The organism is Amycolatopsis sp. DSM 110486 (genome assembly GCF_019468465.1).
Taxonomy (GTDB): domain Bacteria; phylum Actinomycetota; class Actinomycetes; order Mycobacteriales; family Pseudonocardiaceae; genus Amycolatopsis.
Window position 1 is genome coordinate 4,623,615 of sequence record NZ_CP080519.1, and the last position, 55,986, is coordinate 4,679,600.

57 protein-coding genes (1 of these 57 cut by a window edge) are annotated in these 55,986 nt (G+C 69.6%); 34 read left to right on the plus strand and 23 right to left on the minus strand.

The genetic code is table 11. The annotated features are described in order from the left end of the window. Positions 1–45 precede the first annotated feature (45 nt). The 3 genes from K1T34_RS22550 (at position 46) to purH (ending at position 3,937) form a co-directional block, all read left to right on the plus strand. A complete protein-coding gene (locus K1T34_RS22550) occupies positions 46–1,683 on the plus strand; it encodes a DUF6350 family protein (RefSeq protein WP_220246182.1) in 1,638 nt (545 codons plus the stop codon). 77 nt (positions 1,684–1,760) lie between these two features. Beyond that, a complete protein-coding gene (gene purN / locus K1T34_RS22555; protein ID WP_220246183.1) occupies positions 1,761–2,378 on the plus strand; it encodes a phosphoribosylglycinamide formyltransferase in 618 nt (205 codons plus the stop codon). Beyond that, a complete protein-coding gene (gene purH, locus K1T34_RS22560) occupies positions 2,375–3,937 on the plus strand; it encodes a bifunctional phosphoribosylaminoimidazolecarboxamide formyltransferase/IMP cyclohydrolase (RefSeq protein ID WP_220246184.1) in 1,563 nt (520 codons plus the stop codon). Before purN ends, purH begins: the two co-directional genes overlap by 4 nt. Positions 3,938–3,981: 44 nt before the next feature. Here the strand turns inward: purH and K1T34_RS22565 are convergent, their stop codons facing one another. Further along, a complete protein-coding gene (locus K1T34_RS22565) occupies positions 3,982–4,488 on the minus strand; it encodes a GNAT family N-acetyltransferase (RefSeq protein WP_220246185.1) in 507 nt (168 codons plus the stop codon). A gap of 139 nt (positions 4,489–4,627) precedes the next feature. Beyond that, the gene (locus K1T34_RS22570) at positions 4,628–5,185 is read right to left on the minus strand and encodes a hypothetical protein (RefSeq protein ID WP_220246186.1); all 558 of its coding nucleotides are present in this window, start codon (positions 5,183–5,185) and stop codon (positions 4,628–4,630) included. 300 nt (positions 5,186–5,485) lie between these two features. On the opposite strand from K1T34_RS22570, the gene K1T34_RS22575 reads away from it, so the two are divergent. From K1T34_RS22575 to K1T34_RS22585, 3 genes are all read left to right on the plus strand, one after another. Next, the gene (locus K1T34_RS22575; RefSeq protein WP_255638647.1) at positions 5,486–6,208 is read left to right on the plus strand and encodes a hypothetical protein; all 723 of its coding nucleotides are present in this window, start codon (positions 5,486–5,488) and stop codon (positions 6,206–6,208) included. 295 nt (positions 6,209–6,503) lie between these two features. Continuing rightward, entirely contained in the window at positions 6,504–8,072 is a 1,569-nt protein-coding gene (locus tag K1T34_RS22580) for a DNA polymerase Y family protein (RefSeq protein WP_220247355.1), read from the plus strand. Positions 8,073–8,155: 83 nt separating this feature from the next. Then, entirely contained in the window at positions 8,156–11,506 is a 3,351-nt protein-coding gene (locus K1T34_RS22585; RefSeq protein WP_220246187.1) for an error-prone DNA polymerase, read from the plus strand. On the opposite strand, the gene K1T34_RS22590 is transcribed toward K1T34_RS22585, so the two are convergent. Continuing rightward, on the minus strand, positions 11,478–12,044 hold the full coding sequence (locus K1T34_RS22590) for an LLM class flavin-dependent oxidoreductase (RefSeq protein WP_220246188.1): 567 nt from the start codon (positions 12,042–12,044) through the stop codon (positions 11,478–11,480). The genes K1T34_RS22585 and K1T34_RS22590 overlap by 29 nt on opposite strands. A gap of 3 nt (positions 12,045–12,047) precedes the next feature. Between K1T34_RS22590 and K1T34_RS22595 the strand changes: the two genes are divergently transcribed. Next, positions 12,048–12,611 carry a TetR/AcrR family transcriptional regulator gene (locus K1T34_RS22595; RefSeq protein WP_255638782.1) on the plus strand — a complete coding sequence of 188 codons (564 nt, stop codon included), beginning with the start codon at positions 12,048–12,050 and terminating at the stop codon, positions 12,609–12,611. Between the two features lie 22 nt (positions 12,612–12,633). Further along, positions 12,634–13,221, plus strand: a complete 588-nt coding sequence (locus K1T34_RS22600) for a pentapeptide repeat-containing protein (RefSeq protein ID WP_220246190.1) — start codon at positions 12,634–12,636, stop codon at positions 13,219–13,221. Positions 13,222–13,873: 652 nt separating this feature from the next. On the opposite strand, the gene K1T34_RS22605 is transcribed toward K1T34_RS22600, so the two are convergent. Then, positions 13,874–17,152 (minus strand): glycohydrolase toxin TNT-related protein, encoded by a 3,279-nt coding sequence (locus K1T34_RS22605; RefSeq protein WP_255638648.1) that lies wholly within the window; start codon positions 17,150–17,152, stop codon positions 13,874–13,876. Between the two features lie 275 nt (positions 17,153–17,427). On the opposite strand from K1T34_RS22605, the gene K1T34_RS22610 reads away from it, so the two are divergent. Further along, positions 17,428–18,285, plus strand: a complete 858-nt coding sequence (locus tag K1T34_RS22610; protein WP_255638649.1) for a bifunctional methylenetetrahydrofolate dehydrogenase/methenyltetrahydrofolate cyclohydrolase — start codon at positions 17,428–17,430, stop codon at positions 18,283–18,285. A gap of 2 nt (positions 18,286–18,287) precedes the next feature. Continuing rightward, positions 18,288–18,593, plus strand: a complete 306-nt coding sequence (locus K1T34_RS22615; RefSeq protein WP_220246193.1) for a DUF3017 domain-containing protein — start codon at positions 18,288–18,290, stop codon at positions 18,591–18,593. A 74-nt stretch (positions 18,594–18,667) separates the two neighbouring features. On the opposite strand, the gene K1T34_RS22620 is transcribed toward K1T34_RS22615, so the two are convergent. Then, positions 18,668–19,852: an MFS transporter gene (locus K1T34_RS22620; protein ID WP_220246194.1), complete on the minus strand. Its 1,185-nt coding sequence runs from the start codon at positions 19,850–19,852 to the stop codon at positions 18,668–18,670. Positions 19,853–20,042: 190 nt separating this feature from the next. Then, on the minus strand, positions 20,043–20,366 hold the full coding sequence (locus K1T34_RS22625; protein ID WP_220246195.1) for a helix-turn-helix transcriptional regulator: 324 nt from the start codon (positions 20,364–20,366) through the stop codon (positions 20,043–20,045). A 108-nt stretch (positions 20,367–20,474) separates the two neighbouring features. Here K1T34_RS22625 and K1T34_RS22630 point away from each other — a divergent pair, with 108 nt between their 5' ends. Then, positions 20,475–21,674, plus strand: a complete 1,200-nt coding sequence (locus K1T34_RS22630; RefSeq protein ID WP_220246196.1) for an MFS transporter — start codon at positions 20,475–20,477, stop codon at positions 21,672–21,674. Here K1T34_RS22630 and K1T34_RS22635 read toward each other — a convergent pair. After that, positions 21,671–21,853, minus strand: coding sequence for a DUF1918 domain-containing protein (locus K1T34_RS22635; RefSeq protein ID WP_220246197.1), 183 nt, complete (start codon positions 21,851–21,853; stop codon positions 21,671–21,673). The genes K1T34_RS22630 and K1T34_RS22635 overlap by 4 nt on opposite strands. Before the next feature lie 74 nt (positions 21,854–21,927). Between K1T34_RS22635 and K1T34_RS22640 the strand changes: the two genes are divergently transcribed. Genes K1T34_RS22640 through K1T34_RS22655 form a run of 4 tightly spaced genes read left to right on the plus strand, consistent with a single transcriptional unit; the run spans position 21,928 to position 24,212 of the window. Then, positions 21,928–22,572: a spermidine synthase gene (locus tag K1T34_RS22640; protein ID WP_220246198.1), complete on the plus strand. Its 645-nt coding sequence runs from the start codon at positions 21,928–21,930 to the stop codon at positions 22,570–22,572. Beyond that, positions 22,566–23,132, plus strand: coding sequence for a hypothetical protein (locus tag K1T34_RS22645; RefSeq protein ID WP_220246199.1), 567 nt, complete (start codon positions 22,566–22,568; stop codon positions 23,130–23,132). The genes K1T34_RS22640 and K1T34_RS22645 overlap by 7 nt, the downstream gene beginning before the upstream one ends. After that, positions 23,122–23,700: an HhH-GPD-type base excision DNA repair protein gene (locus K1T34_RS22650; protein ID WP_220246200.1), complete on the plus strand. Its 579-nt coding sequence runs from the start codon at positions 23,122–23,124 to the stop codon at positions 23,698–23,700. Before K1T34_RS22645 ends, K1T34_RS22650 begins: the two co-directional genes overlap by 11 nt. Before the next feature lie 29 nt (positions 23,701–23,729). Then, a complete protein-coding gene (locus tag K1T34_RS22655) occupies positions 23,730–24,212 on the plus strand; it encodes a hypothetical protein (protein WP_220246201.1) in 483 nt (160 codons plus the stop codon). An 84-nt stretch (positions 24,213–24,296) separates the two neighbouring features. Here the strand turns inward: K1T34_RS22655 and K1T34_RS22660 are convergent, their stop codons facing one another. Genes K1T34_RS22660 through K1T34_RS22670 form a run of 3 tightly spaced genes read right to left on the minus strand, consistent with a single transcriptional unit; the run spans position 24,297 to position 25,805 of the window. Further along, entirely contained in the window at positions 24,297–24,896 is a 600-nt protein-coding gene (locus K1T34_RS22660) for a class I SAM-dependent methyltransferase (RefSeq protein ID WP_220246202.1), read from the minus strand. A 34-nt stretch (positions 24,897–24,930) separates the two neighbouring features. Beyond that, positions 24,931–25,293, minus strand: coding sequence for a DUF2203 domain-containing protein (locus tag K1T34_RS22665; RefSeq protein ID WP_220246203.1), 363 nt, complete (start codon positions 25,291–25,293; stop codon positions 24,931–24,933). A 32-nt stretch (positions 25,294–25,325) separates the two neighbouring features. Beyond that, positions 25,326–25,805: a hypothetical protein gene (locus K1T34_RS22670; protein ID WP_255638650.1), complete on the minus strand. Its 480-nt coding sequence runs from the start codon at positions 25,803–25,805 to the stop codon at positions 25,326–25,328. A gap of 230 nt (positions 25,806–26,035) precedes the next feature. Between K1T34_RS22670 and K1T34_RS22675 the strand changes: the two genes are divergently transcribed. Both K1T34_RS22675 and K1T34_RS22680 read left to right on the plus strand, forming a co-directional pair. Beyond that, complete coding sequence (locus K1T34_RS22675; protein WP_220246204.1) at positions 26,036–27,259, plus strand: NADP-dependent isocitrate dehydrogenase; 1,224 nt, start codon at positions 26,036–26,038, stop codon at positions 27,257–27,259. Between the two features lie 236 nt (positions 27,260–27,495). Beyond that, the gene (locus K1T34_RS22680; RefSeq protein WP_255638651.1) at positions 27,496–27,810 is read left to right on the plus strand and encodes an SH3 domain-containing protein; all 315 of its coding nucleotides are present in this window, start codon (positions 27,496–27,498) and stop codon (positions 27,808–27,810) included. A gap of 30 nt (positions 27,811–27,840) precedes the next feature. On the opposite strand, the gene K1T34_RS22685 is transcribed toward K1T34_RS22680, so the two are convergent. The 3 genes from K1T34_RS22685 to K1T34_RS22695 form a co-directional block, all read right to left on the minus strand. Then, positions 27,841–28,398, minus strand: coding sequence for a permease (locus tag K1T34_RS22685; RefSeq protein WP_220246205.1), 558 nt, complete (start codon positions 28,396–28,398; stop codon positions 27,841–27,843). Positions 28,399–28,519: 121 nt separating this feature from the next. Next, positions 28,520–29,089, minus strand: a complete 570-nt coding sequence (locus tag K1T34_RS22690; RefSeq protein WP_220246206.1) for a TetR/AcrR family transcriptional regulator — start codon at positions 29,087–29,089, stop codon at positions 28,520–28,522. A gap of 42 nt (positions 29,090–29,131) precedes the next feature. After that, a complete protein-coding gene (locus tag K1T34_RS22695) occupies positions 29,132–29,872 on the minus strand; it encodes an MBL fold metallo-hydrolase (RefSeq protein ID WP_220246207.1) in 741 nt (246 codons plus the stop codon). Between the two features lie 41 nt (positions 29,873–29,913). On the opposite strand from K1T34_RS22695, the gene K1T34_RS22700 reads away from it, so the two are divergent. Beyond that, a complete protein-coding gene (locus K1T34_RS22700; RefSeq protein ID WP_220246208.1) occupies positions 29,914–30,729 on the plus strand; it encodes an exodeoxyribonuclease III in 816 nt (271 codons plus the stop codon). A gap of 132 nt (positions 30,730–30,861) precedes the next feature. On the opposite strand, the gene K1T34_RS22705 is transcribed toward K1T34_RS22700, so the two are convergent. Further along, complete coding sequence (locus K1T34_RS22705) at positions 30,862–31,581, minus strand: chitinase (protein ID WP_220246209.1); 720 nt, start codon at positions 31,579–31,581, stop codon at positions 30,862–30,864. Positions 31,582–32,042: 461 nt separating this feature from the next. Here K1T34_RS22705 and K1T34_RS22710 point away from each other — a divergent pair, with 461 nt between their 5' ends. Together K1T34_RS22710 and trpS are read left to right on the plus strand one after the other, a co-directional pair. After that, positions 32,043–32,375, plus strand: coding sequence for a hypothetical protein (locus tag K1T34_RS22710; RefSeq protein WP_220246210.1), 333 nt, complete (start codon positions 32,043–32,045; stop codon positions 32,373–32,375). Between the two features lie 116 nt (positions 32,376–32,491). Beyond that, the gene (gene trpS, locus K1T34_RS22715; protein WP_220246211.1) at positions 32,492–33,514 is read left to right on the plus strand and encodes a tryptophan--tRNA ligase; all 1,023 of its coding nucleotides are present in this window, start codon (positions 32,492–32,494) and stop codon (positions 33,512–33,514) included. A gap of 159 nt (positions 33,515–33,673) precedes the next feature. On the opposite strand, the gene K1T34_RS22720 is transcribed toward trpS, so the two are convergent. Then, complete coding sequence (locus K1T34_RS22720; protein ID WP_220246212.1) at positions 33,674–33,946, minus strand: hypothetical protein; 273 nt, start codon at positions 33,944–33,946, stop codon at positions 33,674–33,676. A 131-nt stretch (positions 33,947–34,077) separates the two neighbouring features. Here K1T34_RS22720 and K1T34_RS53435 point away from each other — a divergent pair, with 131 nt between their 5' ends. From K1T34_RS53435 to K1T34_RS22730, 3 genes are read left to right on the plus strand one after another with little or no spacing between them, the layout of a single operon-like run. Then, positions 34,078–34,206 carry a hypothetical protein gene (locus tag K1T34_RS53435; protein WP_255638652.1) on the plus strand — a complete coding sequence of 43 codons (129 nt, stop codon included), beginning with the start codon at positions 34,078–34,080 and terminating at the stop codon, positions 34,204–34,206. Further along, on the plus strand, positions 34,207–34,719 hold the full coding sequence (locus K1T34_RS22725) for an AAA family ATPase (RefSeq protein ID WP_220246213.1): 513 nt from the start codon (positions 34,207–34,209) through the stop codon (positions 34,717–34,719). A gap of 55 nt (positions 34,720–34,774) precedes the next feature. Beyond that, positions 34,775–35,788 carry a YhjD/YihY/BrkB family envelope integrity protein gene (locus K1T34_RS22730; RefSeq protein ID WP_220246214.1) on the plus strand — a complete coding sequence of 338 codons (1,014 nt, stop codon included), beginning with the start codon at positions 34,775–34,777 and terminating at the stop codon, positions 35,786–35,788. A 7-nt stretch (positions 35,789–35,795) separates the two neighbouring features. Here K1T34_RS22730 and K1T34_RS22735 read toward each other — a convergent pair whose 3' ends face one another. Further along, entirely contained in the window at positions 35,796–37,022 is a 1,227-nt protein-coding gene (locus tag K1T34_RS22735; protein ID WP_220246215.1) for a D-alanyl-D-alanine carboxypeptidase family protein, read from the minus strand. Between the two features lie 43 nt (positions 37,023–37,065). Here K1T34_RS22735 and K1T34_RS22740 point away from each other — a divergent pair, with 43 nt between their 5' ends. Next, complete coding sequence (locus K1T34_RS22740) at positions 37,066–37,320, plus strand: SCO4848 family membrane protein (RefSeq protein ID WP_220246216.1); 255 nt, start codon at positions 37,066–37,068, stop codon at positions 37,318–37,320. 229 nt (positions 37,321–37,549) lie between these two features. On the opposite strand, the gene K1T34_RS22745 is transcribed toward K1T34_RS22740, so the two are convergent. The 5 genes from K1T34_RS22745 to sdhC all read right to left on the minus strand — a co-directional run bounded on the left by K1T34_RS22745 (position 37,550) and on the right by sdhC (position 42,086). Further along, positions 37,550–38,473: a hypothetical protein gene (locus K1T34_RS22745; protein ID WP_220246217.1), complete on the minus strand. Its 924-nt coding sequence runs from the start codon at positions 38,471–38,473 to the stop codon at positions 37,550–37,552. Between the two features lie 175 nt (positions 38,474–38,648). Next, positions 38,649–39,419 (minus strand): succinate dehydrogenase iron-sulfur subunit, encoded by a 771-nt coding sequence (locus tag K1T34_RS22750; RefSeq protein WP_220246218.1) that lies wholly within the window; start codon positions 39,417–39,419, stop codon positions 38,649–38,651. Next, entirely contained in the window at positions 39,419–41,173 is a 1,755-nt protein-coding gene (gene sdhA, locus K1T34_RS22755; RefSeq protein ID WP_220246219.1) for a succinate dehydrogenase flavoprotein subunit, read from the minus strand. Before sdhA ends, K1T34_RS22750 begins: the two co-directional genes overlap by 1 nt. 50 nt (positions 41,174–41,223) lie before the next feature. Next, positions 41,224–41,640, minus strand: a complete 417-nt coding sequence (locus K1T34_RS22760) for a succinate dehydrogenase hydrophobic membrane anchor subunit (RefSeq protein WP_220246220.1) — start codon at positions 41,638–41,640, stop codon at positions 41,224–41,226. Between the two features lie 2 nt (positions 41,641–41,642). Beyond that, on the minus strand, positions 41,643–42,086 hold the full coding sequence (gene sdhC / locus K1T34_RS22765; RefSeq protein WP_220246221.1) for a succinate dehydrogenase, cytochrome b556 subunit: 444 nt from the start codon (positions 42,084–42,086) through the stop codon (positions 41,643–41,645). A gap of 696 nt (positions 42,087–42,782) precedes the next feature. Here sdhC and K1T34_RS22770 point away from each other — a divergent pair. The 6 genes from K1T34_RS22770 to K1T34_RS22795 all read left to right on the plus strand — a co-directional run bounded on the left by K1T34_RS22770 (position 42,783) and on the right by K1T34_RS22795 (position 49,612). Beyond that, positions 42,783–43,928 carry a BMP family protein gene (locus tag K1T34_RS22770; RefSeq protein ID WP_220246222.1) on the plus strand — a complete coding sequence of 382 codons (1,146 nt, stop codon included), beginning with the start codon at positions 42,783–42,785 and terminating at the stop codon, positions 43,926–43,928. A 78-nt stretch (positions 43,929–44,006) separates the two neighbouring features. Next, complete coding sequence (locus tag K1T34_RS22775) at positions 44,007–45,572, plus strand: ABC transporter ATP-binding protein (RefSeq protein ID WP_220246223.1); 1,566 nt, start codon at positions 44,007–44,009, stop codon at positions 45,570–45,572. Beyond that, complete coding sequence (locus K1T34_RS22780) at positions 45,572–46,669, plus strand: ABC transporter permease (RefSeq protein ID WP_220246224.1); 1,098 nt, start codon at positions 45,572–45,574, stop codon at positions 46,667–46,669. The genes K1T34_RS22775 and K1T34_RS22780 overlap by 1 nt, the downstream gene beginning before the upstream one ends. A 20-nt stretch (positions 46,670–46,689) precedes the next feature. Further along, positions 46,690–47,949, plus strand: coding sequence for an ABC transporter permease (locus K1T34_RS22785; RefSeq protein WP_220246225.1), 1,260 nt, complete (start codon positions 46,690–46,692; stop codon positions 47,947–47,949). Beyond that, complete coding sequence (locus K1T34_RS22790; protein ID WP_220246226.1) at positions 47,949–48,338, plus strand: cytidine deaminase; 390 nt, start codon at positions 47,949–47,951, stop codon at positions 48,336–48,338. Before K1T34_RS22785 ends, K1T34_RS22790 begins: the two co-directional genes overlap by 1 nt. Continuing rightward, on the plus strand, positions 48,335–49,612 hold the full coding sequence (locus K1T34_RS22795; RefSeq protein WP_220246227.1) for a thymidine phosphorylase: 1,278 nt from the start codon (positions 48,335–48,337) through the stop codon (positions 49,610–49,612). Before K1T34_RS22790 ends, K1T34_RS22795 begins: the two co-directional genes overlap by 4 nt. 76 nt (positions 49,613–49,688) lie before the next feature. Here K1T34_RS22795 and K1T34_RS22800 read toward each other — a convergent pair whose 3' ends face one another. Continuing rightward, complete coding sequence (locus K1T34_RS22800) at positions 49,689–50,783, minus strand: PA containing protein (protein WP_220246228.1); 1,095 nt, start codon at positions 50,781–50,783, stop codon at positions 49,689–49,691. Between the two features lie 211 nt (positions 50,784–50,994). Between K1T34_RS22800 and K1T34_RS22805 the strand changes: the two genes are divergently transcribed. The 3 genes from K1T34_RS22805 to K1T34_RS22815 all read left to right on the plus strand — a co-directional run bounded on the left by K1T34_RS22805 (position 50,995) and on the right by K1T34_RS22815 (position 54,294). After that, a complete protein-coding gene (locus tag K1T34_RS22805; RefSeq protein ID WP_220246229.1) occupies positions 50,995–52,086 on the plus strand; it encodes an adenosine deaminase in 1,092 nt (363 codons plus the stop codon). A 111-nt stretch (positions 52,087–52,197) separates the two neighbouring features. Beyond that, entirely contained in the window at positions 52,198–53,412 is a 1,215-nt protein-coding gene (locus tag K1T34_RS22810; protein WP_220246230.1) for an MFS transporter, read from the plus strand. 366 nt (positions 53,413–53,778) lie between these two features. After that, positions 53,779–54,294, plus strand: a complete 516-nt coding sequence (locus K1T34_RS22815) for a hypothetical protein (protein WP_220246231.1) — start codon at positions 53,779–53,781, stop codon at positions 54,292–54,294. Between the two features lie 266 nt (positions 54,295–54,560). On the opposite strand, the gene K1T34_RS22820 is transcribed toward K1T34_RS22815, so the two are convergent. After that, complete coding sequence (locus K1T34_RS22820; RefSeq protein WP_220246232.1) at positions 54,561–55,808, minus strand: primosomal protein; 1,248 nt, start codon at positions 55,806–55,808, stop codon at positions 54,561–54,563. A 154-nt stretch (positions 55,809–55,962) separates the two neighbouring features. On the opposite strand from K1T34_RS22820, the gene K1T34_RS22825 reads away from it, so the two are divergent. Then, on the plus strand, positions 55,963–55,986 hold the 5' portion of the coding sequence (locus K1T34_RS22825; RefSeq protein ID WP_220246233.1) for an RNA helicase. 2,481 nt of this gene lie beyond the right edge of the window; the window shows 24 of its 2,505 coding nt (coding positions 1–24); the start codon lies at positions 55,963–55,965; the stop codon falls past the right edge of the window.

Consider the following 55,986-nt stretch of genomic DNA (forward strand, 5'->3'; position numbering starts at 1 on the left):
CGTGCCTCACCCGGACGGTCCAGCACGGGTGTCAAGGTGCGAAGCATGCAGCAGCTCACCAGTTCTCAACGCCCGCCGGGCGGCGAGCCGGTGGGCGACACCGTCGAACTCGACGCCCAGGTCGCTCCGGCCACCCGGGTGCGGGTGTTGCTCACCACCGCCTTCGGCCCGCTGATCACGGAGTACGCCGTGGTCGCGACGCTGGTCGCGCTCGTCGCGCTGACCGCCGAACGCACCGCGTTCTCCGCCGCCGGCGTGCTGCTCTCGGCCGGCCCCGGCTGGCTCGCGGGGTTCCAGGTGCAGCTCGGCATCGGCGGCCACCCGCTGGGTGTGCTGCCGCTGCTGCCGACGATCGGCGCCGTGCTGCTCGTGGCGCGCACCGCGTCCGGCGCCGCGCTGCGGCTCGGCTGCACGACGCTGCGGCAGGCCGTTCCCCTGATCTCCGTGATCGGCGCCGCGCACGCGTTGTTCGGCCTTCTGATCGGACTGCTCTCGCTCAGCGCGCCGGTGCGGGTGAACCCGCTGCTGGCGTTCGTGGTGCCCGGCGTGTTCGCCGTGCTGGCGGCCACGGGCGGCGCGGTGCGTCGCTGCGGCCTGCCCGCGGCGGTAGCCGAACGGCTCGACCCGTCGGCCGTGCGCGGCCTGCGCGCGGGCGCGCTGGGGCTCGCGGCGCTGCTGGCGGTGGGCGCGATCGTGTTCACCGTCGCCACGGTGGTGTCGGTGTCCACTGTGGACGATCTGTTCGAGCCCTCGTTCGGCAACAGCTTCGGGCTGTTCCTGCTTTCGGTGGCTTACCTGCCCAACGCCGTGGTGGCGGCGCTGTCGTTCGTCAGCGGACCCGGTTTCACGATCGGCTCGCTCGACGTCAGCCTCGTCGGCTACCGCGGTGGCTCCGTGCCCGCGGTGCCGCTGCTCGGCGGCATCCCCGAGCACACCGCCGCGTGGTGGCCCGTGCTGCTGGTGCTGCCGGCGGCCGTCGGCGCGCTGGTCGGCTGGTCGGTGCGCCACGCGGACGACGACCCGGCCGGCCGGATCCGGATCGTCGCCGTCGCGGGTGCCGTGGTCGGGTTCGGCTGCGTGGTGCTGGGGACGCTCGCGGGCGGGCGCCTCGCCGACGGCCCGTTCGACCCGGTGAGCGTGCCGGTCGGGGTGGCGTCGATCGTGGCGTTCTGCTGGATCGTGATCCCGGGTGGGTTCGTGGCGTTCTTCGCCGGTGAGCACGCGCCGGCCGCGCCGCCGGACACGCTGGAGGTCGAGGACGCCGGCGAGTTCACCGACGAAGAGGACCTGGCTGACGAAGACCTGGCCGAAGATTCCGACGAGTCCGAAGAGGACACGGACGAACCGGGCGAGGAAGACGTCGACGAGGTCGATCCCGACGAACTCGATCCCGAAGCGGCGCCGGCCGACGTCGACCCGGAAGAGCTCGACACCGACGCGTCCGACACCGAGTTCACCGAGCCGGAACCGGGGCCCGGAACCGCTCCCCAGCCCCGGCAGCCCGAGCCCGACTATGACGAGTACGACGCCGAAGCCGAGGCCGAACTGGGCCTCGAGCTGCCCGAAGACGTCGCGCTCGACCAGCCGGAAGCCGGCCCGGACCGGGCCTCCGACGGGCGCGGAGCTGTGACCGAGTCCACCGACGGCTCCGGTGAGGACGAGGGCCGCGAGCGCGACCGTTAGGGTTGGGGTGACCTGGTGAAGCGTGGTGCGCCTGAGGTGCGCCGCCACCGTGCAAGGAGCCCGTTCTGGCCAGCCGCTTGGACCTGCCGACCCCGGTGAAGATCGTCGTGCTCGCATCCGGTTCGGGCACGCTGCTGCAGGCGGTGCTCGACGCCGTTGCCCGCCCCGCCTTTCCGGCGCGGGTCGTGGCCGTGGGCGCCGACCGCACGGGCATCGAGGCGCTGGCGCGGGCCGAGCGCGTGAGCGTGCCGTCGTTCACCGTCCGCGTCGCCGACCACCCCGACCGCGACGCGTGGGACAAGGCGCTCACCGACGCCGTGGCCGCGTACGAGCCCGACCTGGTGGTGTCGGCGGGGTTCATGAAGATCCTCGGCGCGCAGTTCCTGTCGCGCTTTGCGAACCGGGTGATCAACACGCACCCGGCCTTGCTGCCGTCGTTCCCGGGGATGCACGCGGTCGCCGACGCGCTGGCGGCCGGCGTGAAGGTGACCGGGTCGACCGTGCACTTCGTCGACGCGGGCGTGGACACCGGCCCCGTCATCGCCCAGGAGGCGGTGGTCGTGGAGGCCGACGACACCGAAGACGTCCTGCACGAGCGGATCAAGGCCGTGGAACGCAGGCTGCTGGTTGAAACGATCGAGCGACTCGGCCGTGGTGGCTGCACCGTGGACGGACGAAAGGTGAGGTTTTCGTGAGCACTCCAGAGGGACGACGCCCGGTCCGGCGCGCGCTGATCGGCGTCTCGGACAAGGCCGGCCTGCTCGAGCTCGCGACCGGTCTGCACGCTGCGGGCGTGGAGATCGTGTCGACCGGCGGTACCGCGAAGGTGATCGCGAACGCCGGGGTCCCCGTCACGCCGGTGGAGCAGGTGACCGGGTTCCCCGAGTCGCTCGACGGCCGCGTGAAGACGCTGCACCCGCGCGTGCACGCAGGCCTGCTGGCCGACCAGGACAACCCCGACCACGTCGAGCAGCTGCGGAAGCTCGAGATCGCGGCGTTCGACCTGCTCGTGGTGAACCTGTACCCGTTCACGCAGACGGTGGCGTCGGGCGCGAGCCCCGAGGACTGCGTGGAGAACATCGACATCGGCGGCCCGGCGATGGTGCGCGCGGCCGCGAAGAACCACGGCAGCGTCGCGGTGGTCGTGGATCCGGCGCGTTACGCGTGGGTGCTGGAGCAGGTCACGGCGGGCGGCTTCGAGCTCGTCGATCGCAAGCGGCTCGCGGCGCAGGCGTACGCGCACACGGCGGCGTACGACGCGGCTGTCGCTTCGTGGTTCGCCAACGTGTACGCGCCCGCTGACGACTCCGGTTTCCCCGACTTCCTGGGCGCCACCTGGGACCGCGCCGACGTGCTGCGCTACGGCGAGAACCCGCACCAGAAGGCCGCGCTGTACCAGAGTTCGCAGCCGGGCCTCGCGCACGCGGAGCAGCTGCACGGCAAGGCCATGTCGTACAACAACTACGTTGACACCGACGCCGCTCGCCGCGCCGCGTTCGACTTCGCCGACCCCGCCGTCGCGATCATCAAGCACGCCAACCCGTGCGGCATCGCGGTGGGCGTGGACATCGCCGAGGCGCACCGCAAGGCCCACGCGTGCGACCCGGTTTCGGCCTACGGCGGCGTGATCGCCACGAACCGGCCGGTGACCGTGGACGCGGCGGAGCAGATCGCCGAGGTGTTCACCGAGGTCGTGCTGGCGCCCGACTTCGAGCCGGAGGCGCTGGAGATCCTGCAGCGCAAGAAGAACGTGCGGCTGCTGAAGCTGCCCGTGATCGAGAACCCGGCGCCCGTCGAGCTGCGGCCGATCTCCGGCGGCGTGCTCGTGCAGACCGTCGACGCGATCGACGCGCCCGGCGACGACCCCGCCAACTGGCAGCTCGCCACGGGCACGCCGGCCGACTCGGCGACCCTGGCCGACCTCGCCTTCGCGTGGCGTGCGCTGCGTGCGGTGAAGTCCAACGCGATCCTGCTGGCCCACGACGGCGCGACCGTCGGCGTCGGCATGGGCCAGGTCAACCGCGTCGACTCGTCGCGGCTCGCGGTCGCGCGTGCGGGCGACCGGGCGAAGGGTTCCGTCGGCGCGTCCGACGCGTTCTTCCCGTTCCCGGATGGGCTCGAGGTCCTGCTCGAGGCCGGCGTGCGCGCCGTCGTGCAGCCCGGCGGCTCCATCCGCGACGCCGAGGTGATCGCGGCGGCCGAGAAGGCAGGCGTCACCCTGTACCTGACGGGGACGCGCCACTTCGCGCACTGAGGTTTTCTTGGGGGCCGGCTCTCTTTTCGAGGGCCGGCCCCTTTTTATTCACGAAGGCGCGCGTACACGACTTCGTCACGGTAGGCGCCGTCTCGCCAGGTCACCTGGCACATCAGGCCCTCACGGTGGAAGCCCGCCTTCTCCAGCACGCGCTGCTCGGCGAGGTTCTCGCGGTCGGTGAACGCCTCGAGCCGGTGGGCGCGCGTGAAACGGAACAGGTGCTCGACCAGAAGACGGTGGGCCTTCGTGCCGAGGCCGTGGCCGCGGTGGTCGGGCAGCAGCGTCACCCCGATCTCGTAACAGCCACCCGCCGGCCCACCCCGATCGGCGGCCTCCCAGCTCGCCATCCCGGCCACCACCCCGTCCACGGTCACCGCGACGGCCGTCGACGCGTCCCCCACGAACCCGTCCTCGGCGAACCGCCGCCGGCGCTCCTGCGCGCTGCCGAACCCGGCCCACTGGAACGCGCCCATCACGTCAGGCTCCACGGCGAACCGATCGAGCACCGGCAGATCTTCCTCGGCGAACGGCCGCAGGGCGAGGTGTTTCATGCTTGTCTCCACCAGCTTCGCTCGGACGTGGTACGGACCGGTGGCCCCGTTCGGCCCAGTGTATCGCGGACACCGAGCGTGTTGTGGTTGTCGCGCTTCGGGTTCTGTGGTTCTACTTAGGACGGTTGTGTGCGGCCGTTCAGTCGTTCTCGAAGTCCCACGGGTAGTCACGGCTGTCGGGTGGTGTGTCGTCCACGCCGGCGGCAAGCAGGTCGGCCGAGGTGAACACGAGGTCGCCGCGCTCACCGAGGAGCACGCCGAGCAGTTCCGCCAGGAGGTCGAGGTGGGCTTGGCGGGACTGGTCGGTCAGCTGGGTGATCAGCTCGGATGCCTCGATGATCCGAACGCCCGCGGGGCCCAGTTCGCCGAGCCTGCGGTGCAACAGGCCTGCTTCCCGGTAGCTCGACCAGGGTGTTCGCAATGCCAGGCAGGAGCCGGCGGTGCTGGCGAACAGCATGAACAGCGGAGCCGCGCCGGGTGTGGAGCTGATCGATTCCCTGTCCAGCCTGAGCTGGAACAACGTCTGTAGTCCATCGAGCACGCGCTGGCGGTGTGCGCGTAGTGCGGTGTTGTACGCCGACTGTTCCTGCTGATACTCCCCGAAAGCATCGTCTTCGGATGCCCGCGCGAGCACGTACGCCTCAGCGAAGGCTCTCCGGTTGTAGGAGACCTCGCCGGCTGGGTTCGTCCTGTCCACTCGCCGACATTACCGAGCACGAGCGGCGGCGTTTCCCGTCTGGCTCGGCTGTCGCCTGGCTCGTGGCGCCGGCGACCGTGACAACAACGACCTGAAAGTGCGAACTATCGTCCGTCGACCCCAGACCCGGCTTGACACGGCTACCGGATCCCGGTCTACTTGAGGCATCGAACAGGTGTTCGATGCAGGGTGTCGAAGGCCGCCTTCCCCGCGGTGCGTCGGTGCTCGTCCTGTGGGGCCCTGGCCTGGGCCTGCGGTGAGGGTGGGCGCCGGCGTGTGCGTGGAGGGGAGGGGTGTGCGGTGACGGCAGTGGTGGAGCCCGTGGCTCGGCTCGCTGCGCTGCCCGGCGTGAGCACGGCGAGCCGGGTCGCGGAGCAGGCTGAGCACGCCAGGACGACGGGAAGGGTGCTCCCGGTGTCCCCGGCGTTGGCCGGCCTGCTGCCCGACGCGGGGCTCCGGCGCGGGAGCACTGTGGCGGTCCACCGCTCCCCGTCGTTGCTCCTCGCCCTGCTCGCCGAGGCCACCGCCGCCGGGTCGTGGGCGGCGGTGGTCGGCGTGCCCTCCCTGGGCATCGCCGCGGCGGCGGAGCACGGCGTCGAGGTGTCGCGCCTCGCCCTCGTGCCCCGCCCGGGCGCCGAGTACCCGTCCGTGGTCGCCGCCCTCCTCGACGGCGTCGACCTGGTGGTCACCGAGCCCCGCTCCGTCCGCCCCGCGGTCGCCCGGCGCCTTTCCGCCCGCGCCCGCCACCGCGGCACCGTCCTGCTCACCCTCGGCCCCTGGCCCGCGGCCGACGTGGAACTCCACTGCGTCCCGGGCGAGTGGACGGGGTTTCTCGGCTCTGGGGCGGGGTTTCTGCGCTCCCGGACCGCCGAGGTCCACGCTCGCGGGCGGGGTTCCGCTGCTCGGCCCCGGTCGGTTTCCGTCGCCTTGCCCGGCCCCGACGGCCGTGCGCTTCCGGTGGAGCCGCTCGCGGTTCCGGTGGGTCTTCCGCTGCAGCGGCTTGACGAGGAGGCTGTGGGATGACTGCCGTCTGCGTTTCGCCGGGACAGCGACTACGCGATTCAGATCGTTTCGCTCCGGACTTCGTGCGGGATGGTCGTGCGAAGGCAGACCGGGGCCGTGGCGCCGCCTGCGCGGGTTTCGTGCTCGTCGTTGTGCCGCGTGGGTCGGCTTTACGCCGGCGTGCGCCCGGTTCGCACGTCCTTTCCTCTCCGGCGACCGCCGGAACTCGCGTGACATCCGTCCACATCAGACACCCCGAGGTGGCCGGATGACCATCACCGAAGAAACCCCCAGAACCACCACCCTCCCCGCCCGGATGCTCGTCCTCTGGTGCCCCGACTGGCCCGCCGTCGCGGCGGTGGCCGCGGCCGGCGCACCGCTCACCAAGCCGGCCGCGGTGTTCCTCGCCAACCGCGTCGTGGCGTGTACCGCGGTGGCGCGCAAGAACGGCGTGCGGAGGGGGATGCGGCGGCGGGAGGCGGAGTCGAAGTGTCCCGAGCTGGGCGTGTTCGGCGTGGACGACGGGCGGGACGCGCGGCTGTTCGAGAACGTCGCGCGCGCCGTGGAGGAGCTGGTCGTCGGGCTGGAGGTGGTGCGGCCGGGGCTGATCGCGGTGCCCGTGGCGGGCGCGGCGGGCTACTTCGGCGGCGAGCATCCGCTCGCGGAGAAGCTGCTGGACCAGGTGGCCGCGGTGGCGGGCGTCGAGTGCCAGGTCGGGGTGGCGGAGGGGCTGTTCGGGGCCACGATCGCGGCCCGGCACGGTGAGTTCGTGCCGCCCGGGGAAACGAGACAATTCCTCGCACCCCTGCGCATCACCGAGCTCGACCAGCCCGACGTCGAGCGCAAGGAGCTCGTCGACCTGCTCACACGCCTGGGCCTCAAAACACTCGGGGCGTTCGCGGAGCTGACCGAACGCGACGTGATGTCCCGCTTCGCCCTCGACGGCGTGCTCGCCCACCGGCTGGCGCGCGGGCTGTCGGAGCGCCCTCCGCTGCGCCGCAAACCGCCGGCCGACCTCACACTCACCGAGGAGTTCGACCCGGTGCTGGAACGCGTCGACGTCGCGGCGTTCCTCGCCAAGAACCTCGGCGCGCGGTTCCACGCGGCTCTCGCCGACCGCGGCCTGGCGTGCACGCGCCTCGGCATCTACGCCACCACCGAGGGCGGCGAGCAGCTCGGCCGCGTCTGGCGCTGCGCGGAACCCCTGACACCCCAAGGGGTCGCCGACCGCGTGCGGTGGCAGTTCGAGGGCTGGCTGAAGGGCAACCGGCCCACCTCGGGCGTCGCGCGGCTGCGGCTGGAGCCGGAGGAAACGGTCGAGGGCAAGTCCCTGCAGCTCGGCCTCTGGCACGGTGGCAACCGCAGTGAGGACGACGAGCTCACCACCGAACGCGCCGCCCGCGCCTTCGTCCGCGTGCAGGGCCTGCTCGGCCCTGAAGGCGTCGTCACCCCGATCCTCGACGGCGGCCGCGACCCCGCCGGCCGCGTCCGCCTCATCCCGTGGGGCGACCCGCGCGAGCCCGTCTCGCCGCCGGACGCCACGTGGCCGGGCCGCCTGCCCGCGCCGTCACCCGCGACGGTGCTCGAACAACCCGTGCCGGTCAAGGTCGTCGACGAGCAGGGCATGCCCGTCGGCATCACCAGCCGCAAGCAGCTCACGGCGCCGCCGTGCCGGCTGAGCGTCGCGGGCGCCCCTCCGCGGATGGTCCTCGACTGGGCCGGCCCGTGGCCCGTCGCGGCCAGCCGTCGCGCGGCCACGCCGCAACAGGCCCGCCTGCAGCTGCTCCTGGCCGCCGCCGGAGGAGACGACGCCGACGAAGCCGTGCTCGTCCTGTGCTCCGGCACCGAAAATCCTGTGTGGACAGTGGAAGGAATCTACGACTGATGGACGACGAAACCGAAACCGCCTCCGTGCGCCGGGAACCCCCGCTCATCCCGGGGCCCCGCAGTTCCCCCGAAAACGACTAGATGGGCTGGAACAACCCGCCCGTCCCCTGGCAGGACCTCGCGCGGGCCCTGTCCGGCGACGGCGACGTGCCGCCCGGCGACCACGGCGACAGCCCGGCGTGGGGCCGCAAACGCGACGTCTACCGCCGCCCCGCCGACGTGCCGCCGCCGCGCAGCGAGGTCGAGTCCGGGCCGCGCGTGCCGTACGCCGAACTGCACTGCCACTCCAACTTCAGCTTCCTCGACGGCGCCAGCCACCCCGAGGAGCTCGTGGAGGAGGCCGCGCGGCTCGGCCTCGACGCCATCACGCTCACCGACCACGACGGCATGTACGGCGTCGTCCGCTTCGCCGAAGCCGCGAAGGAGCTGGGCGTTGCCACGGTGTTCGGCACCGAGCTGAGCTTCGGCCTCTCCGCCCCGCAGAACGGCGTCGCCGACCCCGAAGGCCAGCACCTGCTCCTGCTCGCGCGCGGCGACGACGGCTACCGCAGCCTGTGCCGTGCCATCACCGCCGGCCAGCTGCGCGGCTACGACTGCGCTGTCGGCGCCGCCGGCGAGCAAGAGCGGGCCGAAAAAGGCCGTCCCGTCTACGACCTGCGCGCCGTCGCAGAAGAGGTCACCGGCCAGTGCGCCGTGCTCACCGGCTGCCGCAAAGGCTCCGTCAGGCAAGCGCTGCTGGGCGAAGGCCCGGCCGCCGCGGCCACGCAGCTGAGAAAACTCGTCGAGCTCTTCGGCCGCGACAACGTCTACGTCGAGCTTTTCGACCACGGCCAGCCCCTCGACAGCACCCACAACGACCTCCTCGCCGAGCTGGCGAACGACTTCGGCCTGCCCACTGTCGCCACCACCGCCGCGCACTACGCCCGTCCCGAACGCGGCCGTTTCGCCGACGCCGTCGCCGCGATCCGCGCGCGCCGCGGCATCGACGACCTCGAAGGCTGGCTGCCCAGCGACGGCGCCGCTTTCCTGCGCTCCGGCACCGAAATGGCCGAGCGTTTCCGGCGGTACCCCGGCGCAGTCCAACGCTCGGCGCTGCTCGGCGTCGAATGCTCGTTCAAGCTGGAGCTCCTCGCGCCCGAGCTGCCACCGTTCGACGTGCCGGAGGGCCACACCGAGACGACGTACCTGCGCCACCTCACGATGAAGGGTGCCGAAGAGCGTTACCTCGGCAAGGAGGACGAAGCCGCCGCGTACGCCCAGATCGAGCACGAGCTGAAGATCATCGAAGACCTCGGCTTCCCCGGCTACTTCCTGATCGTCTGGGACATCGTGCGTTTTTGCCGCGACAGCACCATCCTCTGCCAGGGCCGGGGCTCGGCCGCGAACTCCGCCGTCTGCTACGCGCTGGGCATCACCAAGGTCGACCCGGTGAAGTACAAGCTGCTCTTCGAACGCTTCCTCGCCCCCGACCGCGACGGTTACCCCGACATCGACCTCGACATCGAGTCCGATCGCCGCGAAGAGGCCATCCAATACGTCTTCGCCAAGCACGGCCGCCTCAACACCGCGCAGGTAGCCAACGTGATCACCTACCGCGCCCGCTCCGCGATCCGCGACGCCGCCCGCGCGCTCGGCTACTCACCCGGCCAGCAGGACGCGTGGAGCAAGCAGATCGACCGCTGGGGAGCGTTGCGCAGCACCGAAAAGGACCACGACCACGATATTCCGGACGACGTCGTGCAGCTCGCGTTCGCCCTCGAGGACTTTCCGCGCCACCTCGGGATCCACTCCGGCGGCATGGTGATCTGCCAGGAGCCGGTGAGCCAGGTCTGCCCGGTCGAGTGGGCGCGGATGGAGAACCGCAGCGTGGTGCAGTGGGAGAAGGAGGACTGCGCCGCGGCCGGGCTGGTGAAGTTCGACCTGCTGGGCCTGGGCATGTTGTCCGCGCTGCACTACATGCTCGACCTCGTCGAGGAGTACAAGGGCGAGAAGATCGACCTGGCCGAACTGGATCTGAAGGACCAGAACATCTACCGGATGCTCTGCCGCGCCGACGCGATCGGCGTGTTCCAGGTGGAGAGCCGCGCGCAGCTGGCCACGCTGCCGCGGCTGCGGCCGGAGGAGTTCTACGACCTGGCCGTGGAGGTCGCGCTCATCCGCCCCGGGCCGATCCAGGGCGGCTCCGTGCACCCGTACATCCGGCGCAAGCAGGGGCGCGAGGAGTGGGAGTACGACCACCCGCTGCTGGAAAACGCGTTGCACAAGACCAAAGGCGTGCCGCTGTTCCAGGAACAGCTGATGCAGATCGCGCTCGACGTCGCGAACTTCACCGCGGCGGAGGCCGACCAGCTGCGCCACGCGATGGGGTCCAAGCGTTCCGAGCGGAAGATGGAGCTGCTGCGGCAGCGGTTCCTCGACGGCGCAGCAGCCAACGGCCTGGAGCCGGAGCTCGCGGAGAAGATCTTCCTGAAGCTCAAGGCGTTCGCGAACTTCGGTTTCCCGGAGAGCCACGCGCTGAGCTTCGCGTACCTGGTGTTCGCGAGCGCGTATTTCAAGTACTACCACCCGGACGCGTTCTGCGCGGGGCTGCTGCGCGCGCAGCCGATGGGGTTCTACTCGCCGCAGTCGCTGGTGGCCGACGCGCGGCGCCATGGCGTCACGGTGCTCGGCCCCGACATCAATCTCAGCCTGCCCCAGGCGACGCTGGAACCGTTGCCGGACAACGGAAAGCTGCGCGCGGTCCGCGGCGGCCTCGGCACCGTGCGGCTGATCGGCGACGAGCTGGCGGAGAAGATCGTCGCCGAACGGTCGGGCGTCCCGTTCGCGAGCATGTCCGACCTCGCCCGCCGCGTGCGGCTCACTGCGCCACAGCTGGAGGCCCTCGCTACGGCCGGCGCCTTCAGCTGCTTCGGCGGCGACCGCCGGCAGGCCCTGTGGTCCGCGGGCGCCGTAGCGCAGGACCGCCCGGAGAAGCTGCCGGGCACGGCTCCCGGCGCCGACGCCCCGACGCTGCCCGGCATGGACGACCTCGACCTCGCCGCCGCCGACGTGTGGGCCACGGGCCTCTCGCCGGACAGCTACCCGACGGAGTTCGTGCGCGACCACCTCGACACCCTGGGCGTCGTCCCGGCCGCTCGCCTGCTCGACCAGCCCGACGGCGCCCGCGTCCTCGTCGGCGGCGCCGTCACGCACCGCCAGCGCCCCGCCACCGCCGGCGGCGTCACCTTCATCAACCTCGAGGACGAGACGGGCATGGTCAACGTCGTCTGCACCCTCGGCCTCTGGCAACGCTTCCACCGCGTCGCGCGCTCCAGCACCGCCCTGCTGGTCCGCGGCGTCGTCGAGAAGGCGGACGGCGTGGCGAGCGTGCGCGCTCAGAAGCTGGAGCCGCTGCCCTTGCGGATCACGGCGAAGTCGCGGGACTTCCGGTGACCCCGACAAAGCCCCGGCGGGCGACCTCGGCGCGCACGATCGGCGCCACCTCTGTACCCAGCAACTCGATGGCCCGCAGCAAATCCCGGTGCGAGACCGAGCCGATGCCCAGCTGCAGCAACGTGCGGTCGTGGCCGAAGAGCTCGTGCTGGTAAAGGATCTTCTCCGCCACGGCCGCCGGCGAGCCCACCGCGTAGGCGCCGGTGAGGGTGGTCTTCGCGGTGAACTCGGCGCGGGTCGTGGGTGGGATGCCGCGTTCGGCGAGGATGCGGTTCATGACCGAGGCGTCGGCGGGGTAGTAGAGGTCGGCCGCGGCCTGCGAAGTGTCGGCGACGAAGCCGTGCAGCGTGATCGCCACGGGTTGCGGGGCGTGGCCGTAGTGGGTGAGCGCGCGGCGGTGGACGTCGATCAGCGGGGCGAACTGCGGCGCCTGCCCGCCGAGGATGCCGAGCGCGAACTGCAGGCCGAGCCGCCCGGCGCGGACCACGGACGCGGGGCTGCCTCCGACGGCGAGCCAAACCGGCAGCGGCGACTGCACCGGCTGTTTGCCGAGCGCGGCCTGAGCGTGCCGCTGCGCGAGGTCGCCGACGCGGCGGGCGTGGGCATCGCCACGCTCTACCGCCGGTTCCCCACCCGTGAAGACCTGATCACCGGCGTCTTCACCGAGAAGATGACGATCTACGCCGAATCCGTCGAAACCGCCCTCGCCGACCCCGACCCGTGGCACGGCTTCTGCGGCTACCTCGAAACGCTCTGCGCGATGCAGGCCGAGGACCAGGGGTTCACCCATGTGCTCACGCTCTCGTTCCCCACGGCGAAGGCGTTCGAGGCCCAGCGCCGCCGCGCATACCAGAACTTCGCCCGGCTCATCGGCAAAGCGCAGGAATCGGGCCGGCTCAGGCCCGATTTCGTCGCCGAAGACCTGATCATGCTGCTCATGGCCAACGCCGGCGTGCTCGCCGCGACCGCCCAGACCGCGCCGAACACCTGGCGCCGCTTCCTCGCCTACATGATCGAGTCGTTCGACACGGCCGCGACCACCGACGAGCTCCCCGCGCCACCGTCGGCGCGGGCCATGTTCCGCGCCATGCGCCAGGCCCGCTGAAGCCGTGTGACATCCTGTCGAGGTGATCGAGACCGGTGAGGACTACCGCGACGCCGTGCTTTCCGGGCAGTGGTGGGAAAAGCGTCAGTTCACGGGCTGCGACTTCACCGAGGCCGACCTGCGTGACCTGCGCACGCGCGGCTGCACGTTCGACAACTGCGACTTCACCAAGACTGACCTCGCCGGCTCGCGCCACGACGCCTCGGCCTTCCGCAGCTGCACGTTCGACCGCGCGGTGCTCGCCGACAGCCGGTGGTCGTCGTGCTCGCTGCTCGGTTCATCCTTTGTGGACTGCCGATTCCTCGGCATCGCGCTCACGGAGTGCGACCTGTCCCTGGTCTCCCTCGCCCGCGGCCGGCTGCGCAAGCTGCACCTGTCCGGCCTGCGCATGCGCGAGGCCAACCTCACCGAGGCCGACCTCACCGACACCGACCTGCGCGACTCCGACCTCACCGGCGCCCGCCTCCTCGGCGCCAAGCTCCCCGGCGCCGACCTGCGCGGCACCCGGCTCGACGCCAACGCCCTCGTGCAGGCCGACCTGCGCGGCGCCTACGTCGACGTCGAGACAGCCATCGGGTTCGCCGCCGCCCACGGCCTCATCGTCAAGTGACACATCGAAGAAACCGGGCCTGAAACCCGACAGCGGCGTCGACCCGGCGATTCCTCGCCGAACGGCCGGCACTTGCCCGCGAGCTCTTCGGCGAACCCCGCATGCCGACGCTCGTGCAGTACGACCGCTGAGGGTGGCGGTGTTCACGGTGCCTGCGCCGGCCCGGGCCGAGGGCAGCCCCCCGCCCTCCTCCTGGGGGGCGTCCCCGTCCCAGTTTATCGTTACCAGGCCCCGAAAAGTGGCCACCGCGGAATCTGTGGACAAGTCGGGGCCCCCGCTGGCTGCTGTGGACAACTCAGAGCAAGGCACTTGACATCAGACCCGGCGTTGGCCGGCCATCGACCGTCGCCGCCACTTGCCCCAGCGCCGGACAGAACGACCGCGACCGGCTGCTGCGGATCACCGTGAAGCCGGCGCCCGGCCAAGGCGGTGACGCCGCGCTGCTCGCCACCTCGACCCGCGACCTGCTCCTGCGCCTCAACAGCGAGGCCACTACGTGCCCGCCGAACGGCAGCTGCCCGAGGTCGTCCTGCGGCCGGATGGCGATCCCGAATACTTCCTGCTCGCGTCAAGCACCGCTACGCCCGCGGGACGTGAAAGGGGCGGAACCCGCAGGCCCCGCCCCTTTTCAGCAAGCAACTCAATCAACAACTCAGTCGATCGGCGGTTCACCCGGCTCCAGCTCGAGCAGGTCGCCCTCGGCCAGCAGTTCCTCGATCGAGGCGGGCAGCAGGTACGCCGAACCCCCGCCGGGCTGGTTGAACCACGGGATCGCGACACCGGCGAGCGTCTCGAGCGGACGCTGCACGCGGTACACGTGGTACGGCCGGTTCACCCACTCCGGCACCAGCGAACGCTCCTCGAACGGCGTCCCCGCGGCGTAGGTCAGGTTGCCGCTCGGGCCGCCGAAGCGGTCGAGCTCGCTGCCCGCGGGCAGTTCACGGATTTCCTTGCCGCGGAACAACGTCAGCGGCGGCTCACCCGACAGCGGCCCGATCGGCCACTGGTTGTTGCCACCGCCACCGCCACCGGCGGCGGCTCGCGGCGCTCCGTTGGCCCGCGCCGGCTCCTCCCGGCGCGACGGCGCGACGGGCGCACCCGGTCCACCCGGTCCACTCGGTCCACCGGGGCCGGCCGGACCACCGAGACCAGGCCCACCGAGACCAGGACCACCGAGACCAGGACCACCGAGACCGGGTCCACCCGGCCCGCCGACGGGAGCACCCGGCGGCACACCGGGCCCAGTCGGCAAGCCCAGCCCGCCACCCACAGGGGGAGCGGGGGGCATCGGCGGCTCCCGGCGCTGCAGCGGCTGAACCGGCGGGGTCACCTGCGTCGGCGGCTGCGGAGGCGGGGGCGGCGGGACCTGTCGCTGCGGCGGCTCTTCGGCCTCGGGCTCGTCGCCCAGCAGCTCCTCGGCCGACGTGAACGCCGTCTGCTCCTGCGGCGGCACGGCCTCGCGCGGGCGCACCGGGAACGAACCCGTGGCGACCTCCGGCGAAAGCGTCGTCACCACCGGCGGCTTCGGGGCTTCGGCCACGGGCTCTGCCGGCGGTGCGGGCGGCTGCTCCTCGGCGGGCTCGTGGCCGTCGGGGTGCAGCAGGACCTTGCCGAGCATGAACGCGGCGGCGTCGTCGGAGTCGCCGAACACTGCCGGGTTGATCAGCTCGCCGTCGTACCAGCCGACGCGCCAGCCCTCGTCCACCTGCTCCACGGTCCAGCCGCGCTCGGTCGGCGTGCCCAGCTGGTAGGCGGCGTCCGGCACGTCCAGCTCGTCGAGGCGCGTCTGCAGCTTCGCCAGCGCGGGTTCGGCCGGGAGATCGCGACGCGGCCGTCTCGGCGGCTGCTGGGGCTGCCGCTGCGGTTCCCCGGCCGGCTCCGGCCGGGCGCCGGCGCGCGGCGGCACGGGCAGCTCGGGCACCGGCAGGACACCCGGCACCCCCTCGTCGGGCGTGATCATCGCGGTCGGCGGGCCCGAGTCGAAGTCCGGTTCGCGGCCGGCGGGGCCGCCACCGTCGCGGGGCTGGTCGCCGTACTGGGACTCGCCGTACGGCTGCTCGTCGTAGTGCTCGTCGCCCTCGTACTGCTCGTCCTGGTACTGGCCCGACTGGTCGTACTGGCCGTCTTCGAAGTGCTGGCCGTCCTCGAACGACTGGCTGTTCTCGAACGACTGGCTGTTCTCGAACGTCTGCGTGTTCTCGAGCGGCTGGCCACCCTCAAACGACCGCGTGTCCTCGAACGACCGCGCCTCCTCGAACGACTGCGCGTTTTCGAAAGGCTCGGCTTCTTGGTACTGCTCCTCGCCGCGGTCGGCCGGGGCGTACAGCGCGGTGTGCTGCTCGGCCGGCTCCTCATGCCGCGAAGGTTCGTCAGTGTGAGTGAACAGCACCGGCTCTTCCTCGAGCGGCTGCTCGGCCGGAGCGGCGTCGACGGGCGCGTACAGCGCCGTCTGCTCGGCGTCCTCCTCCGGCGGGGCGGAGTTCGGGTCGACCGGCGCGTAGATCGCCGTGCGCTGCTGTTCTTCGTGCGCGGGTGGTGCGGCGCTGGGGTCGACGGGCGCGTACATCGCCGTGCGTTGCTGCTCTTCGTGCGCGGGCGGTGCGGCGTTCGGGTCGACCGGCGGGTACATCGCTGTGCGCTGCTGCTCTTCGTGCGCCTGCCGTGCGGCGTTCGGGTCCACGGGCGCGTACATCGCGGTCCGCTCGGCCACCGGCGTCGGGTTGTCGGCCGCGGCGCCGTTCGGCGGCGCGCCCGCGTTCGACCCGGCGCCGTTGGGGGCCGGTTCGAAGTCCGAGTGCTGCTGGTCCTCGAAGTGGTCCTCGCCGCCGAAGCGGTCGCCGAACTCGTCGTAGCGCTCGTCCTGGTACTGCTCGTTCTCGAAGCCCGGGCCGTCGTCATGCTGCGGGCCGGAACCGTCGAAGACCTGCTCGAACGGCGGTTCGGCCGGGGCCTCCGGCTCGGCGGGCGGCGTGTGCACGGCGAGCGGCACGTCGACCGGCGCGGGCGGAGCGGCTTCGGGAGCCGGGGCCGGCGGCGCCTGGGCGGCCGGGGGAGCAGGCGGCGTGGGCGGCTGCTGCTGTTGCGGCGGCGGGCCTGGACGCTGCTGCTGACTGCCCCGCGTGAGGTAGGCGGTGGCGCCCTGCAGCGCGAGGTCGTCGACCTGCGGCAGCTGGAAGCCGTTGGACCGGATGTGCTCCACCAGGTCGGGCTCGGGCGATACGCCGTACCGGCGCAGGTAGAAGTTCACGGCCGCGGGCCAGATCCACTGCCCGTCGCTGTGGAAGGCCACGGGCACGGTCGCCTCGGGCGTCGGCGCGAGGCGGTCGATGTCGTAGCCGCGGTCCTGCACCACCACGGGCGCGTGGTCGAGGTAGTCGAGCAGGCGGTCCTGCTCGGCGACGTCGAGATCGGGCCGGTTGATGACCGGACGCCCGGCGGGACCGATCGTGTCGAAGATCCGCGCGATGCGGAAGTGCGGGCCGGGCTGCTCGGGGCCGAGGCCGGACAGGCGCCGGATCAGCCACTCCGGCACGTTCTCCTCTGTCCGGGGGAACATGCGCAGCTCGTCCTGGTACGCCTGGGGTGGCGGCGCGAGGTGCCACGTGGGCTCCTCGCGGTTGTACTCGAGGTTGTAGCTGGACGGGTGGTCGAGCTGGTAGCGCGCGTTGAACCACGTGCCGCGGCCGTCGCGGTACATGCCCGCGCGCAGCCGGCCGAAGAGCGTCGCGATGTCGTGGGTGGCGACCCACTCCTGCCCGGTGCCGTCTTCGGTGCGGATCTCGCCCGTCAGCTCGTGGTACCTGCCGACGGCCCGATACTCCACCGTGACCTTGCGCCAGTCGCGTGGTGCTGCGCGCAGCAGGGCGAGTCCGATCTGCTTGACCAGTGTGTCCTGCTCGGTCGCGTTCAGCTGCGTCGTCGGTTGTGCCACGGGAACATTTTGACTGTTCGCGCGCGCGAACGCACCCCGCATAGGTCTTTTGCCACTCAGGGGCGGTCTGACCTCGGTCGACGCGCGATGCTCAAGATCACACACCCGTGCGGGCTGGGACTGGGCTCCGGCGTTGGGGTGACGACGAGTCTACGTCCGGTGGCCCTGCGCGTCCGATCACGACGCGCGGGCCGATCGGGTGGTGCGGCGAGCACGCTGCGTATGCGGCCTGGGCGAGATCCGGGCGCGGGCGGCGCTTTGCGAGAATGGTCACCGTGACGGCGAAGATTCTGGACGGCAAGGCCACGAAGGACGCCATTTTCGCGGAGCTGCGCCCGCGGGTGGCCGCGCTCGCCGAGCGGGGCGTGGTCCCCGGGCTGGGCACGGTGCTGGTCGGCGACGACCCGGGCTCGCACTCGTACGTGAAGATGAAGCACGCGGACAGCGCGAAGATCGGCGTCAACTCGATCCGCCGCGATCTGCCCGCCGACATCTCGCAGGAGAAGCTCGAGGCCGTCATCGACGACCTCAACGCCGACCCGGCGTGCCACGGCTACATCGTGCAGCTGCCCCTGCCCAAGCACCTCGACGCCAACCGCGTCCTCGAGCGCATCGACCCCGACAAGGACGCCGACGGCCTCGCCCCCACGAGCCTCGGCCGCCTCGTCCTCGGCCAGCGCGGCCCGTTGCCGTGCACGCCGTACGGGATCATCGAGCTGCTCCGCCGCCACGGCGTGGTGCTGGACGGCGCCAACGTGACGGTGGTCGGCCGCGGCATCACCGTCGGCCGCACGATGGGCCTGCTGCTCACGCGACGCAGCGAGAACTCCACCGTGACGCTCTGCCACACCGGCACGCGCGACCTCGCCGCCGAGGTCCGCCGCGCCGACATCGTCATCGCCGCCGCCGGCGTGCCCGGCATCATCAAGCCCGACATGGTGGCCCCCGGCGCGGCTGTGCTGGACGTCGGCGTCTCCCACGTCGACGGCAAGCTCACGGGCGACGTGGACCCGGGCGTGGCCGAGGTCGCGGGCTGGCTCTCACCGAACCCGGGCGGTGTCGGCCCGATGACCCGCGCGATGCTCGTGTCGAACGTCGTCGAAGCCGCCGAGCGCGCGGTCGCGAGCCGGTGACCATGACCGCAGACCGGCCTCGCACGAAACGGTCGTGGACCGTCCACGTGCCGTTCGGGCTGGTCATGCTGCTGCTGCTCGCCGCGGCGCTGCGGATCCTGCAGTACCACTGGCGAGAGGGCGCGGTGCTGGTCGGCGCCGCGCTGTTCGTGGGCGGGTTGTTGCGGCTGCTGCTGCCGGAGGACCGCGTCGGGCTGCTGGCGATCCGCGGCAAGGTCGTGGACATCGTCACCTACTTCGCCCTGTGCGCTGCCGTGTTGTACATCGCCTTGACGATCACGGGCGGTCCGTTCGACGCCACGTCCTGACGGCTTGTAGTCCCGGAACGCGAAGCGGCCCCGCACCGAGCACTGGTGCGGGGCCGCTTCGCGTCATCCGGGTGTCACGAAGCCAGGACCAGCTCCCGCTGCTCCTCGGCCCGCGCGTCGCGCCGGTCCAAGGTCCCGGAAACCGCCGCGATCGACAGCCCGAGCACGGCCAGCGTCGCGCCGACCCAGTTGGGCGCCACCAGCCCGAGGCCGCCGGCGATCACCAGTCCACCGAGGTACGCGCCGATCGAGTTCGCGATGTTGAACGCCGACTGCACGGCCGCCGACACCAGCGACGGAGTTCCGCCGGCCTTCTGCATGATCCGCGTCTGCATCATCGGGCCGATCATGAAGCCCGCGACACCGACGAAGAAGATCGTGATCGCCGCGCCGACCTTCGAGTGGGCCGTCAGCGTGAAGATCCCCAGCACCACCGCCAGCGAAAGCATCGCCGCGTACAGCGAAGGCATCAGCGCGCGGTCCGCGAGCCGCCCGCCCAGGTAGTTGCCGACGGTCATCCCGACACCCGCCAGCGACAGCAGCAGCGTCACGTCTGCGGGCGAGTACCCGGCGACGTCCGTGAGCATCGGCGCGATGTACGACATGCACGCGAACACCCCACCGAGCCCGAAGGTCACGATCGCCAGCGCCAGCCACACCTGCGGTCGCCGGAACGCGCCCAGTTCACCGCGCAGCGTTGCCTCGGCGGGCCGGCCCTGGTGCGGCACCAGCTTGGCGATGGCGGCCGCGGCGAACAGGCCGATCACCGCGACCACCCCGAACGTCGCCCGCCAGCCCACCTGCTGGCCCAGCAACGTCCCGAGCGGCACGCCGACGACGTTTGCCAGCGTCAGCCCCATGAACATCATCGACACGGCCTTCGCGCGGTCGCCCGGCTTCACCAGGCTCGACGCGACCACCGCGCCGGCGCCGAAGAACGCGCCGTGCGGCAGGCCGGCCAGGAAGCGGAACGCGATGCCGAAACCCTGGTTCGGCGACAGCGCGAACAGGGCGTTGCCCAGCGTGAACAGGCCCATCATCGCGAGCAGCATGGTCTTGCGCGGCAGCCGCACGGCCACCGCGGTCAGCAGCGGTGCGCCGATCACGACACCGAGCGCGTAGGCGGAGATGAAGTAGCCGGCGGTGGGGATGTCGATGTGGAAGTCCGCGGCGGCCTGGGGCAGCACACCCATCATCACGAACTCGGTGGTCCCGATGCCGAAGGCACCGATGGCGAGCGCGAGCAACGCGACGGGCACGGCTCTCCTTCCTTGAGAAATCGATTACTCAGCCCGGGGCGACCCCGTTCTGAAGCGCTTTAGACGAGGGGCAAAAAACAAGACAGCCGTGCGGCCCCGACGCCGTCGTGCTGTCTGCACCCAGTTCAACCGATAGGGCGTGGTTTTGTCATCCCGGTATCCGGGTGAGGCTCTTCACGTAGGGCGACCGTCAGCGGCGCGCGGCGAGCACCCCGTCGAGCAAGCCTGGCGCCAGCTCGTCAAGATCGTTGCGGCGCAAGGAGTTGAACCGCGTCGTGCCTTCCTGGCGGCCGGCGATCACGCCCGCGGCACGCAGGATGCCGAGGTGGTGCGTGAGTGTGGACTTGGTCACCGGCACCTCGAGCCCGCCGCACGACACCTCGGCTTCGGTCCGGGCCAGTTGGCGCACGATCGCCAGGCGCACGGGGTCGGCGAGCGCGCGCAGCACCGACTCGACGGTCATCTCGTCGCACTCGGGGTGGACGAGCGGAGTCAGGTGCGTGGTGGCGGCCATGCGTCCATAGTACGACGTTCCTCGAAATTGTCGGGCCCGCGGTGTACGGTCGGCATCGAACTACGACGTTCGTCGAACCAATCCCGTTCACCTCTTGGGGGCACCACCATGTCCAGCGTCTCCACCTCGGGGAGCTCGCGTAACGCCGTGCTGGCGTTCGGGGCCTTCGGGGTCGGCACCAGCGGCTACATCGTCGCCGGACTGCTGCCGTCGCTCGTCTCGGAGCTGCACGTGTCGGCCACCGCCGCCGCGCAGCTCGTCACGTCGTTCGCCATCGCGTACGCGATCGGCTCGCCGCTGTTCGCCGCCGTCACCGGCCGCTGGGAGCGCCGGACGCTCCTGGTGGCCGCGCTCGTCGTCACCGGTCTCGGCAACCTGTTCGCCGCCGTCGCGCCTGGCTACACCACGCTGCTTCTCGCGCGGGTTGTCACGGCCGTCGGCGCCGCTGTCTTCACTCCGGCCGCCAGCGCCGTGGCCGCTGAGCTGACCACGCCGGAACGCCGCGGCCGCGCAGTCGCGATGGTGTTCGGCGGGCTCACAGTCGCGTTGATCTTCGGGGTGCCGCTTGGCAGCCTGGTCTCGCAGCAGTGGGACTACCAGACTGCGTTCCTGCTCGTCGGCGTGCTGTCGCTGGCCGGCGCGGTCGCCGTGCGGCTCGTGCTGCCGCGGGTCGCGCCGCCGCCCGCGGTGCGGCTGGCCGAGCGCTTCGCGGTGGCGCGCGACAAGCGCGTGGTCGCGCTGCTCGTCACCACGGTGCTCGCGTGCCTCGGCGCGTTCATGGTCTACACGCTCTCGTCGCCACTGCTCGCCGTGACGGCCGGGATCACCGGAGGCACCGTCACTGTGCTGCTGTTCTGCTACGGCATCGGCGGCGCGCTGGGCAACTACCTTGGCGGCCGCGCGGCCGACCGGTGGGGCGCGCGCGTGCCGGTGCTCCTGGTGCTGGGCGGGATGACCGTCGTGCTGGCGCTGCTGCCGTTCACGTCGGTGACCGTGGCCGGCGCGGGCGTGACGTTCTTCGTGTGGGGCACGATCACGTGGGCGATCAACCCGCCGATGCAGCACCGGCTCATCGAGCTGTCGCCCGGGCACGCCGGGCTGGCCCTCTCGCTCAACGCGTCGGCGATCTACCTCGGCGTCGGGCTCTCCGGCATCGTCGGCGGCGCCGTGCTGACGTCGGCGGGGCCGACGGTGCTGCCGGAGATCGCCGCGGTGCTGAGCGCAGTCGCGATCGCGGTGATGGTTTTCTTCTGGGAGACGCGCCGCGCTCGTCGCGTGACGGCCCGGGAAGAAGTGGCCGTCGGCTAGTCGGTGACGATCTCGCAGTCGGGCCCGGGGTACAGCAGTGCTTCGTGTCCGTCGGCGAACCGGACCACGTACGGTGGTGAGCCGTCCGGGCCTCGCACCTCGAGGATCTCGGCGCGCTGCTCGGCAGCTCCCACCGTGCGGCCGTGGACCTGGATCTCGTCTCCTACCGTCGCGTGCATGGGGTTTCACCTCCATGGTTGAGAGTAGGAGCGCTTCGCGGCCGCGTACAGGGCAGTTGTGCGAAGCTGACGGTGTGGCTGAGGTTCTGGACGTGGCCCGCGGGTTGGGCGGTGAGCTCGTGCTCCGTCGCGAAGGCGCGGCGCTCGAGGTGATCGAGAACGGTGTGTTCCTGATGGACACGCGAAACGGGGAATCCGAACGGCTTCTCGTGACCGAGGCCGCCGACCTGCTGGCGCCGGGCGCCCGTGTGCTCATCGGCGGCCTGGGGGTGGGTTTTTCATTGCGGGCGGCGCTGGATCACCCGAACGTCGGGTCGGTTGTGGTGGTGGAGCGCGAGCCGGCGGTGATCGCGTGGAACCGCACGGGCCCGCTTCGCGCGATGCACGGTGCGGCGCTGGAGGATCACCGAGTGTCGCTGGTGGAGGCGGATCTGGTGTCGTGGCTGCGTTCTTCGGGGGAAACCTTTGACGCCCTGTGCCTCGACACCGACAACGGTCCCGAGTGGACGGTGACCGAGGGCAACGCCTCGTTGTACGGCGAGTCCGGAGTGGACGGTCTGGCCCGCCTGCTGCGCCCGGGCGGCGTCTTGGCGGTGTGGAGTGCCGACGCTTCTCCTGCGTTCACGGATCGGTTGCAGGGGCGCTTCGCTGACGTACGCGTGGTGGAGGTCCCGGTGCCGCGCGGTGAACCGGACGTACTGTGGTTCGCCCGTTGCTGAGGGCGGCCGTTTCGGAGAACGCGGCGTGGTGCGACGTTTTCTGCCGCATCGGCGGAGTTTCCGGCGTCTTCGGCCCGCATGCGTGGACTTCGCCCGCGCGCACCCCGGAGTTCTACCCCGACGCGGTGACCTTGTCGCCGGACGCCACCGCCGCCGACATCTTGCCGTTCGTGGACGCTTCGGCCGGCTGCTCGGTGAAGGACAGCTTCGCGTCGCTTGAGCTGCCGGGCTTCGAGGTGGTGTTCTCGGCGACGTGGTTGCAGTTCCCGGTGCTGTCGTCGTCGGGGTGGCCCTCGTCTGCGTCACCGGACCCGTCATTCGTCCACCTCCGTGGCGCGGCCATCGCCCACCGCGGCGCGACCGCGGTCGGCCTGTGGAACTTCACCGGCGACGACTGGGCCGGCGCGGTCGCCGGCGCCGCCGCCGCGTTCCCGGGCTTGCCGATCGTCGGCTACGAACACGGCGACGAGCTGGCCTCGGCGCTGGCCTACGGCGCCATCCCGCTCGGGGAGCTGCGCGTCTGGGTCGCGACCTGCCAAAATGGACCGCATGACGCGTGAAGTGCACCTGAGCGGCGACGCCGAGGCCGACAAGCTGCTGAGCGAGGACCCGGTCGCGCTGCTCGTCGGCATGCTCCTCGACCAGCAGATCTCCATGGAGGTCGCCTTCCTCGGCCCGCGCAAGATCGCCGACCGCATGGGCGGCTTCGACGTGCGGCGCATCGCCGAGGCGGACACCGAGGACTTCGTCGAGAAGTGTGTGACGCCGCCTGCCATTCACCGCTACGGCGGGTCGATGGCACGTCGGGTGCAGGCGCTGTGCCAGGTCATCATGGAGCACTACGACGGCAATGCCGAGGCGATCTGGACTGAGGGGCGGCCCAAGCCGGACGGGCCGGAGGTGCTGAAGCGGCTCAAAGCGCTGCCCGGGTATGGGGAGCAGAAGGCCAAGATCTTTCTTGCACTGCTGGGGAAGCAGTACGGTGTGCAGCCCAAGGGCTGGCGCGAGGCGGCTGGTGCCTACGGGGACCGCGGGTCCCGCCGTTCCATCGCGGACGTGGTGAACGCCAAGACGCTGGCGGAGGTCCGGGCGTTCAAGAAGGAGCAGAAGGCGGCGGCGAAGAAGTAGCACCGCTGATCGTCGCGGCCGCGGTGTGCGTGGTCGGTACGGCGGGCGTCGCGGTGGCCCAGGCGGATCCGCAGGACGCTTTCACCTACACGTCCGAGGCCGGCGCGCACGCGTTCGTGGGCAGCTACTCGTGGGGTGCGGATCAGCTGACCGCGTGGGAGTACAACGGTGCCGTGAAGGTCGACGCCGACGGCGGCTGGGACTGGGCGCGCCTGGAGCTCAGTGCGCCCGCCGGCCGGCAACTGCAGGAAGGCTCCTACACCGGCGCACGGTTCCGGGACCAGTCTGCGCCGCAACTCGACACCCCGGGCTTCGCCGCCTTCCGTGGCACTCAGGCGGACGGCAACCAGGTCTGCGCAGACGTCGCGGACGACGCCACCGCCGACTTCACCGTCACCCGCCTCGCCCGCGCCGCCGACGGCACCATCACCGACCTCGACACAACCTTCACCCTGCACTGCTCCGGCCCCACCGGTCCCGCCACGACTGGTGCGGTCCATTTCCACCACTGATCGAACACAAGTTCCGCTTCGGCGGCCCCGGCCACCGGGCTTTGGTGGCCGGAGCCGCCGTTCCGATCAACCGCGGGTAAGCAGCTACCGAACCGCCCTCACCGCGAACACCGACCGCTCCCGTCCTCCGAGGTGGGCCTTCACCGTCTGACCCTCCGCCGACGAGAACCCCGCCGCCGTGGCCAGCGCGGCGGCCTCCTGCTCCGAGCCCGGAATCCGCAGGTCCCGGGGCATCAGCTCGGCCATCGGCCCGTCCCGCTTGAAGCGCGCCGACGAAGAGATGCTGAACGCCAGCACCCCGCCCGGTCGCAGCACCCGCGCCCAGTCGGTCAGGGCTGTGGCGCCCAGGAAGTGCAGCGCCGACGCGCACACCACCGCGTCGGCGGCGCCGTCGGCGACCGGCAGCGGCACGGCGGGACCCACCTGCCACGAGATCACGCCCGCCGGATCCAACGAAGTGGCCTTCGCGCGTGCCCGCTCGATCATCAAGGTGGAGAAGTCCACCCCGAGCACCGACGAGGGCGAAAGCCGGAGCGAAGCGAACGCTGCGGCGCCCGTGCCGGTGGCGGCGTCGACGAGCAACGCGGGGCGCGGGGGCAGGAGGGAGATCAGGGTGTCCGCCACCAGGGGGTGGAAGAGATCGTCGTCGTAACTGGCGGCCTGTTCGTCGAAGATTGAGGTCACGACAAGCACCGTATCGGCTCTGACCAGCGGTTTTTCAGCGAAGTCGACGCCGCCCCGCGAAGCCGAGGTCGACGCGGTGGTACCAGGCGAGCTCGCGGTCGCCCTCGAGCCAGCAGAGCAGGACGTCGTCGCCGTCCAAGGACGCCGGGAAGTCGACCAGAAGGGGCGCGAAGCCCTTCAGCTCGGCGCCGGTGCGTTGGACGGTGGTCATCAGCTCGTCGAGGCGGGCCTGTGCGGCCTTCCACTCCGGCAGGCCGCCGAGGGGGGTGTCGCGGCCGCCCGGGCGCAGTGATGCGGCGAGCTCGGCGGCGTCGGCGCGTACGCGGACGAGCTCGGCGAGGACCGGGAGCAGCCGGGAGAGCTCGGCGCGCGCCTCGGCCACGGTGAACAGACCCATGTGACGATGTTCTCACTGCGCCCCGAACCCCATCACCGCACAGGTCGCCGCCGCACCACCGTGGTCGCCAGACTCGTGCCGACCAGCAGGAACCCGCTGGCGAGCAGTGCACCGGAGAACAACCACGACGTCAGCCCGAACGACAGCCCGCCGCGTGGCAGCACGTCGAGCAGGTCGAAGCCCCATTCCGGCACAGCCAGCACGACGACGCCCGGCAACACACCCCACACGAGCCCGCCCAGCAGCGGACCCGACGACGACCACGCGCCCAGCGCCGCCACCAGCAGTAACAGGATCGCGCCGCCGGCGATCAGGGCGATGCCGAGTGCGTCGCGGCGCGTGCTCATCACCGCGATCAGCGTTTGCTGCCGGTAGCCGCCGTAGCTGAGCAGGCCGAGTGCGACGGGCGTGACCACGAGGCCCAGCAGCCCGCTCAGCACCCGGGGGACCGCGCGGCCGCGCGGCGGGACCGTGGCGGGTTCAAAGCTGGTGTACGGGTCGGAATACGACATAGCGTGACCTCCCGGATGAATGGTTCCCCGATGGGATGGTCGCCGACCTCACCCGGTTCCGCGACTCGCGAACGCGTGGCGTGCCCACCCGTCGGAGCCTCGCGCCAGGGGTGGAGACTTGATGCCGACCACTTCTGGAACCATCCAGCTCCGGCAAGCAGTACGCTTGTACCGCTACCGACGAAGTCGAAGAAATAACGCGAAGATCCGCGGAAGGAGCACCGCTGCTCATGGCCAAGATCAAGGTCCAGGGCACCGTCGTCGAGCTCGACGGCGATGAGATGACCCGCATTATCTGGCAGTTCATCAAGGACAAGCTGATCCACCCGTACCTGGACGTCAACCTGGACTACTACGACCTGGGCATCGAGGAGCGGGACCGCACCGACGACCAGATCACCATCGACTCCGCCAACGCCATCAAGAAGCACGGCGTCGGCGTCAAGTGCGCCACGATCACGCCCGACGAGGCGCGCGTGGAGGAGTTCGGCCTGAAGAAGATGTGGCGGAGCCCCAACGGCACCATCCGCAACATCCTCGGCGGCGTGGTCTTCCGCGAGCCGATCATCATGCAGAACGTGCCGCGTCTGGTACCGGGCTGGACCAAGCCGATCATCATCGGCCGTCACGCCCACGGCGACCAGTACAAGGCCACGGACTTCAAGGTCCCCGGCCCGGGCACGCTGACGATGACCTACACCCCGGCCGACGGCTCCGAGCCGATGGAGTTCGAGGTCACCAACTTCCCCGAGGGCGGCGGCGTCGCCATGGGGATGTACAACTACCGCAAGTCGATCGAGGACTTCGCGCGCGCGTCGCTGCAGTACGGCCTCGACCGCGGCATGCCGGTCTACCTCTCCACCAAGAACACGATCCTCAAGGCCTACGACGGCATGTTCAAGGATGTGTTCCAGGAGATCTTCGAGGCGGAGTACAAGGCCGACTTCGACGCCAAGGGCCTCACCTACGAGCACCGCCTCATCGACGACATGGTCGCCGCGGCGCTCAAGTGGGAGGGTGGCTACGTCTGGGCCACCAAGAACTACGACGGTGACGTGCAGTCCGACACCGTGGCCCAGGGCTTCGGCTCGCTCGGCCTGATGACGTCGGTGCTGCGCACGCCGGACGGCAAGACCGTCGAGGCCGAGGCCGCCCACGGCACGGTCACCCGCCACTACCGCCAGCACCAGCAGGGCAAGCCGACCTCCACGAACCCGATCGCGTCGATCTACGCGTGGACCCGGGGCCTGGAGCACCGCGGCAAGCTCGACGGCAACGCGGAGCTCATCGGCTTCTCGAACACCCTCGAGCGCGTGGTCATCGACACCGTCGAAGGCGGCAAGATGACGAAGGACCTGGCGCTGCTCGTCGGCAAGGAGCAGGCGTGGCAGACCACCGAGGAGTTCCTCGGGACGCTCGACGAGAACCTGGCCAAGAAGATCGCCCAGGGCTGATTCGAAGGCCGCACCAGCCACCGGCTGAACTGCCTTTCCCACCACCGCGAAGGGGCACCTCGGAGGAGTCTTCCGAGGTGCCCCTTCGTCGTGACTACCGGTTGTCACCAGAGGGTGACGCTGTTGGCGCCTCCGGGTGGTCTGTCCGACCGGACCTGTCGGGCGGACCCACTCCGTGTCTACCCTGGTGGAGCCCGATTTTTCGCGACTGACGTTTTGGTGACGGAGGAGCGGCCGTGATCCTGGGGTTGATACCGAAGAAGACCCTGATCATCATCGGTGTGATCGTTGCCGTGATCGTGATCTACGTCCTGAACCAGAAGGGCCAGGCCGACGCCCAGGGTTCCCCGACCGGGTGCAAGGTCGCGGTGACCGCCGACGTCCTCAACGCCCGCGAAACCCCGGACGGCAACGGCAAGATCGTCGGCAAGTACCTCAACGGCGCCGAGTTCGACGCGATGCCGGTGCAGCAGAACGGATTCCGCGAGGTCGCCAAGGACAAGTGGGTGGCGAGCAGCTTCGTGAAGCCACTCGAGGGTTCGAAGTGCTGAATGGTTTCGGCGCGAACGGGCGCTGAAGGGCTAAAGGCCCGCGAAGTCCAGCGCCACCGTGATCACGCCTGAAAGCGCCGCGATCAGCGCCAGCGTGCGCGCCTTGCGCCGGTCGCGCTTCGCCGCGGCCCGCCAGTAGAGGCCGATCCCGACCACGAGCAGCAGGACTTCCACGGTCATCGACACCGCCGGCAGCCGCCACAGGCCGAAGCCGAACGTCGGCAGGTTGCCCGCGTTGCCGGGCAGGATCGGCAGGTCGGCGCGGTGCACGACGAGGTCGAGCAGCCAGTGCGAGAACGCCACCGCGCCGAGCGTGACGCCGGCGCTGCGCCCGAGCCACCGCGCCGCGACCAGGCCGAACAGGGCGGAGAGCACGAGCGCGCCGACGAGCGAGTGGGTGTAGTCGGCGTGGATCACGCCCTCGCCGTAGCCCGTGCCGCCCGACTGATCGATGGTCTCGATTCCGGTCAGGTAGAGCGGCGTGAACACGATGTCGAGCCACGCGGTCGCGAGCATCAGCGTCCACACGGGAATGGCGGGCCGGCCGGCTTTCACGGCGGCGGCGAGCCCGAAGTGCCCGGCGATCATCTGCCGACCTTGTTCTCGGCAGGCGTGGCCTTGGCCTTGGCCTGCCAGGGGAACCGCGCGTCGGGGATTCCCAGCGCGACGGTGAACAGCAGAACGGCGAGGACGAAGGACATGGTTCTCCTCAGCTGGCGTAGTCGGTGATGCCGCGGACGAGCATCGTTTTCAGGAGCGTGAAGCTGGCGTCGACGTCTTCGGGCCGGCCGAAGCCGCCGGACGCTTCGAGGCTCGCGAAGCCGTGCACGGCCGCGCGCAGGCACCGCGTCGCGTGCACGGTCTTCGCCTGGTCGAACCCATACGGGCGAAGCACGGCGAAGGCGACTTCGGCGACGCCATGGGTGGCCTTCGCGAGCTCCTCGTCGCCCTCGTCGGGCGCGGTTTCCAGTGCGGCGACGCGGTGGGGGTGGGTGCGCAGGTACGCGCGGTAGGCGTCGGCGAGAGTCTCGATCGCGTCGTCACCGGAACGGCCGGTCGCCGCACCGCGCAACGCTTCGGTCATCTCGGCGACCACGCGCAGGTCGACCAGCCGGCGCAGGGCGGCGAGCCCGCCGACGTGCTTGTACAGCGAGGGCGTGGCGACGCCCGCGCGTTCGGCGACCTTGGCGAGGCTGAGCGCGTCGGCGCCGTCGGCGTCCACCACCTCGAGGGCGAGGGTGACGACGGCGTCCGGCGTGAGGCCGGCTCTAGGGGACATCGGGTTGGCTAACTGTCATAGCTTTAAAGCTAATCCTGTTAGCTAGTGGGCGTCAAGCTCGATGGTCAGGCCTTCGTCCGCGATGAGCACCTCGCCGTCGAACTCCCGGCGCGCCTCCGCGGCGGACACGGAACGGTCGGCGCCGGGCCAGAAGTGCGTCAGCAGCAAGGTCTGGACGCCCGCCTCGGCCGCCGTCCGCCCGGCCTCCGCGGCGGTGAGCAGGTGGCGCGGTTCGTCCGGCGGCTCGCCTTGGAGGGTGGCTTCGCAGATGAGCAGCTCGGCGTCGCGCGCCAGCTCCACGAGCAGCCGCGACGGGCCGGTGTCGCCGGAGTACGCGACGGTGCCGTGCGGCGAGCTCAGCCGCACGCCGTGGTTGGGCACGTGGTGGGGGAGCGGCGTGGAGGTGAGCTGCCAGGGGCCGACGGTTTCGGGCCGCGCGAAGGTGCGGATGTCGAAGATCGTGGCCGGGTGCGGGCGCGGCTCGGCGGCTTCGAGGCGGCGCAGGACGCCGGGGGCGCAGTGCAGCGGCAAGCGCTGGTCCTCGACGGTGTAGTGCCACGCGCGGCTGAGCGCGGTGAGGTCCGCGATGTGGTCGGGGTGCTCGTGGGTGATCACGACGGCGTCGAGGTCTCTCGCGGCGACGTGCGTGAAGAGCCGGCTCGCCGCGCCGTACCCGAGATCGAGCACGATGTGGTGGTTTCGTTGTGAGAGAAGGAATCCCGCGCACGCGCGGCCGGGTTCGGGCCAGGCGCCGCAGCTGCCGAGCACGGTGAGTCGCGCCATGCGCGCAGTCTGGCACAGGATTGTCGGACCCGGCGGGTAGCGTGCGCGGGGTGCTGACCGTCTCCACCGTGAATGTCAACGGCCTGAGGGCCGCCGTGAAGAAGGGCTTCGTCGAGTGGCTCGCCACCACGAAGGCCGACGTCGTCGCCTGCCAGGAGGTGCGGGCCGAGGCCGCGCAGCTGCCCGCGCACGTGGTCGAACCGGAGGGTTGGTTCGCCGCCCACGCGCCCTCGGTTGCGAAGGGGCGAAACGGCGTCTCGCTCTACAGCCGCGTCGAGCCCGACGAAGTGCGCGTCGGCTTCGGCGAGCCCGAGTTCGAGGACAGCGGGCGCTACCTCGAGATGCACTTGCCGGGCGTCGTCGTCGCGAGCCTGTACCTGCCGAGCGGCGATGTCGGCACCGAGCGCCAGGACGAGAAGGAGCGCTTCATGGCGGCCTTCCTGCCCTACCTCGGCGAGCTGCGCGCCAAGTCCGCCGCGGCCGGCCGCGAGGTCGTGGTGGTGGGCGACTGGAACATCGCCTACGACACCGTCGACCTGAAGAACTGGAAGGGCAACCACAAGAATTCGGGCTTCCTGCCCGAAGAACGCGCCTGGCTCGGCCGCGTCTTCGAAGAGGCTGGCTACGCCGACGTGCAACGCCGCCTCCACGACGGCCCGGGCCCCTACACCTGGTGGTCCTACCGCGGCCAGGCCTTCGACAACGACTCCGGCTGGCGCATCGACTGCCAGCTCGCCACCCCGGCCCTGGCCGACGCCGTACAGTCGGTCGTCGTGGAGCGCGCCGCCACCTACGCCGAACGCTGGTCCGACCACGCCCCCGTCACGGCGACGTACGACGTGCCTTTCCCGCGCTGATCTCTCACCGAAGCGCGGTGCGGCCCCGGCCCCGGCGCCGGTTTCGCCGCCGCCGAGGCTGATTTCCTTACCTGCCAAGCAGAAGGGCCCCTCAGCCGCCACCGAGGGGCCCTGCCGGCAACCTCGGCAGCGTCAGCAGCTGAGGTTGCCACCCGGGTCGACGCCCAGGATGCCGGTGATCTTGTTGTACGCGTCGATGCGGCTCTGGACCTGGGCGGGGTTGCCGCCGTTGCATTCGATGGAGCCGTTGATGCTGCGGATCGTCTCGCCGAAGCCGCGGCCGTTGACCATGGCGTCGTGCGGGGTCATGGTGCCGGGGCCGGACTGGGTGTTCCAGTACCAGAGGCCGGTTTTCCAGGCGACGGCCGAGTCGTTCTGCACGAGGTTAGGGTTGTTCAGCAGGTCGATGCCGAGCGCGTCGCCCGCGGCTTTGTAGTTGAAGTTCCAGCTGAGCTGGATCGGGCCGCGCCCGTAGTACGCGGCGGTGCCCGCGGGGCAGCCGTACGACTGGCTCGTGTCGCAGTAGTGCGGGTAGTTCGCGGTGTTCTGCTCCACGATGTACACCAGGCCACCGGTTTCGTGGCTCACGTTCGCGAGGAACGCCGCGGCTTCCTGCTTCTTCACGGTGTCACTGCCGGAATTCGCGAAGCCGGGGTATGCGCCGAGCGCGTTGGTCAGTCCACTGTAGCTGTAGAACGAGTTCCGGCCCGGGAACATCTGGTTGAACTGCGACTCGCTGACTACGAAGCTCGCGGCCGGCGCGGCATTCGCAACCGTGGTGGCCGGCACGAGCACCGTGATCGCGGCCGCGGCGGCCATCCCGACGGCGGTGAGGATCCTTCGGAGAGACATGGGCTCACTCCTTTGTTCGCCCCTGAAGTGGTCTACACCACAGAGGTATAGACCAATCGCTCGGGAGAAAACAGGGCCCAGTGTCGTGATTCGGTCAAGAAGACGCGATCAGACCAACAAGGTTGGTTAATAACTTGCTGTCCGTAGTTCGTCGCCGCCAAACGGGTGAACGTTTTTCACATTTTGCTCGCGCCGCGCGACCGGAACCGGACTAAGCCGACACTCGTGACAGCCGTTCGGGCGACCTCGGCGGCCCGAAAAACCGGCGAGAGAGCGCTGACCACCGGTGACACCGTCAGCCCGGGGGTGGTCACCTGCCCTCCCCGGACGGGCGCTAGTCTCGGCGCCCGAGTTGATCAGAACCGACAGGTCTTGACACGCTCGGTAGTTTTTTCACTGTATGACTCATCCTTACGGGTGAGAGATCTCGCCAGGAACATCACTTCGCGGGAGGCACTCCGGTGCGCAACCCAGGTCATCTCCTGTTGCGGTGCACGCTGCGCTCGGCCCGGTCGGCGACGCTCGTCGTGCTGCCGGCCGTCCTGCTGCTCGCGGGCAGCGGCACGGCGCTCGCCGACGACAGCGTCGTCCGTGCGGAGACCCCTTCGGCAGGCTTCGGCATCCTCGGCCCCGTCGGGCTGGTCGCCGTGGCGCTGGGCATCGTCGGCATGGCCCTCGGCGTCCTGCGCCAGCGCCGCAAGACGCGCGCGGCGACCGCGACGGCCCTGCCCACCCCTGAGCCTGCCGACACCGAGGAGCCCACCCGGCCCCTCGCGCCGATCCAGCACCCCTAGCAACGCCCTGGAAACGCCCTGGCACCCCGCCGGAAGCCCCACTGAGAACCCCCGCCGAGCGCTCCAGAGAGACCTCCCTGTGACCCGCCTCTCCGGCTCCTGAAAGAATCGCCGACGTGTCCGACGAACAGAACGGGCGCCTGCGGGTGCTTTCCGGGATCCAGCCGACGGCCGACTCGTTCCACCTCGGCAACTACCTCGGCGCCCTGCGGCAGTGGGTGAAGCTGCAGGACACGCACGAGACCTTCTACTGCGTCGTCGACCTGCACGCCATCACGGTGGAGCAGGACCCGAAGGTGCTGCTGGAGCGCACGCGGCGTTCGGCCGCGCAGCTGCTCGCGATCGGCGTCGACCCTGACCGAAGTGCCCTGTTCGTCCAGAGTCACGTGCCCGAACACGCGCAGCTCGGCTGGGTGCTCGAGTGCCAGACCGGTTTCGGCGAGGCCAGCCGGATGACGCAGTTCAAGGACAAGTCGGCCAAACAGGGCGCCGACCGCGCCAGTGTGGGCCTGTTCACGTACCCGATCCTGCAGGCCGCCGACATCCTGCTCTACCAGGCCAACGCCGTGCCGGTGGGCGAGGACCAGCGCCAGCACCTGGAGCTCACGCGCAACCTCGCGCAGCGCTTCAACAACCGTCTCGGCAAGACGTTCACGGTGCCCGAGCCCTACATCGTCAAGGACACCGCGAAGATCTACGACCTGCAGGACCCGACGGCGAAGATGAGCAAGTCGGCGTCCGCGGCCAACGGTCTCGTCGAGCTGCTCGAAGACCCCAAGCGCTCGGCCAAGAAGATCCGCTCCGCCGTGACCGACACCGGCCGCGAGGTCAAGTTCGACGCGGAGAACAAGGCCGGCGTCTCCAACCTGCTGAGCATCTACTCGGCGCTCACCGAGCGCTCGATCGCCGACCTCGAAGCGGCGTACGAGGGCAAGGGCTACGGCGACCTGAAGAAGGACCTCGCCGAGGTACTCGTCGAGTGGGTCACGCCGCTGCAGGCAAGCGTCCAGTCCTATTTGGACGACGTCGCCGAGCTCGACAAGGTTCTTGCCCGCGGTGCGCAGCGTGCCCGGGAGGTGGCAGCGCCCACGCTCGCCACCGTGTACGAGCGGTTGGGCTTCCTGCCTGCCTCTCGCTGATCGAGCTTTTGTCCGGGGGATAAAAGTGAAGACACGTCGGCCGGACCCGAACTCCGTCAACTTCGAGCGCACCTACCTCGTGGGCGACGGCAAGGGTCCGCTCGACACCTCGGCCATCACGTACTCCAAGGCCGACGGGCTGGCGCTCAACAAGTGCGCCTACGCCCTGGAGTCGAAGGACGGCACGCTGCAGGAGAGCCTGGCCGTCGCGGTGTCGCAGCCCGCGTACGTGCCTCCCGTGGCCGACACGCCGGCTGCGTTCGCCGGCGCACCGGCGAGCATCACGCTCGGCCCGGTCCACGCGTATTCGAAGCGCCGCCCGGTCCCAGCGCCCGATGCTTCGGGCCAGGTCACCGTGATCCTCGGCGACACCGTGGCGAGCTTCGACTTCGACCTCAAGGGCAACGGCAGCGCCGGCAAGCTGCAGGACATCGCCAAGCGCGTGATGCAGAACCTCGAGAAGCAGGCAAACGCGCCGGCCGGCCCGAGCATCGTCGGCTACTCGAGCCCGGTCTTCCCGGAACCCGGTCGCGCAGCCGTGCCCGCTGCTCACAGCCGACGTGGTGAGCCCCGCCATCGGCACCGACGCGTCGCCGCACGACGGCCACCCCAATGGCAGCACCCTCGCCGAGGCCAACAGCCTGCTGGTGCCCGCCGGCCAGAAGATCGCCCAGGGTTTTCAGGGGACGTAAGTGCGACTGATCGTCCTCAACGGACCACCCGCCATCGGCAAGTCGACGTTGGCGGAGCGGTTCGCGGAGGACCACTCGCCGACGCTGAACCTCGACGTCGACCGCGTGCGCTCGCTCGTCGGCGGCTGGCGCGCGCAGCCGAAAGAGTCCGGCCTGGCGGCGCGCGCGTTGGCTCTCGCCGCCGCCCGCGCGCACCTCACCGCGGGCCACGACGTCGTCGTCCCGCAGCTGCTCGCGCGCGCGGATTTCCTGCTGCAGCTGGAAGAACTGGCCCACGACGTCGGCGCTTCGTTTCATGAACTCGTGCTCTGGGACACCCGCGAAAACGTCCTCAGCCGCTTCGCCTCGCGCATGCCCGGGCCGCATCACCACGACACGACCGCGGCCGATGTCGCCGCGTTCTATGGCCGCCTCGAATCCCTCCTCGCCGACCGGCCGCGGGCACGGGTCATCACGACGTCGGCCGGTCGCGACGACGACGCCTACCGAGCGGTGCTCGCCGCCCTGGACTGACCCCCGGGTACCCGCTCGCGTTGCGGCTATCACCCACCGTGGTTAGCGTTTTACGGTGGCGAACAAGACTGGTGACCAGGAAAAGCTGCTGCCTCGGCTGCGGCGGAAGTACCCGTGGCTGGATCACCTGATCCGAGCCAACGAATCCTTCGGCGAGAACTACGGCAACCACTACGCCGCCGCCATCACGTACTTCAGCGTGCTGGCGGTTTTCCCGATCTTCATGGTGGCGTTCGCGATCGTGGGCATGGTCGTGGGCGGCGACCCGGCGGTGATCGCCCAGATCACCAACGGCATCAAGAGTTCCGTGCCTGAGGCGTTGCAGGGGCTCGTGACGCAGATCGTCGACGCGGCGATCAAGTCGGGCAGCGGCATCGGGATCTTCGGTCTGCTCCTGGCGCTCTACTCGGGCATCGGCTGGATGTCGAACCTGCGCGACGCGCTCACGGCGCAGTGGGGGCAGGAGAAGAAGCCGCAGCCGATCGTGTCGACGACGATCAAGGACCTGCTGTCGCTCGTCGGGCTCGGCGTGGCGCTGATCGTGTCGTTCGCGGTGACCGCCGCGGGCGGCGGGGTGGGGCAGTACCTGCTCGAGCTCGTCGGCCTGGAGCACGAGACCTGGGCGGTCTGGGTGCTGCGGGTGGCCACGATCATCCTCGGCCTGGCGGCCAACACGCTCGTGTTCCTGTGGGTCATCGCGCGGCTGCCGCGCGAGCACGTGGCCATGCGCAGTGCGGTGAAGGGCGCGATCGTCGCCGCGATCGGGTTCGTCATCCTGCAGCAGGTGGCGTCGATCTACCTGGCGAGCGTGACGAAGTCGCCGGCGGCGGCGATCTTCGGGCCGATCATCGGTCTGCTCGTGTTCGCGAACCTCGTGTCGCGGTTCATCCTCATGGTCACGGCCTGGACCGCGACCGCGAAGGAGAACCAGCGCAAGGTCGTGCGGCCGCCGGCGCCGGTGCTGCTGGAGCCGCGCGTGACCGTCCAACGCGGGTTCGGTCTGGGCACGGCCGCGGGCGTGTTCGGCGTGGGTGCGCTGCTCGGCTGGGTGGGGCGCCGGCGGGACTAGGCCCGATCTACTGCTGGGCCTGCTTCTTGCGCTGGTGGCCGATCACGAACCCGCCGATGATGATCAGGGCGACCACCAGCGTGAGGATCCAGCCCGTGGTGCCGAACGGGTCTTCCTTCGCGGGCGCGGCCGACGATGCGGCGCCGGCGGCGACGTTCGCCGGGGGACCGGGCGGCGCCGTGGCCACGAGGGCCTCGTACGCGATGCGCCCGACAGGCTCGGCGTGGTCGGCTTCGAGCGCGAAGCCGTAGTCGAGCAGCTTGCCCGCCTGGTCCACGACCTTCGTGGGCCGCTGCTCGGCGCGCATCATCACCACGGCGAGGCGGCGGCCGTCCTTTTCCGCGGCGCCGACGTAGGTGTGGCGGGCGTCGTCGGTGAAGCCCGTTTTGCCGCCGAGGAAGCCGGGATAGACGCCGAGGAGCTTGTTGTCGTTGTAGACCGGAATGGCGGGTTTGCCGCCCGCCGCCGGAATCGTGTACGACTTCGTGGCCACGGCCTGCGCGATCTCCTGCTGCTTCATCGCGTAGTGGAAGATCAGGCTCAGGTCGTAGGCCGAGGTCGACATTCCGGGCCCGTCGAGGCCCGACGGCGTCGCCGCGCGCGTATCCGTGGCGCCGATGCGCTTGGCCAGCAGGTTCATCTTCGTGGTCGCGATGTCGACCCCGCCGAGCGCGGTCGCGAACGCGTGGGCGACATCGTTGCCCGAGTGCATCAGCAGGCCGTGCAGCAGCTGGTCGACGGTGTAGCTCGCACCCGCCACGATGCCGACGCAGGTGCACTCCTGCTCGGCGTCCTCCTTCGTGGGCACCACGATCTGGTCGGGCTTCATCTCGCTGGTGACGACGAGCGCGAGCAGCGTCTTGATGAGCGACGCCGGCCGCTCCCGCGCGTGCGGGTTCTTCGCCGCGACGACGTCGCCGGTGTCGAGGTCCTGCACCACCCATGACGCGGCCGTGTTGCCGTCCGGTGGGTTGAGCGCGCCGTCGGGCAGGATCATCCCGCAGCCGCCCATGCGCAGCCCCCCGACGGGCTCCACGGGCACCGGCAAAGGCGGCGGGGTCGGCTGCCCGGGCGCCGGCTTCTCCGACGTGTCCACCGGCGCGGGCGGCGCGGCCTGGTCCTGACAGGGCTGAGCCTGGGCTACGGCTGCCGTCGGGCCGATTCCACCGCCGAACAGCCCAATGGCCACCACTGCGACGAGAACCGGGAGCGACCGGGAGAAAACGCTGTGCACCCACGCAATCTAGCGGCGCGAGCCCGGTTGCATACTCAGGGGCATGCGCATTTCGCGAGGTACTGCGGTCTTCCTGCTGTTGTTCGGCGTGTGGTCCTGGATCATCTGGATCACCTTCGCCAAGAACCTCTGGGCCAGCTCCCAGTCCTGGTCAGCCGATGGTTCCCCCACGGCGTACTTCATCGTGCACGCGGTGCTCACGGTGGTGTCCTTCGTGCTGGGCACGATCATCGGGGTGCTGGGCTGGCGCGCGCTGCGCTCCACCCGATCGAAGGAACGATCTTCGGGCGATTCCTGAGTCAGGGGCGGGTGGCTCGGCGGTCGCCGGATACGGCCGTCCGCCGGTATGACAGGGGAGCGCGAATGGAGTAGTGTCAGCGCTCACGCGAGCCCTTCCAGCGTCGGCTCGCATTACCCGAATGGAATTTGTATGTCCGGCGGTTCCGAAACGGGTGGCAACTGATCGGTTGTTCCGGTCGCACACCCGAAAAACCCGGAGTCCGCACTCCGGGTTTTTTTTATGACCGTCATAAATCGGGTGAATAGTCGGCGATGAACCCCATGTACTGAGCCATTTTCGGATTCGCCGCGGAGAACTCCACGATCACGTCCTTGCCCTGCCGGAGCCGCCGCAGTCCTTGTGCGCCCTGGTTTCGCACGACGAAGGCCGAGTCGCGCTTGACGTTGCGGAAGATCACCCGGTGCTCGAACTTGCTGATTTCTTTGCGGAACATCACGTCGAACGATTCCGGTTCGGCGCCCGACATCAGGTCCACCGAGTACCTCGGCCAAATCCATTCCACGGTGACCACGTCGCCTTCCTGAACGATCGTGCCGAGGTGGATATAGATGTCCAGTTTCGGTTTTCCGTTCGCGGAGGTGGACCAGATCGAAGTCGCGTTGGCGCGGGTCTTCTGGTCGATGTCTTCGGGCCCGGCGTGGAAAGCCTTGTACTGCACCAATCGACGGGCCCGCTCGGACATCGGCGTGGTTCCGTAGTACACGAGATTCACGGACAGGTAACGCGGGACGTTGTCGTTCGCCTCGTGGAGCACGAGCACGCGCCGGCAGAACGCGTCGCCGTTGTCCTCAATGGTCACTTCCTGCATCCACTCCTGCACGGCGATGGGCTTGCGCGTGCGCCCGGCGAGCGCGTCGGCGTACCGGTGCAGCAGCTCCTCACTGTGCTGCGCCTGGGTGCGGAGTTTGTGGGTGCCGGCGAAGGAGATCGCACTGGCGATCACGAACAGCCCACCCGCGATGCTGGCGAACGTCGTGCGCAACCACTCCATGCCGAGCACCTCGCCGAGCAGGCCCACGCTGCCGAGCATGGCGACCGCCGCCGCGAACACCCGCAAGTAGCCATGTCGGAACACGAGTTCTTCGACATCTGCGATGAACCGTGCCAAGTGTTGGGAAAGCACCTTACGTAGTTCCGCACCAGCACTCATCTGTTCGTTCCCCGTCGCACGACCGTCCGAGTCATCGGTAACTCGTCAGGCTAGTCCCATCACGCACAGTCGCCCTAGCGCCGTTCAGGGGAGTTTTGTCCGCCTTGGCTGCAAATCGGCAACGAAAAGGCCCCCATCCGGCGAACCGGACGGGGGCCTCTCCGCAACGAATTTCTCAGACGCGCTTGAACAAAAGTGCGCGCTTCACTTCCTGAATCGCCTTCGTCACCTGGATCCCACGTGGGCAAGCGTCCGTGCAGTTGAACGTCGTCCGGCAGCGCCACACGCCCTCGGAGTCGTTCAGGATGTCCAGCCGCTCCTCGGCCGCGTCGTCGCGGGAGTCGAAGATGAAGCGGTGCGCGTTGACGATCGCGGCCGGACCGAAGTACGAGCCGTCGTTCCAGTAGACCGGGCACGACGACGTGCAGCAGGCGCAGAGGATGCACTTGGTGGTGTCGTCGAAGCGGTCGCGGTCGGCCTGGGACTGGATGCGCTCGCGGGAGGGCTCGTGGCCGTAGTTGATGAGGTACGGCTTGACCGACCGGTAGGCCTCGAAGAACGGATCCATGTCGACGTAGAGGTCCTTCAACGTCGTCAGGCCCTTGATCGGGGCGATCGAGATGACGGTCTTCTTGCCGTCCTTCTCGAGCAGGTCCTTCATGAGCACCTTGCAGGCCAAACGGTTGATGCCGTTGATCTGCATGGCGTCGGAGCCGCACACGCCATGGGCGCACGACCGGCGGAACGAGAACGTGCCGTCGATGTAGTCCTTGACGTAGAACAGCAGGTTCAGCAGCCGGTCGGTGCGCTGCGCCGGGACGTCGTAGGACTCCCAGTGCGGCTCGGTGTCGACCTCGGGGTTGAAGCGCAGGATCTTCAGCGTGACCGTGATCGGCGTGTGGTCCTGCGAGGCCGCGGGTGCTTCTTCGGTGGTTGCCGCAGTCATCAGTACTTCCGCTCCATCGGCTCGTAACGCGTGAAGGTCACCGGCTTGTAGTCGAGGCGGATGTCCGACGACAGCCCCTCGCCCTGCTTGTAGGCCATGGTGTGGCGCATGAAGTTCGTGTCGTCGCGGTTGGGGTAGTCCTCGCGGGCGTGGCCGCCGCGCGACTCCTTGCGCGCCAGGGCGCCCACGATCAGGACCTCGGCCAGTTCGAGCAGGAAGCCCAGCTCAACGGCCTCGAGCAGGTCGGTGTTGTACCGCTTGCCCTTGTCCGACACGGTGATCCGCGTGTACCGCTCCTTCAGCGCCTGGATGTCGGTCAGCGCCTGCTTGAGCGTGTCCTCGGTGCGGTACACCGAGGCGTGCGAGTCCATCGTCTGCTGCATTTCCTTGCGGATGTCGGCGACGCGCTCGTCACCGTGCTCCGACAGCAGGCCCGACAGCTGCTCCTCGACCAGCTTGGTCGGCAGCTCCGGAAGCTCGACGTGCTCGTGGGCCAGCGCGTACTCCGCGGCCGCGATGCCGGCGCGGCGGCCGAACACGTTGATGTCCAGCAGCGAGTTGGTGCCCAGGCGGTTCGAGCCGTGCACCGACACGCACGCGACCTCGCCGGCCGCGTACAGGCCCGGGATCACGTTCTCGTTGTCGCGCAGCGCTTCGCCGTGGATGTTGGTCGGGATGCCGCCCATCACGTAGTGGCAGGTCGGGAACACCGGCACCGGCTCCTTCACCGGGTCGACGCCCAGGTAGGTGCGCGAGAACTCGGTGATGTCCGGCAGCTTGGTCTCGAGGACCTCCACCGGCAGGTGCGTCACGTCGAGGACCACGTAGTCCTTGTTCGGGCCCATGCCGCGGCCCTGCAGCACCTCCTGGACCATCGAGCGGGCGACGATGTCGCGCGGCGCGAGGTCCTTGATGGTGGGGGCGTAGCGCTCCATGAACCGCTCGCCCTCGGAGTTGCGCAGGATCCCGCCTTCGCCGCGGACGGCTTCGGAGATCAGGATGCCCAGGCCCGCGAGGCCGGTCGGGTGGAACTGGAAGAACTCCATGTCCTCCAGCGGCAGGCCCTTGCGGAAGATGATGCCGAGGCCGTCACCGGTGAGGGTGTGCGCGTTCGACGTCGTCTTGAAGATCTTGCCCGCGCCGCCGGTGGCGAACACGATGGACTTGGCCTGGAACACGTGCAGCTCGCCGGTGGCCAGCTCGTAGGCCACGACGCCCGACGCGATCGGGTTGCCGTTCTCGTCCTCGCTGGTCACGAGGTCGAGCACGTAGAACTCGTTGAAGAACTCCGTGCCGTACTTGACGCAGTTTTGGTACAGCGTCTGCAGGATCATGTGGCCGGTGCGGTCCGCGGCGTAGCAGGCGCGGCGCACGGCCGCCTTGCCGTGGTCACGGGTGTGGCCGCCGAAGCGGCGCTGGTCGATCTTGCCCTCGGGCGTGCGGTTGAACGGCAGGCCCATCTTCTCGAGGTCGAGGACCGCGTCGATGGCCTCCTTGGCCATGATCTCCGCGGCGTCCTGGTCGACGAGGTAGTCACCGCCCTTGACGGTGTCGAAGGTGTGCCACTCCCAGTTGTCCTCTTCGACGTTCGCCAGCGCGGCGCACATGCCGCCCTGCGCGGCGCCGGTGTGGGACCGCGTGGGGTACAGCTTGGTGAGGACCGCGGTGCGGGCGCGCTGGCCGGACTCGATGGCCGCGCGCATGCCGGCGCCGCCGGCGCCGACGATCACCACGTCGTACTTGTGGAACTGCATAGGGATTGCTCCGCTTATCAGGAATCGAGCACTGTGTGTGGTGGGTGCGCCTAGCTGGCGGGCATCTCGGGGTCGAACGTGAAGATCACCAGCGTGCCGACGGCCAGGATCAGGACCATCGAGACGTACAGCAGGATCTTCAGCCAGAACCGCGTGGAGTCCTTGCGGGCGTAGTCGTCGATGATCGTGCGCAGGCCGTTGCCGCCGTGGATCTCGGCGAGCCACAGCATCGCGAGGTCCCAGAACTGCCAGAACGGCGAAGCCCAGCGGCCGGCGACGAAGCCCCAGTTGATGCGGTGCACACCGCCGTCGAGGATGTTCATGATCAGCAGGTGGCCCAGCACCAGGATGATCAGCGCGAGGCCCGAGATGCGCATGAACAGCCAGCTGTAGAGCTCGAAGTTGCTGCGGCGGGCCGCCGGGCGCTTCGGGGTGCGCGGCGATTCGATGACGAGCGAGTCGGCCATGGTCAGTTACCCCCGAAGAGCGTCTCGACCGTGCGCTTCAGCATGAAGAACGCACCCGGAATCATCACGACGACCCACACGACACCGATCACCCACAGCATCGTCTTCTGGAACTTCGGGCCCTTGGACCAGAAGTCGATCAGCATGACGCGGACGCCGTTGAGGGCGTGGAAGAGAACCGCGCCGACCAGACCGACCTCGAGCAGGTTCACGAGCGGCGTCTTGTACGTCTCGATCACCTGGTCGTAGGTGTTCGGCGACACGCGGACGAGCGAGGTGTCGAGCACGTGCACGAACAGGAAGAAGAATGTCAGCACGCCGGTGATGCGGTGCAGCACCCAGGACCACATGCCGGGGTCGCCCCGGTAGAAGGTCCCCTGCCGGCGTGAGGCACCCGCCCGATCGCTCGCTCCTGCCTCGGTGGCAGTGCTCGCCGTGGTGGACATCGGTGAACGGCCTCCAACGTCATCTGTTGTGCCCGGCTGACCGGCGAGGTCCGCACCCGCTTCCGCGTCGGTCCACTGGGGACAACGCCGGCAGCGGTGCCGAGATCTAGGGCCATCGAGCGTGGATGAAAGGATGCTAGACCCGCCATCTGGACCCGGCTCACCTCCGGGTTCGTCTCTGTGATGGACCAGACACCCGGAGCGTCCCGCACCACTCGGACGTGTGGCGCCGGCCACGCGGCACGGGCGGTCCAGGGCGAATCCGACCTGGGGCTCCCGGCCCGGTCGATTCGATTCAGCAGGCCGGTACCGCTTGCGGCGGCGGGTGAAAAACCAGCCGGGCCCGAACGGTTTTCGTGATGTCCGCAACGCCCGGTCGGCCAGGCCCTCCGCCGGGGGTGGACGAAGATCGTCCGGACGGGTTTCACCGCGCGGCGACGACGGGCCGCGGGACCCCGGGCTGTGACAGCTGGTGAGTACCTTCCTGAACCAGTTGATCACCGTAAGTACACGATCGGTCGCGAATCAGACCGCTGAGTAAACGTTTGTGTTACGTAGCGTGCCTTTCCTATGGCGGTTGTCTGGCTGTTGGGTACGGTCTGGCGGTTGAACTCGGCACCGAAGGAAGACACCGGTACCGGGTCGCTTCCACTTAGTCCGCTGGATCAGCGGGGAGGGAGACACACGTTGCGTCGCATGCGTGGAACCGCGCTGGCCGCCGCGACCATGGCCGGGGTCCTCACCTTGGCAGGGTGCGCGAAGGACACCGGCGGGGGCAGCAGCAGCAACACCGCCGCGGCTGGCAGCTCTGACACGAGCTGCGTCACCGCGCCGAAGCCGCCCGCGGCTCCGGCAGCAGCCACGACCAGCAGCTCGTCCGGCGAGAAGGTGGACGGCAGCAAGCTCAAGGTCGGCCTGGCGTTCGACATCGGCGGCCGGGGTGACGCCTCCTTCAACGATGCGGCCGCGGCCGGCGTCGACAAGGCGAAGTCCGAGCTCGGCATCACGACCGTCAACGAGAGCACGGCCAGCCCGAGCGAGAGCGAGTCGGCCAAGCAGCAGCGGCTCGAGCAGATGGCGTCGCAGGGCCTGAACCCGATCATCGCGGTCGGTTTCGCCTACGCGCCGTCGGTCGCCGCCGTCGCGCCGAAGCACCCGAACACCCGGTTCGCGATCGTCGACGACGACACCATCAAGCTCCCCAACGTGACGCCGCTGGTGTTCGCCGAGGAGCAGGGCTCGTTCCTGGCCGGCGTCGCCGCCGTCTACAAGAGCAAGAACTGCCACATCGGCTTCGTCGGTGGGGTGAACACGCCGCTGATCCAGAAGTTCGAGGCCGGCTACCTGCAGGGTGCGCGGGCCGTGTCGAACAAGGTCAAGATCGAGGACGAGTACCTGACGCCGGCCGGCGACTTCTCCGGTTTCCAGGACCCGGCCAAGGGCAACGTCAAGGCCGCCGCCGAGATCAACAACGGCGCGGACGTGATCTACCACGCCGCCGGTGCCTCCGGTAAGGGTGTGTTCGACGCCGCCAAGACGTCGGGCAAGGCGTTGGCCATCGGTGTCGACTCCGACCAGTACAACCAGGCCACGGTCGCCGCCGACAAGGACATCATCCTCACCTCGATGATGAAGCGCGTGGACGTCGCGGTGTTCGACTTCCTGCAGGCCGACGCGAAGGGTGACCTGAGCGTGCTGCCGCAGCGCTTCGACCTGAAGGTCGACGGCGTCGGCTACGCCACCTCCGGCGGCAAGGTCGACGACATCAAGGACGTGCTGGAAGGGTACAAGGCCCAGATCATCTCGGGCGCCATCCAGGTTTCGGACAAGCCGACCAAGTAGTACACGCCACGTGCCAGGGCTCGGAAGGATCTTCCTTCCGAGCCCTCACGCGTTTCGACAGAACTGGATGCCTCTCCCATGAGCACTGCCGAGGCCGATGCCGTCCCCGACCGGGGCACGACGGCCGTCCAGCTGACCGGGATCACCAAGCGGTTCCCGGGTGTGGTCGCCAACTCCGACGTCAACCTCACCGTGGCCGCGGGCGAGGTGCACGCCCTCTGCGGCGAGAACGGCGCGGGCAAGTCGACCCTGATGAAGATCCTCTACGGGATGCAGCAGCCCGACGAGGGAACCATCGCCATCAACGGCACCGAGGTGAAGCTGCGCAACCCGCAGGACGCCATCCAGGCCGGGATCGGCATGGTGCACCAGCACTTCATGCTCGCCGACAACTTCACCGTCGCCGAGAACGTGTTCCTCGGCGGCGAGGCCCTGCACGGCATCGGCGGTGAAGCGCGCGCCCGGCTCAAGAAGCTCTCCGAGCAGACGGGCCTGCGCGCCAAGCCGGACGCGTTGCTGGAAGAGCTCGGCGTGGCCGACCGCCAGCGCGTGGAGATCGTGAAGGTCCTCTACCGCGGCGCGAAGATCATCATCCTCGACGAACCCACCGCGGTGCTCGTGCCGCAGGAGGTCGACGCGCTGTTCAGCACGGTCCGCGAAATGCAGGCCGACGGCTACACCTTCCTCTTCATCTCCCACAAGCTCGACGAGGTGCGGGCCATCGCCGACACCGTCACGGTGATCCGGCGCGGCACCACCGTCGGCACAGCCGACCCGAAGACCATCACCAGCCGTCAGCTGGCGGAGATGATGGTCGGTTCGGAGCTGCCCAGCCCCGAGACGCGCGAGTCGACGGTGACCGACCGCGACGTGCTGCGATTGAAGGACCTGAGCCTCACGGCCGAGAACTCCGAGCTGAAGCTGCTGGACGACATCGCGTTCACGGTGCACGCGGGTGAGGTGCTCGGCATCGCGGGCGTCGAGGGCAACGGCCAGACCGAGCTCGTCGAGACCATCATGGGCATGCGCAAGGCCAGCGGCGGGCACATCGAGCTCGCCGAGGCCGACGGCAAAACCCACGACCTGGTGAAGCTGGGCACGCTCGCGCGGCGCGAGGCCGGCATCGGTTACATCGCCGAAGACCGCACGCGCCACAGCCTGCTGCTCACGCAACCGTTGTGGGCCAACCGGATCCTCGGCTACCAGACGCGCAAACCCGTCTCGAGTGGACAGTTGCTGGACATCGCCGGCGCGCGCCGCGACACCGAGCGCATCGTGCGCGAGTACGACGTGCGCACGCCGGGCATCGATGTGCCGGCCGCCGCGCTCTCGGGCGGCAACCAGCAGAAGCTGATCGTCGGGCGCGAGCTGTCGGGCAACCCCGTGCTGCTCATCGCTTCGCACCCGACGCGCGGTGTCGACGTCGGTGCGCAGGCCATGATCTGGGAGCAGATCCGGCAGGCGCGCGCCGACGGCCTGGCGGTGCTGCTGATCTCCGCCGACCTCGACGAGCTGATCGGGCTCTCCGACACGATCCGCGTGATGCTGCGCGGGCGCCTGGTGAGCGAGGCGAACCCCGCCACGGTGACCCCGCAGGAACTCGGTTCCGCCATGACCGGTGCCGAAGAAGGTGAAGAAGCGTAATGACTTCGTGGCGCACGCGGCTGCTGCCGCCCCTGCTCGCGATCGTGTTCGCCGTGCTGCTCTCGGCGATCGCGCTCGTCATCTCCGGCGCCGACCCGCTGGAGGCGTACGGGACCATGGTGGGGCAGCTCTTCAAGGGCTCCACCGCCGTGGACACGGTGAACCTCGCGACGGTGTACTACCTGTCCGGGCTCGCGGTGGCCATCGGCTTCCAGATGAACCTGTTCAACATCGGTGTCGAGGGCCAGTACCGGTTCGCGGCCGTGGTCGCCGCGATCATCGGCGGCGCGCTGCAGCTGCCGCCGATCCTCCACACCATCGTGATCCTGATCGTCGCGGTCGCGTCGGGTGCGCTGTACGCGCTGGTCCCCGCCGTGCTGAAGGTGACCCGCGGTGTCAGCGAGGTCATCTCGACGATCATGCTGAACTCGATCGTCGCCGGCATCATCGCGTTCCTCGTCAACGCCGACCAGTTCGGCGTGCAGTCGGGCAACAACATCGGCACGCGCACGATCGCGCCGTCGGGCCGGATCCCGGGCGTCCCCCTCGGCTCGGGCGTGCTGTTCGGGTTCTTCTTCATCGCCATCGTGATCGGCATCGCCTACTGGTTCATGCTCAACCGCACGCGGTTCGGCTTCGAGCTCAAGGCGAGCGGTGAGTCGTCGACGGCGGCGGCGGCCGGTGGCGTGAGCGCGAAGCGGATGACGCTGATCGCGATGCTGCTCTCCGGTGCGGTGGCGGGTCTCGTCGCCATGCCGGAGCTGCTCGGCCGCGACTACAGCTACGGCATCACGGCCACGCAGATGTACGGCTTCACCGGCATCGCCGTGGCGCTGCTGGGCCGCAACCACCCCGGCGGCATCGCGTTCGGCGCGCTGCTGTGGGCGTTCCTCGACACCTCGGCGGTGTCGCTGGAGCAGATCAACGTGTCCAAGGAGATCGCGACGATCATGCAGGGCATCATCGTGCTGTCGGTCGTCGTCGCGTACGAGATCGTGCGCCGCGCCGACCTCGCGGCCGAACAACGCAGGGTGGGCCGGGCGCTCGCCGGCAACGGGCGCAAGGGTGCCTCCGTCGCGGAAGGCGGTGCGGTGTGAGCCAGGTGACGGAGTTCCCCATGAAGGAGCCCGCCTCCGGCATGCCGGAGCCGGTGGTGGAACGGCGGCGACGGATTCCCGGCTGGCTGCGTGGCGTGATCTGGGCCGTGGTGGCGATCGCGGTGATGTCGACGGCGTCGTACGCGACCGGTGTTTCGGCGCTGACGTCGAGCAACACGGCGTCGACGGCCCTGCGGCTCGCGCTGCCGATCCTGCTGTGTGCGCTCGGCGGCCTGTGGTCGGAGCGCGCGGGCGTGGTCAACATCGGCCTCGAGGGCATGATGATCCTCGGCACCTTCGGCGCGGCCTGGGGCGCGTATTACGGCGGCGTGTGGGTCGGCCTGCTCTCGGCCATCGCGTTCGGCGCCATCGGCGGCCTGCTGCACGCGATCGCGACGGTGACCTTCAACGTCAACCACATCGTCTCCGGTGTGGCGATCAACCTGCTGGGGTTGGGCATCGCGAAATATCTGGCGAACCTGATCTTCGAGCCGATCTCGGGCAACCCGCGGCAGTCGCCGCCGGTGCCGAAGTTCGACACGTACTCCGCGTCGGGCCTGTCCGATTGGCTCGGCAGGCTGGAGAACGAGCAGCGCGTGGGGATCTCCGACGTCGCCGGCATCCTGCGTGGTCTGATCACCGGCGTCGCGCCGCTGACGATGATCGCGATCATCCTGGTGCCGGTGAGCTACTGGATCCTCTGGCACACGCGGTTCGGCCTGCGGCTGCGTTCGTGCGGTGAGAACCCGGTGGCCGCGGAGTCGCTGGGTGTCAACGTGTACCGCTACAAGTACCTCGGTGTGCTGATCTCCGGCGGTTTCGCCGGCATGGGTGGCGCTTCGCTGGTTCTGCTCAAGGGCGGCGCGGACTACCTCGAGAACCAGACCAACGGCCGCGGGTACATCGGTCTCGCCGCCATGATCTTCGGCAACTGGCGCCCGGGCGGCCTGCTCGGCGGCGCGGCGCTGTTCGGGTACGCGGACGGCCTGCAGCTCGCCGGCGGTGGCGAGGCGGTGCTCGCGCTGCTGTACGGCGCGGTGATCCTGCTGGCGATCATCGTCGTGGTGCAGCTGATTCGGAAGCGTTGGCTGGCGGCGGCTCTGGGCGTCATCGGGGCCGGGGCGCTGTACGCGATCTACTGGACCAACGACACGCTGCCGAGCGACCTGATCCCGTACACGGCGCACTTCGTGACGCTGATCGTGCTCGCGGTGGCGTCGCAACGGCTCCGTCCACCGAAGGCCGACGGTGCGCCTTATCGGCGAGGGGAGGGGGACTGATGACCTCTGTGGACTGGGACGCGCTGCGGGCTTCGGCGGTGTCGGCTGCTGCCTCGGCCTATGCGCCTTACTCGGGCCTGCACGTCGGCGTCGCGGGCATCGTGGACGACGGCCGGATGGTGACGGGCTGCAACGTCGAGAACGCTTCGTACGGCCTGGGTCTGTGCGCGGAATGCACGATGGCGGGCCAGCTGCGGTTGTCGGGCGGCGGCCGGCTCGTGGCCGTCGCCTGCCGCAGCGGCGCGGGTGAGCTGCTCATGCCGTGCGGGCGGTGCCGGCAGATCCTGTTCGAGCTGGGCGGGTCGTCGTGTTTGGTCGACACTCCACGCGGGATCCTGCCGATGTCCGACGTCCTGCCCGACGCCTTCGGGCCCGAGGACCTCCCGTGACCTTCGCGGCGGTCGACATCATCCGGGCGAAACGCGACGGCGGAGAGCTGTCGGACGCGCAGATCGACTGGGTCGTGGACGCCTACACCCACGGTGTCGTGGCCGAAGAGCAGATGGCCGCGCTGGCGATGGCCATCTTCCTGCGGGGGATGACTCCTGGCGAGACCTCCCGCTGGACCGGCGCGATGATCGCGTCGGGCTCGCGGTTGTCGCTGTCCGTCGGGCGCCCGACGGTGGACAAGCACTCGACGGGCGGCGTCGGCGACAAGATCACCTTGCCGCTGGCTCCGCTGGTCGCGGCCTGCGGCGCCGCCGTCCCCCAGCTGTCCGGCCGCGGCCTCGGCCACACGGGCGGCACCCTGGACAAACTGGAGTCCATCCCGGGCTGGCGGGCGGCCCTGTCGTTGGACGAGATCACCGCGCAGCTTTCCTCGGTGGGTGCTGTCGTGTGCGCGGCCACGGAAGGCTTGGCTCCGGCGGACAAGAAGCTGTACGCCCTGCGGGACGTGACTTCCACCGTGGAGTCGGTGCCGCTTATCGCGTCGTCGATCATGTCGAAGAAGATCGCCGAGGGCGCTTCGGGCCTGGTCCTGGACGTGAAGGCGGGTTCGGGTGCCTTCATGAAGACCGTTTCGGATGCTCGGGTTTTGGCTTCCACGCTGGTCTCGATCGGCGCCGCCCATGGAGTTCCGACGACCGCGCTGATCACGGACATGAACGTCCCGCTCGGCCGCGCGGTCGGCAACGCGGTCGAGGTCGCCGAGGCGGTCTCGGTCTTGCAGGGCGGCGGTCCGGCTGACGTGGTTTCGCTGACCGTGGCTCTGGCCCGCGAAATGCTCGCTTTGGCGGGTTTGTCCTCAGTGGACCCTGCGGAGGTGCTGGCTTCGGGCGAGGCTTACGAAACGTGGTCCCGCATGATCACCGCTCAGGGTGGCGATCCTTCGGCGCCGCTTCCCCCGCCCGCGCATGTCCATGTGGTCCCGGCTCCGGCTTCGGGCGTCCTGTGTTCGCTGGACGCCTACGCGGTCGGTGTCGCTGCTTGGCGCCTCGGCGCGGGGCGGGCTCGGAAGGAAGACCCGGTGCAGGCCGCTGCGGGCATTCTGTGCCTGGCCAAACCCGGCGAGGCGGTTACCGCGGGCGAGCCTTTGCTTGAGCTGCACACGGACACGCCGGACGCGGTGGCCGGCGCGTTGGAGGCTTTGGCGGGCGCGTTCTCTGTGTCGGACACGGCTCCGGCTGTCGGGCCGATCGTCCTGGAGACCATCCGCTCCTGACCGACGATCTTTGCGTTGGATATGAAAGTGCCCCCACCATCAGGCGGGGGCACTTTCATATCCGGAGGTTCAGACTTCACTCACCAGCAGCATCTTCCGGCTCAGACCCGTTCTTCGCCTTCGGGTCCACGGCCTTCGGGGACCGGCCGTTGCGCGAGCTGCGCCGCGGCTGACGCGGCGCGGGCGCCGGCGGGGAGATCTGCTGCACGGCCGGTCCGCCACCGAGCATCAGCTCGGCGAAGGTCGCCATGGCCTCGTCCAGCTGGCCACCGATCCGTCGCACGGACTCGTCGTTCGAGCGGCGCACCAGGGAGTCGACGGAGTCGGTGTCGGGCTGCTTGGCGAGCGTGCCCTCGACCTTGGAGAGGCCGGACTTGATGGAGCCGTCCAGGTCGCCCAGCTGGGAGACGAAGCCGTCTTCGACCTTGTCCAGACGGTTGCCCAGGTCGTCGAGGCGCTGGGTGACCGTGTCGAGGCGGTTGACCAGACCTTCGAGGCGCTCGGAGGCGTCGACCATCTCGCCGGTCTCCGTGATGGCGGTGCGCAGCGCGTCGGCGGTGCTGTCGAAGCGCTCGCGAGTGGCGCGGTCGAGCTCGTCGACGCGGGTGCGCAGCTCGTGGTCGGCCGTCTCGATGCGTTCGCGCAGAGTGGCCTCCGCGAGCTCGATGCGCTCGCGCACCGGAGCCTGCGTGGTCTGCGGGATCGAGTCGAGCTTGGCGTCCTGCTTGTCCAGGTGGCCGCCCAGCTCGTCGAGCCGGCGGTGGATGTTCTGCAGCTTGTCCTCGAGCCCGTCCATCCGGCCCGCGACGCCCTCGAACCGCGCGGCGACGCCGTCGAGCCGGCCGTCGAGCTGCGCGAACGGCTTGGCCAGCTTGTCGACGATGCTCTCGACCGCGTGGGTGATCGCGGCGATCGCGTTGTCCTGGGCCTCCAGCCGCGTCATGGCCTCGTCGAGGCGCTCCGCGATCACGCCGACCTCGGTGCGGTCGGGCATCTCGGACAGCCGCTTCCGAACGGCGCCCAGCGAGTCGACCGGGGCGAGCCGGGCGTAGATGTCGTCCAGCGCGTCGAAGATCTGCTGCTGTTCGCTCTCGCGCACTTCGGCCGCGCGCACCAGCATGTTGCGCATCCGGTCGAAGGACGGAGCGGCAATGTGGTTGTCAGTGGTCACTGCTGTGTCCTTCGTCGGCGGGGAAATGGAAGGGACGTGGGACGAAGCTTATCCAGTGAAAAATTGCTGTGCGTATGGGCCCCGCTAAGACGGGATAACGGCCGCGTTACCCGGATGGCCGATTCCTTCCTTGATCGTCAAAGCTGAGGGTTGCCTCGACGCTGAGAGTTACCGCCATGTAGGGGAATGACAACGAGACTACCGTTGGTGCATGTCAGACGTAACCCCGCTCGACGCAGAGACCCTGCTTCGGGCCCCCAAGGTCCTGCTGCACGACCACCTGGACGGCGGCCTTCGCCCGGCCACCGTCGTCGAGCTCGCCGAAGTGACGGGCTACGACGCTCTGCCGACCACCGACGTCGCGGCCCTCGGCCGCTGGTTCCGCGAAGCCGCCGACTCCGGCTCGCTCGTGTCCTACCTCGAGACGTTCGCCCACACCTGCGGCGTGATGCAGACCGAGGAAGCGCTGGTCAGGGTCGCGGCCGAGGCTGTGGAAGACCTCGCGGCCGACGGCGTGGTCTACGCCGAGCTGCGCTACGCACCCGAATTGTTCGTCGAACGCGGCCTGTCACTCGATGCGGTGGTCGAAGCGGTCCAGACCGGTCTCGTCGAGGGAACACAGCGCGTGGCCGCCGCGGGCGGTGCGATCAAGGTCCGCACGTTGCTCTGCGCGATGCGCCAGCACGCCCGCGCCCTCGAGATCGCCGAGCTGGCGGTGCGCCACCGCGACGCCGGCGTGGCGGGTTTCGACATCGCCGGCCCCGAGGACGGCTTTCCGCCGACCCGAAATCTCGACGCATTTGAATATCTGCGTCAGAACAACGCGCATTTCACGATTCACGCGGGCGAGGCATTCGGCTTGCCGTCCATTTGGGAGGCCATCCAGTATTGCGGCGCCGAACGGCTCGGCCACGGCGTGCGGATCGTCGAGGACATCAAGACCGATTCGGACGGAACGGTCCACCTTGGACGGTTGGCGAGCTACGTTCGGGACCGCCGCATACCCCTGGAGGTCTGCCCGACGTCGAACGTGCAGACGGGCACCGTCGCGTCGTTCGCCGAGCACCCGATCGCCCAGCTCGCCCGGCTGCACTTCCGGGTCACGGTGAACACCGACAACCGGCTGATGAGCGGATGCACGATGACCAGTGAATTCACCGCTCTGGCGACCACGTTCGGGTTCGGTCTTGATGATCTTCGCTGGTTCACGATCAATGCCATGAAATCCGCGTTCCTCGATTTCGACGCCCGGTTGTCGCTGATCAACGACGTGATCAAGCCCGGGTACGCCGCTCTGGCCTGACCTCCGACGCTTCCGGACGTGACCGCCTCCTTGGCGGTTGCGTTCGTTAGCATGCCCAACTAAAGTTCAGAATGTAGGAACTAATTCTCAATATGTGAGACGGTGGGAAAGATGTCGCAGGTCGCGGCCGGTGAGGCGATACGCGAAAAGCCCAGTTCCCGACGGTGGCTCATTCTCGCGCTCGGCCTCGCCGCGCAGACCGCGAGCTGTTCCTTCCTCTACGGGCTGCCCTTTCTGATCCCCGCGATGCGCGCCGCCGACGACCTGACGCTCGCTGAGGCCGGCACCGTCGTCGCCGCGCCGAGCATCGGCCTGCTGCTCACCCTGATCGTGTGGGGCGCGGCTGCGGACCGTTACGGAGAGCGCCTGATCATGGCCCTCGGGCTGGGCGGTTCGGGGTTACTCCTGGTGTACGCCGCACTGTGGCATCACCCGGTCGGGCTGCTCTTCGGGTTGTTCCTTGTTGCCGGAGCGTGCACGGCTTCGGTCAACGCGGCGAGCGGCCGCGTCGTGATGGGCTGGTTTTCGAAGTCCGAACGCGGCATGGCGATGGGCATCCGGCAGACGGCGCAGCCGCTGGGCGTCGGCGTGGCCGCGCTGGGCCTGCCGCCGCTGGCCGCGCGCTGGGGGTTCCAGGCCGCGATGCTGCTGCCGGCCGTGCTCGGGATCGTGGTCGCGCTGCTGGTCGCGGTGTTCGTCGCCGACCCGCCGCGGCCGCCGCGCCCTGCCGCCGGTGCTTCGAAGTCGCCTTCGCCGTACCGCAAGCCGTGGCTCTGGCGCGTGCACGGCGCGAGCGCGCTGCTGGTCGTGCCGCAGTTCACGGTCTCGGCGTTCGCGCCGGTCTATCTCGTGTCGCAGCACCACTGGAGCCCGTCGGGCGCCGGCGTGTTCCTCGCGGTGGCCCAGGTGCTCGGCGCGGCGGGCCGGCTGGGGTCGGGCTACTGGTCCGACCGCGTCGGCAGCCGCCTGCGCCCGATGCGGCAGCTCGCGGTGGCCGGCGTGGTCGTGATGCTGCTCGTAGCCCTCGGCGACGTGACGTGGCTGTGGCTCGTGCTGATCGCCCTGGTCCTCGCTGCGATCATCACGGTCGCCGACAACGGCCTCGGCTTCACCGCCTCCGCCGAGCTCGCCGGCGTCGCCTGGTCCGGCCGCGCGATGGCCACCCAGAACACCGCGCAGAACATCGCCGGGGCCCTCACGCCACCCCTGCTCGGCCTCGTCATCGGCGACAGCCGCTACGCGCTGGCGTTCTGCCTCGTCGCGATCTTCCCCGCACTGGCCATCGCTGTGGTCCCGGTCCGTGCGGAAGCTGAAGTGGCCCACTGATCGGGACGCGGTCCGAAGAGGACTAGGCGCGTAGCCCATCCCGAAAGAACGCGCCGTGGCGGAGCCAGGTGTCCGGCGTGGACTAGCGGATCAGCTGCGCCATCGCGGACACCAGCGGCGCCAGGGTCGGCCGGCTCGAAGTCCGCGCGCAGGCGCCCGGCCGACTTGGCGCGGTCCAGCACTACTCGGAGTTTGTGTGTGGACAGAACTAGTGGCGGTGTTTTTGCAGCTCAGGAAGGGTTCCTGTGGCCGTCCTGACCGATGGGCGATCCTGAGGGTCGGCCCGGCCTGGCGGAAGACTCGAAGAGATCCGCTTTGAACAAATCGTTGAGGGCATGTCCCTCTGGCCGGGGCATCATGGCCGGCATGCACGACTGGCCGGCACCGGGCTCCGGTGGGCTCCCGACTCCGGAGTTGGTCGCCGCATGGGTAACGCTCGGCACGGTACCGTCCGAGCGCATCCCCCTTTGGGCAGCGCACTGGCTCGTTCGGGGCTACGACGGAGAGGCACTCAGGGCCTTGGCCGGCCTTGGCGGCGCTGAGCCCTACGAGGTCCACGACCTGCTGCCCGCGGCGCTGGCCGACTGCCGTGCAGCTATCCCGGATTCAGATGCTGCCGCAGCCCAGGTGGTGTTCGCCCAACTTGCGCGTATGCAGGCCGACGGGCGAGCCACCGAGCGGTGGGTCCTGGACAAAGTATACGAGATCGTGGCCCGATCCGATTACTCCGACAGCGTCATCGCGCTCCCGCTCGGCCAGGTGTTCGGCCTTGAGGACGAGTGGGCCGCGGGTTGGGGTCGGCCGAAGGACCAACTTGTGCGCGAGATCCAGGCCGCGTGCAGAGCTCAACTCGCTGCCGGGGAAGCAACAACCGACTGCTGATCAAGGGGCCCCGCACCGGCCCCGGGCAATCGCCGTCCCGCGCAACCTGGCGACGAAGCCCTGCCCAACACAGGCCACATCAACACCGCGACGCATGGTCAATGACACTCTTCGAAATCGCCCATGACCAGCACAAACAACTTTGCCGGAGCCCTGCCGCGGGAGGGCGGCGGGGTTTCCCTGCCAGGATCCGGCCGAGGCCCACAACGACAAAAGGCCACCCACCGGGAATCCCCAGCGGATGGCCTTCCGTCAACTCAAGAGGTTCAGACCACCGTCAGGCGGTTCTCGAACGACTCCACCAGCTTGCGCCACGCGCTCTGCTCGGTGTCGAACGGCGCGCTCGGCTCGAGGCGTGTCGGGTCGGGGCGCAGGACGAACGAGACGAGCCAGCCGAGGCTTTCGTTCTGCGACAGCGCCGTCTCGACGGAGTCGTCCTCGGCCCAGTCGGCGGCGTCGGTGATGAGCTCGACAGCCAGCTCCAGCTGGTTGGGGTCGATGGACTCGACGCCGTCGGCGATGTCGTCGTCGAGGCCGGTGAGTACGTAGGTGTTCTCGGCGTCGATGTCGATCTCGAGGTCGTCCGCGGCCGCCTTCGTGAGCACGTCGTCCCAAGTGGACACGTCGGCGAGGTCGGTGTCGGCCACGTCCTTGCCGTCCTTGAGGGCGGCGAGCAGGGCCTTCTCGGAGGAGAAGACGTCGATCTCGCCCTCGCTGCCGAGGAAGATCGGCTTGTCGTCGAGGTAGCAGCGCAGCGTGTAGTACTCGGCGCCGGCCGTGACGATCTTGATCGGGTCGATGCCGACCTCACCCCAGAAGCCGACCGGCTCGTCGTCCTCCTCCTCGTCGGAGTCGGGCGCGTCCACGGCTTCGAGGTCCTCCGGCTGCGCGGCCTCGGCCTCGGCCGACTCCTCGTGGAACGCCGCCAGCTCCTCGGCGGTCTGCTCAAGCACGGCGGCGTCGACGTCGGGCACGGTCACGAGGTTGTCGATCGCGTCGAGCACGATGTCCCACTTCTCGGACACGGCCTTCGACAGGTCGTTCCACAGGGCCTCGCCCTCGCGGCCGGTGAACGGCAGCCGGCCCTGCTCCAGGAGCGAGAAGCCCTCGTACGCGTCGAGGACCTCGTGCACCTCTTCGAGCTCGCAGACGTCGGCGAGCGAACGGACGATGCCGACGATCTCCGCGAGCTCCGCGATCGTCCACGAGTCGGGCTCCTCGGCGACCAGCTCGGGCACGCCGACGAGGTCGTAGGAGTGGTCGTCGTCCGGGATCAGCTCGGGCACGTTCAGCGCCGGGACCGCGTCCCACGCCGGGTGGTCGAGCAGGTCGTGCTGGTCGGACGTGCGCACGAAAGCGGCCAGGTGAGCGGCGTCCGGGAAGGCGTACAGGTCGTCCTCGTCGCCGAGGAACGCTTCCCACTCCTCGCCGTCCTCCCGCCACCGCGGAGCCCACAGGGTGACGACGTCGCCCTGCGGCAGCCCGAGCTCGATCGGGATGATGTCCTGTGCCATGCCTGAACCCTCCGGAGTAACGCCCGTGTACGCGCGCGTGCCCGGAAGTATCCCCCGGTCGGTGCGCGGTACCGCGAAGCCTACGGGTTGGGGCAAGCACCCGCGATCGCCCCTGCGGAACTGACGGCCCGGGGATGGCACGATGGGCAGCGCTATGACACTCACAGACCTCCTGCCA

Excerpts from the sequence above, each read along its gene's own strand:
- K1T34_RS22550 (WP_220246182.1), top strand. The coding sequence starts at position 46 with ATGCAGCAGCTCACCAGTTCTCAACGCCCGCCGGGCGGCGAGCCGGTG.
- K1T34_RS22565 (WP_220246185.1), bottom strand. The coding sequence starts at position 4,488 with ATGAAACACCTCGCCCTGCGGCCGTTCGCCGAGGAAGATCTGCCGGTG.
- K1T34_RS22580 (WP_220247355.1), top strand. The coding sequence starts at position 6,504 with ATGCTCGTCCTCTGGTGCCCCGACTGGCCCGCCGTCGCGGCGGTGGCC.
- K1T34_RS22585 (WP_220246187.1), top strand. The coding sequence starts at position 8,156 with ATGGGCTGGAACAACCCGCCCGTCCCCTGGCAGGACCTCGCGCGGGCC.
- K1T34_RS22615 (WP_220246193.1), top strand. The coding sequence starts at position 18,288 with ATGACCGCAGACCGGCCTCGCACGAAACGGTCGTGGACCGTCCACGTG.
- K1T34_RS22625 (WP_220246195.1), bottom strand. The coding sequence starts at position 20,366 with ATGGCCGCCACCACGCACCTGACTCCGCTCGTCCACCCCGAGTGCGAC.
- K1T34_RS22630 (WP_220246196.1), top strand. The coding sequence starts at position 20,475 with ATGTCCAGCGTCTCCACCTCGGGGAGCTCGCGTAACGCCGTGCTGGCG.
- K1T34_RS22635 (WP_220246197.1), bottom strand. The coding sequence starts at position 21,853 with ATGCACGCGACGGTAGGAGACGAGATCCAGGTCCACGGCCGCACGGTG.
- K1T34_RS22650 (WP_220246200.1), top strand. The coding sequence starts at position 23,122 with ATGACGCGTGAAGTGCACCTGAGCGGCGACGCCGAGGCCGACAAGCTG.
- K1T34_RS22665 (WP_220246203.1), bottom strand. The coding sequence starts at position 25,293 with ATGGGTCTGTTCACCGTGGCCGAGGCGCGCGCCGAGCTCTCCCGGCTG.
- K1T34_RS22670 (WP_255638650.1), bottom strand. The coding sequence starts at position 25,805 with ATGTCGTATTCCGACCCGTACACCAGCTTTGAACCCGCCACGGTCCCG.
- K1T34_RS22675 (WP_220246204.1), top strand. The coding sequence starts at position 26,036 with ATGGCCAAGATCAAGGTCCAGGGCACCGTCGTCGAGCTCGACGGCGAT.
- K1T34_RS22685 (WP_220246205.1), bottom strand. The coding sequence starts at position 28,398 with ATGATCGCCGGGCACTTCGGGCTCGCCGCCGCCGTGAAAGCCGGCCGG.
- K1T34_RS22690 (WP_220246206.1), bottom strand. The coding sequence starts at position 29,089 with ATGTCCCCTAGAGCCGGCCTCACGCCGGACGCCGTCGTCACCCTCGCC.
- K1T34_RS22695 (WP_220246207.1), bottom strand. The coding sequence starts at position 29,872 with ATGGCGCGACTCACCGTGCTCGGCAGCTGCGGCGCCTGGCCCGAACCC.
- K1T34_RS22705 (WP_220246209.1), bottom strand. The coding sequence starts at position 31,581 with ATGTCTCTCCGAAGGATCCTCACCGCCGTCGGGATGGCCGCCGCGGCC.
- K1T34_RS22720 (WP_220246212.1), bottom strand. The coding sequence starts at position 33,946 with ATGTCCTGCAGCTTGCCGGCGCTGCCGTTGCCCTTGAGGTCGAAGTCG.
- K1T34_RS22740 (WP_220246216.1), top strand. The coding sequence starts at position 37,066 with ATGCGCATTTCGCGAGGTACTGCGGTCTTCCTGCTGTTGTTCGGCGTG.
- K1T34_RS22745 (WP_220246217.1), bottom strand. The coding sequence starts at position 38,473 with ATGAGTGCTGGTGCGGAACTACGTAAGGTGCTTTCCCAACACTTGGCA.
- K1T34_RS22750 (WP_220246218.1), bottom strand. The coding sequence starts at position 39,419 with ATGACTGCGGCAACCACCGAAGAAGCACCCGCGGCCTCGCAGGACCAC.
- sdhA (WP_220246219.1), bottom strand. The coding sequence starts at position 41,173 with ATGCAGTTCCACAAGTACGACGTGGTGATCGTCGGCGCCGGCGGCGCC.
- K1T34_RS22760 (WP_220246220.1), bottom strand. The coding sequence starts at position 41,640 with ATGGCCGACTCGCTCGTCATCGAATCGCCGCGCACCCCGAAGCGCCCG.
- sdhC (WP_220246221.1), bottom strand. The coding sequence starts at position 42,086 with ATGTCCACCACGGCGAGCACTGCCACCGAGGCAGGAGCGAGCGATCGG.
- K1T34_RS22770 (WP_220246222.1), top strand. The coding sequence starts at position 42,783 with ATGCGTGGAACCGCGCTGGCCGCCGCGACCATGGCCGGGGTCCTCACC.
- K1T34_RS22775 (WP_220246223.1), top strand. The coding sequence starts at position 44,007 with ATGAGCACTGCCGAGGCCGATGCCGTCCCCGACCGGGGCACGACGGCC.
- K1T34_RS22780 (WP_220246224.1), top strand. The coding sequence starts at position 45,572 with ATGACTTCGTGGCGCACGCGGCTGCTGCCGCCCCTGCTCGCGATCGTG.
- K1T34_RS22785 (WP_220246225.1), top strand. The coding sequence starts at position 46,690 with ATGAAGGAGCCCGCCTCCGGCATGCCGGAGCCGGTGGTGGAACGGCGG.
- K1T34_RS22790 (WP_220246226.1), top strand. The coding sequence starts at position 47,949 with ATGACCTCTGTGGACTGGGACGCGCTGCGGGCTTCGGCGGTGTCGGCT.
- K1T34_RS22805 (WP_220246229.1), top strand. The coding sequence starts at position 50,995 with ATGTCAGACGTAACCCCGCTCGACGCAGAGACCCTGCTTCGGGCCCCC.
- K1T34_RS22810 (WP_220246230.1), top strand. The coding sequence starts at position 52,198 with ATGTCGCAGGTCGCGGCCGGTGAGGCGATACGCGAAAAGCCCAGTTCC.
- K1T34_RS22815 (WP_220246231.1), top strand. The coding sequence starts at position 53,779 with ATGCACGACTGGCCGGCACCGGGCTCCGGTGGGCTCCCGACTCCGGAG.
- K1T34_RS22820 (WP_220246232.1), bottom strand. The coding sequence starts at position 55,808 with ATGGCACAGGACATCATCCCGATCGAGCTCGGGCTGCCGCAGGGCGAC.